We start from the raw sequence: 48,933 nt of genomic DNA on the forward strand, positions 1-48,933 counted from the left end.
TGGATATTTTTCGTTTCATTCAAAAGGAGCATGTCCGGACTGCGGAGGCAGTGGCTATGAAAGAATCTTTCTGACCTCAGATTTTTCTGTCGATAAGCTCTGTCCAACGTGTCATGGCAAGCGGTTTCAGGAAGAAAGTCTTTTGGTAGCATATAACGGAAAAACAATTACTGATGTGTTAGAGATGAGTATTGCCCAAGCTGTTTTCTTTTTTGCAGATCAAATCAGCATTGTAAAACCGCTGCGTATCTTAGAGCAGATGGGCATGGGGTATTTAACACTTGGTCAGCCAACTTCTTCATTAAGTGGCGGTGAGGCACAGAGAGTCAAGCTTGCCAAAGAACTGGGGAAGCAGCGAGGTGGCAATATGCTTTATGTGCTGGATGAACCAACAACCGGACTTAGCCTGTATGATACGGCATTATTATTAAAGCTATTAGATCAGCTGGTTGCTGGTGGTAATTCGGTGATTGTTATTGAACACAATGTAGAGGTTTTAAAAAGCTGTGATTATATCATTGAACTTGGCCCGGAAGGTGGGGACAAGGGCGGTGAGATTATTGCCAAAGGAACACTAGGACAGCTGAGAGATAATCCGAATTCCAAGACAGGGAGGTATCTTATATGATGTTAAAAACAAAGATGGAAAAGATAATAAATAGCAGCTATAGCAATATTGGGGCAATATTAGTACTGAAAAATGGTAAAACACTATATGAAAACTATTTTAACGAATGTACTGTTACTAGCACTTTCCATGTTTTTTCAGTTACAAAAAGTATTATTTCTATATTGCTTGGTATTGCCATTGATAAAGGATATGTCAAAAGTATCAACCAGAAAGTATTAGATTTTTTCCCTGATTATGCAGTTAAAAGAGGAGAAAAAACGATACAGAAAGTTACACTTAAGGATATGCTAACAATGACAGCTCCGTATAAATATAAGTCAGAACCCTACACAGAATATTTTGCAAGCGATAACTGGGTAAATAGTGCGCTTGATTTACTAGGAGGCAATGGAAAAATAGGAGAATTTAGATACACTCCTGTTATAGGACCAGATATTTTGTCTGGTATTCTTGTAAAAACAACTGGACAATCCGTGCTTGATTTTGCAACAGAATATTTATTCTCACTATTGGGCATTAATGTTGAAGGTAATGTGGTTTTTCATAATAAGGAAGAACAGCTTACCTGGTATAAAGAGAAAAATGTCAGAGGCTGGGTTGCTGACAGGGCTGGAGTAAATACAGCAGGCTGGGGGCTTAATCTGACTCCTGCGGCTATGGCAAAGATAGGTCAATTATACTTAGATGAAGGAGTATGGAAGGGTGAACAAATTATTTCGTCTGATTGGATAAATGAGAGTACAAAGGAACACAGCAGATGTAACCAGTGGAAGCTGTCGTATGGCTATCTGTGGTGGATTATTGATGAGAAAGAACATGCTTATGCAGCTATGGGAGATGGCGGGAATGTGATCTATGTCAATACAAAGAAAAAAATAGTAGTTGCTATTGCTTCTTTTTTTATGCCGCATGCTAAGGATAGATTAAAGCTTATTAAAGAGTATATTGAACCAATGTTTGAGAATTGTGTATAGTGAATCCGAATTTTATCCGAGAGATTATGAGAATACTAATTAATCCTAATAAAATTTACCGGTATGAGCATCCCTGAATTTTGTTGCGGAAGTATTATAGTATTTTCTGAATAGACGACTGAAATAATTTACACTATCAAAGCCGCATTTAATTGCGATTTCGGTAATGTTTAAGTTTGTTTGCTCTAGAAAATAAGCAGCTTTTTCAAGTCTTACCCCATTTATGTAATCTGTTGTGGTTTTTCCGGTTAGTTGTTTAAATGTTCTGCAAAAATGGTAAGTACTTATATTAACACTGTCAGCCAGTTGCCTTAAGCTGATTTTTTCGGCGTAATTCTTTTCAATTATCTGAAAAACTTCTTCAAATCGTTTTAAATTTCGGGTTCTCTCAGCAAGCTCATTTTCAGTCAAAATTTTACTAACATACCCGCGCAGTAACAACACAATTAATTGATAGCTTGCTGCTTTTATGGCAAGCTCGTAGCCAGTCTCTTTTGTAGAATATTCCTGAAGAATCCTTGTGATACAATCCAATATTTGTACATCGCTTTCAATCATATTTCGAAAGGCAATTCGGTTCAGAGCTAATGGTGCAAGATATTTTGTCTGCAGCAAATCAACCTGATTACTGAAAAGAAAGGAGGGGGCAATACGTATCATATAAAATGCAAGGTCGTCGGAAAGACTTTCCACATAGTGTAATTCGTTGCTATTTGCTAAAGCAATGTTGCCTGGAGACACTTGAAAACGGTTTTTGCCGCATTCAAGAATTGCCCTGCCTTCAATAAAATAATAGATCTGAAGGTGCTCGTGCCAGTGCATTTTAAAGTTTTGGCCATGTTTAATATCATTTTTTAAAAAAATATCGATGCTTAAATCTTCGTCCGGCATCTTCCTGCTAAAATAAGTACTTTTATCTTCCATTCATTCACCTCATATCAATATTGTGCAAAAAATGAGCAACTCAGTTCTTGCTGTTGTATGTTTATAAGGCTATTATAGGATAAGCGATTATAATTGTAAATAGCAAAATAATACTAACTAAAATGGAAAGAGAGGTACTTAATATGCAGGAACAAGTTTTAGGTAATAACAATAAAAAAGGGATTACGTTGTTTGTTGTTGTGGCGATGTCTTTTATGGCTACACTTGACTCTAGTATTGTAAATGTTGCATTGCCTGTGATGTCTAGTAAAATGAATGTTCCGCTATCATCAATTGAATGGGTAGTTGCAGGCTATTCTATTATTATATGTTCCACTCTTCTTTTCTTTGGAAGGCTTGGAGATATCATGGGAAAATCAAGAGTATTCCAAATTGGAACTGTTTTATTTACTATAGCATCCTTGTTGTGTGGGCTGTGTCATTCCTTCATACCGCTTATTGTTTGCCGTTTTGTGCAAGGAATTGGAGCTTCCGCCTATATGGCAAACAATCAAGGTATTATCACAGAATTATATTCAAAAGAAGGACGTGGAAAAGCACTTGGTATTTTAGTTGCGGCAGTTGCCCTTGGAACCATGATTGGACCTCCAACCGGTGGATTTATTGTATCAGCTCTTAACTGGAATTTCATTTTTTGGATCAATATGCCAATTGGTATTTTTGTCTTTTTATTAGGACTAAAATATTTACCAAGGAGTACAAAAAATAACGAACAAATGGACAAAGCGGGTGCTGTCCTCCTGTTTGGTGGAACATTGCTATTGTTTACGGCTCTGATTGAAGCACAAAGAACAGGATTTACAAATTTGTACATCTTGGCGGCAATCTTTTTGTCTATAATTCTAATTGTATTATTTATCAGGTTGGAGAAGAAACATAAACAGCCGCTTCTTGCATTAAAAATATTTAGAAACGTTCAATTTTCACTAAATCTTATCTGTGCATTTACTTTATTTGTTTGTATTGCTGCATCTATTATTCTAATACCATTTTATCTTCAGGATACACTGAAACTGACACCAGCGCAGGCTGGACTGTTTATGATGCTGTCTCCGCTGATTTTGGCAGTGCTTTCCCCAGTATGTGGAGCTATCTCAGATAAGATTGGAGCAGAAGTGATGACTATGACAGGACTTTTGCTTATGGGAACAGGTTTTTTCCTTATGTCACGGCTTAGCGAGTATTCCTCAATTGTACTTTGCGCTGTTTTTGTTTCTGTTATAGCCGTCGGACAAGCACTATTTCAGCCAGCCAATAACTCGTTGATTATGTCCACTTGCCCTAGAGATAAATTTGGAATAGTTGGCAGTGTAAATTCACTTGTTAGAAATCTAGGGCAGATTGTAGGAATAACAACATCAACAACATTATTGTATTATTTTATGAGCAAAAAGTTAAATTACCGCGTTTTTGACTATGTAAAAGGAAGAAATGACGTATTCGTCTACGGAATGAAAAATGTTTACCTCATACTGGTGGCTATTTGCTGTCTTGGGGCTGTATTTACGGCATTTAGGCTTTTTAAGGTAAGAAGGCAAAACAGAATAATCGGTGAAACAAATGATTAAAGCTTTCTATTACAGCTTAAGCCTTTATTGGTGATACTTATATCTTACTTTCATCCTTTAGCCTTATATAATTTGAGGGAGTAAGTCCAGTAATCTTTTTGAAAAGCTTGCTAAAGTAATAGGGATCATCAATTCCTACTAAGTATCCAACTTCAGAAATTTTTAAAGGAGTAGCGTCTAAAAGGTCCTTTGCACGATTTATTCTTATAGTATTTAAATAATTTAATATGGTATAACCGGTCATTTGTTGAAAAACTCTATTTAAGTAGTCATAGTTTGACTCAAAGTTTTGTTCAATATCTGCGCTGGTTATTTTATTCTGATAATTGGAGTTTAGATAATGCTGAATATTACGACATTTTACAAAAGCTTTTGAAAATTGTGGTTGAGAGTTTTCTATATTAGCGGAGATATAATCTCTACTTATTTTTATAAACATTTCTAAAAGCTTTAAAGAAGCCATTCTTTTATAACCTTCATACTTATGATAATAATCACTATCTGCACTTACCAGTAAAGACATTAATTCATTTTCATCTCTATAGTGATACTGTTTTGGTAAATAAAATTCAGGCCCTGTGTCAGACACCTCACTAAGGTACTCACTATGAAGGGAAGCTTTCCTTTTATCAATAAGCTTTTTGGATATTTCTTCATAAGAATTGTTGTTTAAACACTTAATTTTTGGGTGTTTAAAGTGTATATAATAATAAAAACAGGGAGCCTCTTTGTATCCGTAATGTTCAATATTTGGCTCCAAAAGCAAAATATCGCCTTTAGTTAAGTGATATTCTATAGTTCCTTCTTTAATATATAGCTCTCCGCTTTTAACAATATATAAAATATATTCATTGATAGTTCTGTTAAAATGTTTCCAAGGTTTTATGTAATCTATATGTCCTATTAGCCTTACTGATGGAACAATACTTGTATCTATTGATAGTAAGTTCATGTAAAACCTCCAATGTTATTAAAGCTGTGTCACTTCAATATTAATCATATATTTTTAAAACCTAGGCTCTGAGCTTAGAAAAAGTTTATAAATGATTTTATACTTGAGTGGTACATCTTTAAAAGTCGCTATTGTACAAAAAAAGTATAAATTATACATTTAATAATATTATAGTACAGATTAAAATAATGTTAAAGATAGACAATAAATTAAAATAAAACTGTTTAGATAAATTTAATAGAGAGGTTAGTTTGAAAGATATGCAGTACTATAGGAATAGATAATAATCCTATGCTAACTATGCAAACGGTTTCGCAATGCGTTAACGTTTACATAAACATGGAAGAAAGAAAATAAATTCTTGTGTGGCCAATTAAAGAGGGATTGAGAAATAAAGCTATATCTATATAAGTTGTGAAAGTTCTAATACATTCTGACTTCTAAAAGATCTTAGGGTCGAACCGATTCAGCAGTGATATTTTAGAAGCCATAATGTAAGAACTTTATTGCAACTTATATAGCATTAATTTAGTGAAATCCTTTTTTGATATAGCTTTCAAATCTTGAAGCTTAAAAGCTTCAAGGTTTGAAAGCGATTAATAATAACAAACTATAGGGGGATAGGAAATGAAAAGTAAAAAAGTAATTGCATTAATTTTAACAGAGCTTATGACTTTTTCCTTGTTAGCAGGCTGTGGAGGCAAAGCTGCAGATACTAGTAGACAAGGCTCTGCAGGAGCTACTAAAGATTTAACCAAGCTAAAAGGTGAAATTGAAATGTGGAGCACCTTTACAGATGCAGAAAATAAGGTGTTGAAAGAAAAAATACTTCCCGCATTTAACAAAGTCTATCCAGATATCAAAGTAAAGATTACACCGATGCCTAGCGGGGATGACTATAAGAAACAGATTCTTCAAGGAGCTATGAGCGGGACTACTCCTGATCTTGCTAGAACTGATATTGTGGATGTTGCTCAATATGCATCACAAGATTATTTAGAGCCAGTAGATAATATGCCTGACTTTGATGATTTAAAGAAAGAAGTCTATGAAGGACCAATGAGTACTAATTATTACAATGGTCATTATTATGGTATACCGATTGATACAAATACGAAGATAGCTATATACAATAAAGCCATACTGAATAAAGGAGGTTTTAAAGAAGCCCCTAAGACTATGGATGAATTTGAACAATATGCAGCTAAGGCTAAAGAGGACAATGTAGCTGGTATAGGTATAGCTGGTACAGAGTCTTGGGCTATATCACCTTATTTTTTATCTTTGGGTGGCAAGTTTACAGATGATAAGAACACAAAGGCTTCTGGATACTTAAACAGTGATTCTAGTATTAAAGCTCTTGAAAAGATAGTTGAATGGAAAAATAATGGCTATACGGCTAAGAGCATACTTGGAGGAGAAGGTACTTGGGAAGGCTTTAATGCAGGGCACTATGGAATGATTGATGAGGGCCCATGGTGGTATCCGGCAAACAAAAATCAAAAAAAAGTTAAGGATAATGTAATTTTTGCTCAAATTCCGAAGGGTGATGGAGGAAGTGTTTCAGTAGTAGGAGGAGAAGATACTGTAATATTTAAGAATTCCAAGAGCAAAGAACAGGCATATGCTTTTGCAAAATTTTTAGCTTCTGATGATGCTCAAACTATTTTTACAACAGACCTTGGTATGATGCCCGTTAATACAAAAACTGCAAAGAAATCAGTGGTTACTAATAATGCAATATTGAAAATATATATGGATCAGCTTAATTCAACATGGGCTAGAACTCCAAATCCAAAGTGGGCAGACATATCAAATGTAATTAAAGAGGACTTTGAACTAGCAATAAGAAACAAGAAGAGTGCTAAGGATGCCTTGGATGATGCTGCGAAGAAAGTAGATTCCTTACTATCAAGTAAGTAAACTATAAAATTTTAGATTGAGGATTAAAGAGTAAATTTAATCCTCAATCATAAAAAGGGGGAGTGAAGTACTTGAAAAATATCGCAGTAACTGTTTCACCTCATAGAGGTAAAAAATATAAACTTAATAAAAAAAGAAGAGAAGCATTAGAAGGATGGGCATTTGTAGGAGTTGGTTTTTTACTCTTCTTGATTTTTATAGCATATCCATTGATAAAGAATATTATGATGGCTTTTATGAATTATAGTGTTAATCCTGACAAGCCAAGCACTTTTATAGGATTGGCAAACTTTAAGAAAGCATTCTTCCCTGGAGGAGCAATAAACGAAAGCCAGAAATTTTATTTATCACTTAGGAATACATTGCTGGCAGTAATTGTAACTGTCCCTTTTCAGTGGTTTTTAGGAATGATTATAGCAATTATCATCGAATCACTTTCAAAAGGTAAGGTGCTGTATAGATTTTTATTATATATTCCGGTTATTTCAGATTGGATAGTAGTTGCAATATTATTTAAGTATATTTTTCAAGATACTCGAGGGGCTTTAGTAAACTCTATACTTTTAAGCTTACACTTCATAAGTCAGCCGGTGTCTTGGCTTCAAAATGAGTGGACAGGAAATATAGTAATCTGGGCACTTTGTATATGGAAGGGCATTGGCTGGGTAATGATTATGTACACCGCAGCTATTCAAGACCTTCCTAAAGATATATATGAAGCTGCGGATGTAGATGGAGCTAGTAAAAGACAGCAAATGTGGAAGATTACTTTGCCGCTTCTTGCATCTAGAACTTATTTTATAATAATTAACCTTATAATAGGGGCATTTAATATAATGCTTCAGGTAATGCTCGTTACAGGAGGCGGACCAATGGGAAAAACCGATGTACTTCTAGATTATATGTACAATAAGGCTTTCTCAAGCTTTGATTTTGGATATGCAGCAGCACTAAGTTTAATAATGTCAGTAATTTTAATAATTATTTCTACTGTACAAAGAAAAATAACTAAAGACGTAGAAATTCAGTTTTAAAGGAGGCGGAGAACATGGTTAGAAGTAGAGTCAAACAAGTGTTTTTGCATTTGATACTTATAGTAATGGTTATATTTGCAATATTGCCATTTCTAAATATGATAAGCACCTCATTAACACCAAGTACTTATGTTATGCCTTCAAAGCCGCAAATAATTCCTAAGCAGTTTTACTTAGGTAACTATATTAATGTCTGGAAAGGTGAAAGTTTTTCAAGATACTTTTTAAACAGTGTATTTGTAACCGTAGCAAATACTGTATTAACTATATTTATATCATCATTGTCTGGTTATGGTTTTGCAAGGCTTAATTTTCCAGGCAAGAAGATAATTTTTAATATTTATATATTCTCGCTTATGATGCCGGCTATTCTTGCTTTAGTATCACAATTTACTATCTTGCAAGGACTGCACTTAGTTGATACTTATATTGGTTTGCTGCTTCTATATGTTAGCGGCGGAATAGCAGGAAATACCTTCTTTCTAAAAGGCTTCTTTGAGACAATCCCTAGAGAGCTAGAAGAGTCTGTGATAATGGATGGCGGTAACAAGTGGACTATATATAGAAATATAATATTGCCGCTTTCAAAGCCGGCTATAGCCACTATGGCTATAGGATCATTTTCGGGAACCTGGATGGAAGTGTTTACAGCACTTACAGTTATTAAAACTCAGTCAAAGAGAACCCTTCCTATTGCGATAAAGCTTCTTCAAAACGGAAAAGCAACTCAGTGGGGAATTATATTTGCTGCTGCCATATTGGTTTTAATACCTGTAATAGTTATTTTTATCATATTTAATAAGCAGTTTATAAAGTCAGGTGGAAGTGAAGGAGCTGTAAAAGGTTAATTCGATAGTGTTGCAAATAATGAAATTATAGGGGGTATTAGCATTGATTATTAAAGATATATATCCAGCAAAAGCTCAATTTAAAAACGGAGAAAAAATAGAGATAATTGTAGAATTAGAAGGTGAAGTTGAACCTGATATGCTTAGATGTAATGTATATAAGCTTCATGAGCAAATTCGTACGATAGATATATTCTTATCGAATAAAGATAAAAAAGTTATATTTGAATTTGACGTAAATAATCCTGAAAACTCGCTTTCAGGCTATGGTGTTGAAGTTGAACTTCATCATGTGGATAAAGTGCTACAGACGATGAGTACGGCTTTTGATATTTTACCTTCTTGGAAGTATGCACCTAGGTATGGGTTTTTGGCTGATTTCTATGAAGATGATCTGTATGATAAGGATGACTTGAAAGAAATGAATAAATTTCATTTAAATGTAGTCCAATATTATGATTGGATGTATAGACATCATGATTTAATACCCAAATCAGACATATTCATAGACCCTCTGCAAAGAGAGTTAAGCTTTTCAACAGTAAAAGATAAGATTAATTTAGCTCATAAATATGGTATGGAGGCTATTGCTTATGGCGCAGTTTATGCTTCAGCATCTGAGTACTATAATAAGAACAAAGATTTAGGCATTTACAAGAATAACGGAGATATATTTGGCTTTGGTGATTTTCTTTACATTATGGATATATCTAGAGAAAATAAGTGGCATGACCATATAATTAGTGAGTTTTACAAGGTTATAAAGCTTGGGTTTGATGGAATTCATATGGACCAGTATGGATATCCCAAAGAAGCTATTAGCAGTATAGAGGGGAAAAGAGCCATAAGAAATCTTAGAGAGGATTTCCCCAATTTAATTAATGATACCAAAAGCTATATAGAAGAAAAAGGAGAAAAAGTTAGCTTAATCTTCAATGCGGTAAATAACTGGCCAGTTGAAACTGTGGCGAGATCTGAGGAAGATGCAGTTTATATAGAGGTATGGCCGCCCAATGATACTTACCAGGATTTGTATAATCTCATTACAAATGCAAAAAAGTATGCTTCAGAGAAGCAGGTTATCCTAGCCGCATATATGAGACCCTTCCTGGAAGAATTAAATATACCTTTAGAGCAGGCTGAAAATGCTACTTTGTTAACTTTAGCAACTATCTTTGCCAGTGGCGGATTTCAGCTGCTTTTAGGTGAAAATAGAGGAGTGCTCGATGATTCTTATTATCCAAAGTATAGAACTATAGAAAATGAAGAATTTATTAAAAAACTTAGGAACTACTATGATTTTATTGTCAAATATGAAGAACTTCTTTTTGATTTTGACATACTAGATACTAGTATGGTTAATACAGGTGGAATAAATGGAGAATACATGATCAAAGCGGTACAAGCTTCACCTAAAATAGAGGCAGATAAAATTTGGTCTTTAATAAAGGAAAAGCCAGGATTTAAGATTATTAACCTGGTAAACTTTAAAGGTATTAAAAACATGAACTGGAATGAACCAAAGGAAGAGCTTCCATCAAAGATAGAGGGCATAGAGATTTCAGTGATCACCTGTAATGATGTAAAGGGTGTGTATCTAGCTTCTCCAGATTTAGAGGAAAGAAAAACTGTAGAATTAAATTTTAGTTATGTTGAAGGTGATCAAGGAAACGAGCTCAGATTTACAGTACCCGAACTTAATGTATGGGATCTAGTATATATAGCTTACTAGCTGTATTGATAATAATCAGTTTTAAGTCTGAAAATCAAAAAAGACCTGAAGTTATTAATAGATAACATTTTGCTAAAACCACATGAATTCAGAGTATATCTATTATGTTAAAGGGTATATGGAGATATATAACATTGAATAAATTGGTTTTAGCAGGTTATATAGATGTTCACTTCTAATTTGGATTGTAAAAAACTTTGAAGTAACTAATTTTTATTTTGGATTAAAATACAGAGGTGATCGGTCTATTGAAAATTAGAAAATTAGGAAGGAGGGGATGGCAAAAATAGCGCTGATTATTGTAATGTAAACTTTCTTGAGAAGAGAGGCACAGTAGTATTACTAGCCTTACATAAGTGCTAGAACTCAAATATTTATGAGGAGGAGCGAAAAATGTTAAAAATTAGAAAATCTAAATTTTTAACTATACTTTTTTCCTTAATATTAGTCCTGAGTATTTATCACGGGAATAATATAGAAAAAGTATATGCAGCAAGTTCTTATGTAAACAAGGTTTATATGGATAAGTCTAGATATAATCCTGGTGATAAGGTTACAATCTATGCAGACTTAAGTAATACGAGTGGAACAAACTTTACAGGTACTTTGTATATGGAAATTGCTCATAATGAAATTTCTGTATATACTACTAGTCAAAGCATTACTCTGAATAATGGGCAAAGCGTCACTAAAAGCTTTCAATGGACTGCACCTAGTACAGACTATCAAGGCTATATTGTAAAGGTTTACACTGAAAGCGGAGATTATAAGACAGGTGCTGTAGATGTATCAAGTAACTGGACTAAATTTCCGAGATATGGCTATATACCTGATTTTGATAGTAATATAACTCAAAGTAACACAACAAAACAGATAAATACTTTATCTCAAGACTATAATATTAATGCTTTTCAATTTTATGACTGGATGTGGAGGCATGAAGTACCTATCAAGAAGAGTGATGGAGTAAATCCTGATTCCAGCTGGACAGATTTATTTAGCAGGAATATATCTTATAGCACAATTCAAAACTATATAAAGGCAGTTCACAATAACAATGGAAAAGCAATGGCTTACATGATGTCTTATGCTGCAAGAGAGGGTTATACAGACTATGGGGTAAATCCTTCCTGGGGGCTGTTTCAGGATACCAGCCACCAAAGCCAGCTTAATGTAAACTTTAATAATGGTAAATATTTGTGGCTTTTTGCGCCTTCAAATACAAGCTGGCAAAACTATATAGGGAATATCTATAAGGATGTTGTTAATACTGCAGGTTTTGATGGTATACAAATGGATCAGATGGGACAAAGAGATGGAATATATGATTATAACGGAAAGAGCTATGATTTAGGTACATCTTTTTCAAGTTTAATTAATTCTGTAAAACGTCAGCTAAACAGTAACAACTCATTAAAGAGCTATTTAGATTTTAATATAGTTGATGGTACAACTAATGGATGGGCTTTAGATGATGTAAGTAAAAATGCTGATACAGACTTTAACTTTAGTGAAATATGGTGGAAATCAAATAACTATAATGACATAAGAAATTATGTTGAACAGCTGAGAAGCAATAGTAATAAAAAAGCTGCGGTTTTAGCAGCATATATGAATTACAATGAAAATTTAGGCCCTAAGTATGAAGCTGAAAACGCTTCCTTTAATGGAGTAGATATTGCTGTTAACCATTCTGGTTATAGTGGAAGCGGCTTCCTGCAAAATTTTGCACAGCAGGGTGATTATGTTCAATTCACTGTAAATGTAAACGAAACCATGAATTATCCCTTAGTATTCCAATATGGAGACAATTTAGACAATGCTACAAGAACCATATATATTGACGGCAATAAGGTAGGACAAGTTCAGTTTCACCCACAGGGCACCTGGGATAAGTTTGTATATGATGCAAATCTAAATGTAAATTTAACAAAAGGAAATCATACTATAAAAATTTCCTATGATAGTGGAGATACAGGTGCAATTAATTTGGATTCTCTTACCTTAGGAGAATTTGATGAACATTCTGTAAGACTGGCTGATGCTGCATTTGAAGCAAGCGGGGCAACCCACATAGAATTAGGTGCCGGCAAGGATGATACTGTCATGCTGCCTCATGAGTATTATCCAAATACAAGTAAGGCTATGACAGGAACTCTAAAAGCTGCTATGAAGCAGAATTATAAGTTCATAACTGCTTATGAGAATCTGCTGTTTGACCAAAACATAAACTATGGGGATCAAGGCAATCAATATATTAACATCAACGGTGAAAAAATATCCGGTGACGGTACTGAAGGTTCCATATGGCATATGACTAGAATGACAAAAGATTATGACATATTGCATCTTATTAATCTATCAAATGAAACAGACAGTAAATGGAGGAATAGTACTAGCTCACCAATAGTTAAAAACAATCTGAGTGTTAAATACTATTTTCCAACAGATACGGCTATCTCTAATGTATATTTAGCTTCACCTGACTTTAACGAAGGTACAAGCACTGCACTAAAATATACCACAGGTACGGATAATATAGGAAAATATGTTTCCTTCACAGTTCCAACATTAGATTACTGGGATATGATCTATATAAAGAGAGCAGTAAATACACCAAATAACGATCAATATGAAGCTGAAAACGCTATAAAGACTAGCGTAACTACAAATACAGATCATACAGGATATACTGGAACTGGTTTTATTGATGGCTTTGCAGAGAAGGGAGATGAAATAACCACGGAAATAAATGCCGATGCAGCAGGTGACCATTCTTTAATTTTTAGATATGGAAACAGTACTGGAACAGAAGCAACAAGGCATGTATATGTGGATGGAAGCTATGTGGGAATACTTCATATGCCTAATTTATCGAATTGGGATACCTGGAGCAAGGCTAGTTTAAATGTAAATTTAGCAGCAGGGGTTCATACTATATGTATATATTATGCTTCAACAGATAATGGCGGAGTGAATCTGGACAATTTAACTGTAAAGTAATACTAGAATAATTAAATAGTGAGCTAGTTTATATTTACTAAAATAAATAAATTTTGATTGGAGGATTATATTATGAGAAAATTTATAAGTAAGAAGGCCGTTAGTGCATTTGCTTTTATTTTTACATTCAGTTTGTTTTTTAATTCTGACTTAAAGATTTCGGCTCAGACCTATCCTCAGACTACCTATGAAGCAGAAAGTGCTTCGCTTCATAATGTAAGTACGAATACAAATCATCCAGGATACTCAGGCAGTGGTTTTATTGATGGTTTTACGGATGTTGGAGATTATGCTGACTTCTCTATTTCGGTTGATAAAACTCAAGATTATACTTTGAGACTTAAATACAGTAATCACACAGATAGTACAAATGTAAGAGAAATCTATGTAGATGGAAAATTTATAAGTAATGCATATTGCAGCGATACAGGAAGCTGGGATAGTTGGAAGACAACTGATGTAGGAACTAATCTAGCTTCAGGAACTCATACTGTAAGAGTTGCTTTAAATAATAGCAAGGATGGGGCTATTAATCTGGATAATCTTGTTGTTACCCCAAAAAACGTATCTGTCAGAAGTCTTTACATGTCAAATTGGAAGGATATGATGGCTATATGGAAGGCTAGCAATCTTAGTGATAACGATGCCACAAGCACAAAAGGTCCAAGACTTTCTGAGCTTAGATATTCGGGAAATTGGAATGTAAATCAGATACAAGATTATACAGGATTTTTCAGAGATGAAACTAACAATAAAAAATATGATCAAACTCATAATTTTGATTCTGAAGCTTATTACGATGAAAATGGTGTTTTGCATAATAATTTCTTAAAATATAACGGATCTGACCTACATAACATGGAAATTTCAAAAGATTACGCTGCAGTACCAAATCAAAATTTTGTAGTAGCAAGATATACCTTAAAGAATACTGGTACTTCAAGTATTACCTATAGTATATTGGATATGCTTCATCCAAACAATACCTCTTCAAATAATGTGTCTGCAAACTATGATTCTTCAAGAAACGCATTGATAGTAAACATGAGTTCATCTGGACAACCTTATTTGGCATTAGGTGCATTTACTGCTCCAACTTACTATCAAGCTGCGAATGATGAAGATTCAAGTACTTCAAGTCAAACTTGTTCTCCTTGGTATACCTTTGATGGAAGCGGATCTCTAAAGAATAATTCAAGTGCTTCAGCAAAGGATATTTCTGTAGCTTTTGATCAGAAGGTTACAGTAGAAGCTGGAAGCAGCAAAAATGTGTACTTTTATGTAGCTTTAGGTACAAGCTTGAGCAATATACAAAGTATTTGTGATACAGCAAAAGCACAATCGGGAGATAGTTGGTTTGATAATACCTCTTCAAGCTATTCAAGCTGGTTTGACGGCAAGAATATACCAAACTTTAATGATGCAGATTTAACTTCGGTTTACAAGAGAAATCTTGTTATGATTAAGAATACAATAAGACCAGGAAGCACTACAGACGATGGAGCAATGCCAGCAACTACTAACTCACTTAACTATAGTTATAAGATATGGTCAAGAGACTCAGCAGTAACAGCACTTTCTCTAGATGCAGCTGGATTTACTGCAGAAGGTGAACGTTATTGGAAGTGGCTGGCTGCAAGACAAAATGTAGATGGAAGTTTCCATACCTGTTTCTGGTTATGGGACAATACTAATGCTAAATTTGTTGAGCCAGAAAACGATGCAATAGGGTTCTTCCTAATAGGGGCATACAAACACTATAAGGCAACTGGAAACAAAACTTTCTTAGATGGTATATACAAGGAAATTAAGAATTCGGCAAATTATATCATGAATAATATTGATCAAACTACAGGCTTCGGACCTGCAGATAAGAGTATTTGGGAAGAGGGAGATAATGATGAATATTATGCATATACTCAAGCTTCATATGCAATGGGACTTAAATCAGCTGCACTAATTGCCTCAATAGAAGGTAACAGTACTTTAGCTGACAGCTACAATGGTGCCGGAAGTACTATTATGACTGCAATTAATAGAGACGATACAGCTTCACCAAAGGGACTTTGGAATGCAGCTAATGGATATTATGATAGATGTGTGAATAAAGACGGCACAGTTAATACTTTAGAAGATACCTCAACAAATATATTATTTGCTTTAGGAGATATAGATGTCAACTCTTCAAGAGCAGCTTCTCATATAAATAAGATAGAAAAAGATCTTAATGTAGATACCTATGGTTTGCCAAGATACCCTAATGATACCTTCTATTATACTTCTCAATGGAGTCCTTCAGGAAATGAAGCTTTGGAAGCATCACCTTCTTGGCCGCAAATGGTAATGTGGGATTCTATATACCAAACTTATAAAGGAAATGGTTCAAAGGCTTACGATATGCTTGAATGGTTCAAGCACAGAACAGCCACCGGCTTCATGGTAACAGGTGAAGCTGTAAGTAATGTAACAGAAGCACCACTAGTAAGTACAGCAGCAGAACCGGTTACGGCAGCATCTTTTATCCTTGCAAGTCTTGCATATTCGAACAATTATGATATGAGAGTGTATTCCTCAGAGTATAATGCAGGCTGTTCCAAAGGAGTAAAAGTTACTAATGGAGCTAATGCTGACTGGAACCAGTACAAGTATATTCCATATTATGTGGATCCATCAAATGATGGAGTAGCAGATGATGCACAAACTGATATAAGAAAAGTATATGTATCAAATGATGATACTAATATTTATATAAGAATAAACAATGCTGCTGGAACTTTACCAACAACATCTAGTGATTCATTCCAAGTTTCTGCTTATGTAGAGGATTTTGCAAAAACTGCAGCAACAACAACAGCTACTCAATATGGAACTGATCTTGGAAGAAACATGGCATATATGTTTACAAGAAAAAATGCCGATACTGGTTATAGCAAGTATTCAGTAGATAACGGAAGCTGGAAGTTAAACAAGAATATAACTTCGGTCATAGCACCGCAATGGGATACAGCTTCCGGCGGAATAGAAATTGTTATTCCAAGATCAGAGATAGGTTCTCCTAAAGATGATTCCTGGGGACATATAACCATAGATTTAAGTAAATATATAAACGGCAGCTGGAAGGATCAAGATATGGTTAGATTAAATTACAGGATAACAGGAAACAGCGAATCCTGGCTCTATGGAGATTTTGAATAAAAGCTGTAAGGGTAAGTATAAATATCTGTATTAGGAAAACATTTGAGGCTATGTTAGTCGTTTTGGCAAACATAGTCTTTTTTAGTCTCTAGGAAATGTTCATGAAAGCGTGCTTTCACCAAGTACAATTAAAAAGTAATCTTCTTTTTCGTAGGAAATTATGATTTTTTCCAATCGTGGATAAATTTGAACTGAGATTTTGCAATAATTGTTTATGCATAAAGTAAAAACTTCGTGTACTTTAAGACACCAAATAGGTAATTTATCGTATTATATGTAGATTCAGGTAAAACAAACCATATTATACTAATACTTAAGATATGTGAACATAGATGACTGTAAAACTACTGATTCACATACAATAGAAGGGTGGAAATGAGATGAATATACTTGAGAAAATTAAAAACAATGCACTTACTCATCCTCGCTTTGAGGCAATGCGGTCCGATAAGGAGAGTATAAATTACCATGATTTAGATAAGTATTCTGATTATCTTGCAGCATATATTGAGGATACTTGCGGTAATAACAAATCGCCTATAGTAGTTTACGGACATAAATCAGTTTATATGCTTATTTGCATGCTGGCGTGTGTAAAGTCTGGACGTGCTTATTGCCCTGTAGACACTTCTGTACCGGATTCTCGAACACAATCAATATTGAATCAAATGGAGTCGCCTTTGGCATTAGCTACAGAAAAGTTAAATTGTCATTTTCAGAGGATAGTTGAACTTAATGAAATTAAAGAGGTTATTGAATCTCAAACAAAAGCAATTTCCTCTGATAAATGGGTGAATGGGGAGGATGTTTTTTACATTATTTTTACTTCTGGAAGTACTGGAATGCCAAAAGGTGTGCAGATTACTGCAAACTGTTTAAATAATTATTTAGATTGGTCTATAAATCTTGGAACAAAAAAAGAGGATAAAATTGGAAAGCGTTTTTTGAATCAGGCACCATTTTCTTTTGATTTATCTGTTATGGATCTATATACATGTTTAGCTTGCCGTGGAACACTTTGGTCTTTATCTAAAGGCGTACAAAGCGATTATAAATTACTAATGCAGTCACTACAAGAATCAAATGCGGCTGTATGGGTTTCTACGCCTTCATTTGCTGAAATTTGCCTTTTGGAGAAGAGCTTTGGTGAACAATTGATGCCTCATTTAGAAACTTTTCTTTTTTGTGGAGAAACCTTAACAAATAGTACCGTTTCTAAGCTTCAAAAGAGATTTCCAAATGCAAAGATTATTAACACTTATGGTCCAACAGAAACTACGGTTGCAGTTACTGAGGTTCACGTCACTACTCAATTAAATGATACTAAGAGTCCTCTTCCTGTTGGACATGCTAAGCCTGGAACATTTATAGAAATCAGAAGGGAAAATGGAGAGCCTGCAGAGGAGGGTGAAAGAGGAGAAATTATTATTCTGGGTAATACAGTCAGTATTGGATATTATAACAATCCTGAAAATACTAAGAATAAATTTTTTATAAAAGAAATAGCTAATAAAAAAGTTAGAGGATATCGTACAGGTGATGAAGGATACCTAGAAGGGGATATGCTTTACTATTGTGGAAGAATAGATTTACAGATAAAATTGCATGGTTATCGTATTGAGGTAGAGGATATTGAAAATAACATTTTGAAATTAAATTCAATTACAAGAGCAGCAGTTGTACCTAATACACGAAATGGTAAAATAAGTAGTTTGACTGCCTATGTTGTTTACAAAGAAAAGGTCGAGGATGCTTTTGCAACTTCTTTGAGTTTGAAGGAACAGCTTAAGGAAATCATTCCTGAATATATGATTCCTAAGAAATTTGTATTTCTAGATCAATTGCCTATGAATGGAAATGGAAAGATTGATCGAAAGCTTCTCGGAGGAATAGCACAATGACATTTTTTGGAGGCCATTTATTTTATCTATGTTTAGTGCTGCTACTGATTCCGGCAGTTATATTAGGGATACTACAAAAATCATTAAGACTTTATACCTTGGCCATATCCATATTATTTATCTATTTGATTTTTGGGAAAGACCATAGGCAGCTAGCTTATTTATTTACTTTTTATGTATTGCAGTTAATTCTTGTAAAGCTGTATTTGATTTTACGTAAAAGATATGGGCGTAAGGAAAATATATACTACTGTACAGTTTTTTTAAGTGTTGTGCCGCTTATTTTTGATAAAATTAATCCGTTGATTCATACGAACATTTTTCAATTTTTAGGTGTCTCATACCTGACCTTTAAAAGCGTACAAATGATTATAGAGATTTATGACGGAATCATTACCGAGGTTCCGATTGTAGAATTTTCAGCCTTTTTATTACACTTTCCCAGCTTGAGTTCTGGCCCAATTGATCGAAGCAGAAGGTTTCACGAGGATTGGGTAAAGATATATAGCCGTGAAGAATATTTAAATTTATTTGCAAATGGCGTTTTCAAGATATTATTAGGGCTAATATACAAATTTATTATAGCAGCTGGTTTCTACAAGCTTATGGGAATATGTGCTGACTTCAAGGCATGGTACTATGTCGTTGGATATACTTATGCCTATGGATTAGATTTATTTTTTGACTTTGCAGGGTACAGTCTAATGGCTGTAGGCACGAGCTATATTTTAGGGGTTAGAACTCCAGATAACTTTAACAAACCATTTTTGTCCCTAGATATGAGAGAATTTTGGGATCGTTGGCACATTAGTTTGTCTTACTGGTTCCGTGATTTCATTTTTTCACGTTTCATCATAAAGTGTGTAAAGAAAAAATGGTTTAAAAATCGTCTGCATAGAGCTTCTATCGGCTTTATAATAAATATGCTGGTTATGGGTATGTGGCATGGATTAAATGCCTCATATATACTCTATGGATTATATCATGGATGTTTACTGGCATTAACAGAGAGCTATCAGAAAAAATCAAAATTTTACAAAGAAAATAAAGACAAAAAATCCTATAAATTTTTATCTTGGTTTATAACAATGCAGCTTGTCATGTTTGGATTCTTAATTTTTTCTGGAAAGTTTATAAAATTATTACATTTGGCAAAAATAGTACATTAGGGAGGAAATTAAAATGAAAGAAAGATTATTAGATATGTTAGCAGAAATATGTGAGGATGATATCGTAAAGGAAAATATGAATATTGATTTACTTGAAACAGATTTGCTTGATTCTCTTGGATTTGCTGAATTGCTAGCTCTTATTGAAGATGAATTTGGTATTGTGTTATCACCATCAGAATTTCAGAGAGAAGATTTGAACACACCTGCTAAAATTTTAGAAATCTTAGAGACAAGAGGATGATATTGTGAGAAAGGTAACTGCGTTAATAATTGCGTTGGTATTGTTTTTGGGCACGGCTTTTGGACTTCATGTATATGATAAAAAAGCTTTAGCGTTTAATAACAATGCTTTCAGTACTTGGAGCAGCCAAACAAAATTTGCTTCTCCAGATGGGATAAGCGAAAATATTAATCCTGGCACTTTAGTTGTTTTTGGTTCTTCTGAATTTCAGCACGGGATTAAGACTATCTATCATCCTAGGTCAATGTTTAAGGGTTTTTACTTTAATCCGATGTTAATAGGTGCTGCACATTATCAAAGTTTAAGTCATGCCATTACACTTGCAGCTATAAGTAACAGCATTAAAAATAAAAAGGTTGTACTGTTTGTTTCACCAACATGGTTTAGAAAACATGGTGTAAAGAATAAGGCTTTTGCTCTAAGGTTTTCAGATAGCAGCTATATACAAATGTTAAAAAACAGAAACATTTCAAAGAAAACAAAAGAGTATATCAGAAATAGAGTAGATACTTTGCTTAAGGTAGATAAGTCAACTTTAAATCGTGTTAAGGTATATAACCGTGTACTTTTAGATGGAACAGGTTCAACTCTAGATGACATTAAATATGAGCTTTATAAAAAGTATCTGGCAGAAAGAACTCATCAACGTGTTGTTCTGCGAGCAGCGGTGGCTGAACTGAAACATAACCAGAACAAGAATCTCAAAGATAGAAAAATTAATTGGAGAAAGTATATAAAGAGGGTAAATGTTAGCAGTAAAAAGTATAGTAAGACTCCGTTTTATATGACGCCTAAAGGCTATGCCAAGTTGCAGGCTAAGCTAAAACGCATAAAAAGGCCGCTTCCGAAAGCTGGATTTGGAAATCGCAAATCGCTTGAATACAAGGATTTACGCTGCTTTTTGAACATGTGTCATCAGCTAAAACTGAAGGTAATGATAGTTTCTCTGCCGGTTAATGGATATTGGTATGATTACAGAGGATTTCCTGCTTACAAAAGAGGAAAATATTACCGGAGATTAAGAGCAGTTGCCTCTCAATATGGCGCTGAGATGACAGATTTTTCAAGCAAGGAATATAACAAGTATTTTTTTGAGGATGCACTGCATTTAAGTGGAAAGGGATGGGTGATGGCAGATGAAGCTCTTTACAAGTTTTATAAGGAAAGCTAAATCTAATTCAACATGCAGATTTATTGGCTGGGTGATTGTTTTCTATTTATTGATGATAATTTTATACCTTTATTTTATGGATGCTAATTTGTCTACAGCACCAAAATATATATATTCAGAGTTTTGATTTCAAATAAAAAATAAGTATACTATTCTGTGACTCAAAGAAGCCTTACACCCATCTAAATGAGGGCGTAAGGCTTTTTCAGTTTCTAGGAATTTATGCTTTTTTCCAATTGGGGATAACTCTTCATTAAAATCATGTTATACCCCTAAAGATTAAGAATCAAGGCCTAAAAAAGATTACATCCGAAGTCGGCATTTGGAGTGAATTTAGCAATTACACATGTCTTTTAGGCAAATTTGCGTTAAGATGGCGAATTGTTTGAGGCGCAGCGGAGTTATGAGCCATTAGGAAATTTGTCTAAAAGATGTGGTGTAATTGCTTGATGAACGTAACTAGCCTACGTAGGATGTAATCTTTTTTATAATAGTTATTACCAAACTTTAATGTAGTTTTTGCCTTTTTTCAAAAGGCCAATTGGTCCTAAAGGACTCCTTCCAGTTCTATGTTCATCAAGAAAATCAGTATTTAGGAATACCTCACTACCATCTGGGTTTTCAAACTCAGCATCAACTATGCGTACTCTAGGTAAAGTAGCTGTAGATTGAATTTCTCCTAGGATATTTTCGAAGCTTTCTGGCAGTTCACAGGAAAGATAAACTTCTTCTCCTCCATCAATAATGCGGAAATTTGGATTAAAACTTTCATCAACTAAATTATTATTTTCTCTTTCAAATGGTTCTGCTCCATTGAAGTACGCGTTGTTATTAATGTAAACAGGTTGTTCTACTAATACAAATTCTTCAAGATCGCCATGTTTTTTATTTGCTTTTTCGATGTATTCTTCTAATGACGTAGTATAGTTTTTATAATGAGAAGTTCCAACACCTTTTACCCCATCTCTTCCAATGAAGATATTATTATAGAAACGATCATCTCCACCATAAACAAATGAAAAACCTGCGATTTTAGTACTGTGTGGAAGGTGATATTGTGTAGAACGGTCTAATCCTTTCCACTGATCCATCTTACCGCAGATTAGGTTATTGATATATGCTCCGCCTTGTGACGCATTATCTAGACTGTGTTCAGAAGCCAAGATATTATGGTCAATAATATATGGTCCGTGGCTTATTTCTACAAATAAATCACGATTATTGTTATAGAATAGGTTCTTACTGATTCTTGTTCCTTGTGTCTGCCAATCAGACCATAATCCTAAAGAGCAATCATGAATACGGTTATGATGTATCTGCACATCAATGGCTGCGTGGAGCTTGATTCCTGCTATTTCATAACCATAAAATTCACGCTTTAGAGCAATGTTATAAATATGATTGTGATGAATTTCACTAAAAATACATCCTAAATGACCAACAATTCCATTCTGGCCACAATCATAGATGGTATTATTTCGGATAATATGGGAGCCGATCTTTTCCTTGCTCCAGCCATTGCGCTCAGCAGAAAAGACAGATTCTAGCTGGTATTGGTATCCAGGTTTATCTTTACGGATAGAGCGATAGTTGTTTCCTGTGGAACCTTCTTTACCAATACTAATTGCACTGCATTTTGAATCATGAATAACATTATTTTCAATAATCCAGCCTTTACTCCAATTTGCACCCATAAGTCCTGGCTGGTCTGCTGTCGGAGGTGCCCATGGTGTTGCAGCATGGGCCATTTCAAAGCCCCTTACAGTAATATAATCAATACCTGTCTCTTTAGGATAGAAACAGGATCTACGTACATTGATTTCAACATATTCTTTGTTTGGGTCAGAGCCTTGGAAATTTGCATAAATAGTTGTATTATCAGCATCTACTTTTGCAAACCAAACATATTTAGTCTGTTCTTGATTGTGGATAGGAACAATTTTTTGTGTCCAATTATCCAATACTTCCGTTCTGGTGTTTGGATTAATTAGTTGTTCAAAACTGCTGACCTCATAAAACGACATGCCATTTAGATAAACATCTCCTAAATGCTTGGTAGCATCATTTATGACAAGCCAATCTCCAAACACTTCTTTTTCATATGGATTATAATCGCCGAAAAATGTATTCGGCAATATGACTTTCCAGACATTTCCCTCTACATGCTGCCAGTCTTGAATGTGCTCCGATCCTTTAATAACTACTTTTTCTCCTTCTGCAGCTTGGTAAATAATCCTTCTCTTATCACTTAATCCTTTAAACCTTGGATTTACCCATTCACGGTATACTCCTTCATGGACTATAATCGTATCTCCAGCTACAGCAATAGAAGCAGCTTTATTGATTGTTAAAAATGGATATTGCTGAGTTCCTTGACCTTGATCGGAACCGATTTTTGCTACATGATATTCCATCGTTTTAATCCTCCCTTGAATTCGTTTTCTTTTATTATAAGAAATAATGACTGTTAGTTCTATTCAAAATGTAGTATACTTTAAGACAATATTTGTGTTTTTATATTAGGAGAAGATATTATGGTGTTTTTTGAAAAACATGGAGTTGATGAAAAAGAATTTTTTAGGTTTTTTCCATTGAAGAACTATCATTTTCCACTTCATTTTCATCGAGCATATGAACTTATATTTGTCAATGATGGACAGATATCTGTATCAATTGATCAAAAAGAATATTTGATGCAGAAAAATGAATTTGCATTTATCTTTAATAATCAACTGCATGAATTTAGAACCATTGATTATTCTGAGATTACAATCATCCTTTTTTCACCAGAATTGATTGGCGATTTTTTCATGAAGTTTAAAGGCTTTATTCCAAGTGACAATGTACTGCATTTTGAAGAGAAACTTGATCTCAAAAAACTTAAATCTATCTACAGTCAGAAAAGCTTTATATATGGTATTTGTGATAATCTTATAAATCATACATCCTTTGCTCCGATAAAGCAATCATCCCAAACAAAGGCACTCTATAAAATCCTGCTTTATGTAGAGAAACATTACTCTGTAGATTGCACATTAAAAACCGTTGCAAAACATTTACAGTACGATTATCCTTATCTATCAAGGCTGTTTGTTCAACTGATGAACATGAGCTTTACTGATTATTTAAACAATTATAGGATTTCACAGGCATGTTATTTACTGAAAAATACAAATCAGTCTATTGATGAAATTGCAGACAATTGCGGGTATAACAACTTAAGAACCTTCCATCGTAATTTCAGGAAAATAACAGGACACTCGCCTAAAGAATATCGAATATTAGATTGAGTGTATGAATTTTTTTGCTTATAATGGAGTTATAAAAGTAAATAGGCAAATGCAATGTCACAATGAAAAGGTTTTCTTGATTGGTGTGTAAAATAAACCGAAGCTGTCAATCAGCGTTTGAGGAGAAGAGAGGATAAGTATATTGAAATTAAATTATGACAAAGAAGAAATTCTAAGAGTAATTGACAATATTGTTAAAAAAACAATGACAATGGATTTAACATGGGATTGGCCTTGTGGTGTGGCTTATTATGGTGTAACTAGAGCCTATAAAGCAACAGGAAATAAACAGTATTTAGATATGCTTAAAAAGTGGACAGAAGAGTATATTGAGCTGGGTCTGCCGGACTGGACTATTAATACTTGTGCCATGGGACATATGCTTATAACTCTATACGAAGAAACAAGTGAACAAAATTATTGGGATATTATTATGAGTAAGGTGGATTATATCAGAAACAGAGCTGCTAGATTTGGTGATAAGGTTTTGGAGCATTTAGATTTTCCAGAGCAGGCATGGGCAGATACATTGTTTATGGCGGCCTTTTTCTTGCTTCGTGTAGGAGTTAAATTAAAGGATGAAGAGATGATTAATGATGCGCTAAATCAATATTACTGCCACATTAAGTATTTACAGAACTCTAGTACCAGCTTGTGGTATCACGGCTATGATAATGTTAAAGGCAGCATTAAAGTTAGTTCAAACAGATAATGGTTTATGGAGAACAGTACTAGATTATGAGTATTCCTATGAAGAAGTATCTGCATCTTGTGGAATTGCAGCTGCTATGATTAATAACGATAATCCCCTTCATACCAGATATGTGCAAAAGGCATTAGAAGGTATATTGAAAAACATAAGCAAAGATGGACGTGTTCTGAATGTATCAGGAGGTACAGCTGTAATGAAAGACAGAGATGGATACTGTACTATTACAAAAGAGTGGATACAAGGCTGGGGGCAAGGCTTGACATTAGCTTTTCTATCCGATGTGATTGAATTAGAATAGATTGCAAGCGTATTTATTTTGTGTTAGGATATGATAATTGAATTAACAAGTGAAATAGTATGCACAAATTTATCAATAATACTTTGATTACACAATGGAAGATTGAGAAGAATTTTTAAACTTAGAAAAATAAAAAAGATATGATGTTTTTACAAGAAGGAGAAAGTTCTACTCTTATTTTACAAAAAAATGATTGATAAAGTTGTGGTTGCAAAATAAGAACATGCAAGTAGCTTTAAATTATTAAATAGCTATTGAACGCTATGAATATTTCCTTGCTCCATTTTCCTTTAAATTGGTTACACATCGTAGTTAGCAGGTTTTAAGTGCAGCTATAATAGCAAGGAGTGGTTAGTATTGAGTTATGATAATATTATTGATATTTAGTATCTTGACTAATAAGTAAAAGTGGAATAAAATTACACTTAGGAAACTAAAAAAACAAAAATAGTTTCCTAAGTATTTTGCGCAGGGGGTATAGTTATGGAAAAAAATTGTATAAGAAAGAGTGCAATTCCAGCAGTAGTAATACTTAGTCTCGCTCTTGCTTTTCGTCAAATGTCTATGACAATCGTTATGCCATTTATTTCTACATATTGCAGATCATTAATAGGATATACTTCTTTATATGCAGGTTTAGCTGTGGGAATTTTTGGACTTATGCAGGCAGTTTTTCAAATTCCTTTTGGAATGTTCAGCGATAGATATGGCAATAAGCTCATAATGCTAATTGGACTCACTCAAGTGGTAGTAGGACTTATTTTGGCATATTTTGCAAAGAATATTAGTTTGTTGATTTTCGCGCGAGCATTGCAGGGAAGCGGTGCTATTATAGGTGTAGGATATTCCTGGGCAGCTAGTATAGCTGGAGAAAAGGAAAGAATTCGTGCCATGAGTATTTTGGGTGCTTTTGTTTCGGCTGCTGCTGCTTTAGCGTTTGCATTAGGACCATTATTAAGAGAAATCATACCTGTTAATTGGATGTTTTTATTTTGTGCAGCATTACTTTTTTTAAATGAAATATACATTTTGTTTTTTATAAAAGATAACAAAAACAAAAATGAGATTAGGCAGAATGTACCTGAAAGTAAGCATATTCGAACTATATTTCACAACAAAAGCTTTATTGTGATGAATTTGTCTGCTTTTATAAATAATTACATGATGGTATCTGTATTTTACGCAGTACCAATTTACTTGACCAAGGTTACAGGTGAAACAGGAATGTGGAAGGTTTTTATTCCGGCAATTGTGGTTGCTATATTTATAATGAAACTGGCTGTTCGATTGAGACAAAAGGGCTTTAATAAACAGATACTAATGGCAGCTTTTCTAATCTCTGCCTTAAGCCTTATTTTATATTTCAATAAGACATCGTATTCCTTTCTATTAATAGGTACTACTTTGTTTATGTGTGGCTATATTATCATAGCAACTTTTGTGGCGACAAATGTAAATGAGGCTGTAGAAGACAGCTATCGTGGTACTGCTAATGGTATTTTTAATTCTTTTCAATACATAGGAAATTTTGCGGGAGCTGTTTTGACGGGTGCGCTATGGGGAATTTCAGAGAAGTTGACCTGGTTTGTTACAATAGGAATAGGAATTGCAGGCTTTTTGATTATTGTATCAGATACTAAGTATCAAGAGCCTGTTAAAGAGGAGGAGAATGTGCAATGAAACAGAAAATATTGGATGTAGCTGCTAAGTTAATTCTTCAGTATGGCTTAAAAAAATTCACTGTAGATGAAATAGCTTCAGAATTAAGGATAAGTAAAAAAACAATATATCAATATTTTAATAGTAAAGACGATATCATTCGTGAATATTTCGAGGTATCTATTGCAACCGATAAAGACAGTATGACATCTGTTGTTGCTGGAAATAAGGATTTTTCGTATAAAATTCATGCGATTGTATATTCTAGTCATCGATATCGACTGCCAGTCTCTTTATTAATGGAAGCAAAGCAATTCTATCCTGAAGTATGGTCAAAGATAGAAGAACTTAAGCAATTTAAGCTGAATGCTACAAAAAAATTATTAGAGCAGGGAGTTAAAGAAGGCATCATTAAGTCCGAAATGCATTTTGGAGTACTTTCTAAAATGATTGAAAAAATAAGTGATATGTTTACCGATTATGATTTCTTGCTTGAAAATAAATTAAACACACGAGAGGCAATAGATGAAGCGCTAAAAATCATATTCAATGGGATATTAAAAATTTAACTATATATTTTATTTTAATAGCATTATTTTGGCCTTATTAAAAGTATATTCGAAGTTATTTAAAATAAGGCTATGATTTACTCCCTCAGACTATGGTCTGGGGAATTTTTATATTTATAAAACAATTTATATCCTAGCATTTCTTAAATTCAGGATACGCTGTTTAAGACTAAAAAATGAGTGGTAAAGGCATTTCCCATTGGTTTAAGCTGATGTAAGCACTATGTATAAAAATGTAAAAAATACTTATATTTATTTTTATAAGATATTAAAATGATTTATTGACAATGTAAAAATAAGGTAGTAATATAAAGATATGGTATTTGAAATGGGTTTCAGAAACCCGTTTCAAATACCATATACAAGGGAAAGTTTAAATATATTCTGTTTTAAAATGTCCTTGGCTCGAACCTATTTATTAGCATCAGTATAGAATTTTAGCTCATTTAATGTACATATTAGAGCAACGAATTATTATTTAATTTGGAGGTATAACAATGGAAAAAAGCAACGTCACAGTATACGATATTGCTAAGGAAGCTAATGTTTCTCCGGCTACGGTATCCAGAATTCTTACAGGAAATGCTGCTGTAAGCGATGAAAAAAGATTAAGAGTAAAGGCTTTAATAGACAAGTATGATTTCAAACCTAATGCTTTAGCTAGAAGTCTTTCAAAAAAGGAATCCAAAACGCTGGGATTTATATTACCAGATATTACAAATCCTTTTTTCTCTACTGTATTCTTAGAAGCAGAAAAGTGTGCATTAGAAGCTGGTTATACTATGATGCTATGCGATTCAATGAATAACAATGATAATGAGTCAATTCATCTTAAGACATTATCGGAAAAGCAAGTTGATGTAATAATTATTATGGGAGGGAGAGTCAATGACGTAAGGACTAGAACTGAATATGCTGAAGAGATGAACAAAATCTTAAAAAGTACACCTATACTAATTGTTAATGGAAAGATGACAGGAGTTAAATGTCACAAAATTGCTACTGATGAGGAACATGGGATGATACAGCTAGTAGAATACCTTGTTTCAATTGGACATAGCAAAATAGGTCTGATTGGAGGCAGAGAAAATGTAACCTCCTCATATATAAAATATAGAGCTCTAGAAGAAGCTTTTAGAAAGAATAACTTACAGTTAAATAAAGAATGGATGATATATGGAGATTATTCTATTGAAAGTGGAATTGAATCTATGAAAAAGCTTTTAAAGAAAAGGGAGAAACCAACAGCTTTAATTGCTATAAATGATTTTGTTGCAATCGGAGCTATAAGGGCTGCGAATGAGGCTGGACTTGATATTCCTAAAGATATGTCTATAACTGGTTTTGATGATAGTTACATTTCTGAGATTGCTCATCCAAAGCTCACTACGGTAAATCAAAATTATAAGGAATTAGGTAAAGAAATAATAAATACCGTCTTAGACATAACTAGTAAGAAAGGTGGCGATACAACAAAAGTTATCGATACAAAACTTGTAGTTAGAGATTCATGTTTATCTATATAGGCAGTGGATTTATTTAAATATATTTTTAGAATATAGAAAACGAGTACAATCAGGAGGTATAAAATGAAAAAATTAGAAAGCGATATAGCTTTTAATGACTTACAAATTAAACCGGCTAAAGTTTCAACATTTAAACAGATTAAAAAGAGTAAGACACTTATTCTAATGTGTGTTCCAGCAATAATATTTTTCTTTATATTTTCCTATATTCCAATGCCAGGGTTATACTTAGCTTTTATTAAATACAATTATGCACAGGGTATTTTTAAGAGTGCCTTTTGTGGTCTAGATAATTTCAGATTCCTGTTTATGTCAGGGGAGATATGGAAATTAACCAGAAATACAGTGTTGTACAACCTAGCATTTATAATATTAGGGAACCTTATTCAAATTTTTGTTGCAATCCTTTTAAATGAAATTAGGTCTAAATGGTTTAAGAAGATCAGTCAGACAATAATGTTCCTTCCCTATTTTATATCAGCAGTAATTGTAGGACTCTTTGCCTATAACTTTTTAAATTACGATAGTGGTGTTTTAAACCACATTCTGAAAACGTTTCATCAGGTACCTATAAAAGCATATCAGACTCCGTGGATCTGGCCAATTATAATCATTGCAGTTTTCTTATGGCAGGGTACAGGCTATGGCTCCATAGTTTACTTTGCGGCCATTATGGGAATAGATTCAGAGATAATGGAGGCTGCAGAAATAGATGGTGCTAACGCTTTTCAGCGTATAAGACATATTTTATTACCTTGCCTAAAACCTACATTTGTAATCTTGATGTTGTTCTCACTAGGAGGAATATTGAAAGGAAATTTCGGCTTATTCTACAATTTAGTAGGTTCAAGCAATACTGTGTTATTCGATAGGACAGATATTATAGAAACTTTTGTATTCAGATCGTTAATGAATAACTTTAATTTTTCATTAGGAAGTGCAGTAAGCCTGTATCAATCAGTTTTTGGTTTCATTATTGTAATGACAGCAAACTGGATTGTGAAAAAGATAGAGCCTGACTACTCAATATTTTAGGAGGTAATAAAATGGAATTTAAAAAGACTAATTCGAGAATTGTAGATAAATCATCAAGAATTATACAGATTTTCAGTTATATATTTATCACTATATTTTCTTTATTATGTCTAGTACCCTTTATACTTATGGTGTCCTCTTCCTTCAGCAGTGAAAAAGCTATCACAGAATATGGCTATACCTTATGGCCAAAACAATTCAGTATCTTTGCATATAAATTAATTTTTGAAAATCCTAAGCTGATTATTGGCGATTATGTTGTTACAATTTGCATCACTGTTATTGGTACGGCTATTGGATTAACCATTATAGCTATGACAGGATATGCATTACAGCGTCCGGATTTCCCTTATAGAAATAAGATATCCTTTTATATATTCTTTACTACGTTGTTTTCTGGAGGTTTGGTTCCTTTTTATTTATTGATCTCAAAATATATGCACTTACAAAACAATTACTTAGCTATATTGCTGCCAGGATTAATGTCCCCATGGCTTATTATACTTATGAAAAATTTCTTAAAATCTATACCGCATTCTATTACTGAATCGGCAAAGATTGATGGAGCGGGAGATTTTACTATATTTTTAAGAATAATTCTTCCTATGGCTACGCCAGCTCTTGCTACTATAGGACTATTTTTAGCACTCGGGTATTGGAACGAATGGTATAATTCAATGCTGTTTCTTTCTGCAAATGTAACCTATAGACCTCTTCAATTATTTTTGTATAATGTTGTAACTCAAGCTGATTTTATAAGAAACTCAGCTGCTAGCTCTAATGTGCCGGCACAAGATATACCTAATGAAACAATGAAAATGGCTACTGCAGTTGTTGCTGTAGGTCCTGTGATACTATTCTATCCTTTTGTTCAAAAGTATTTTATAGCAGGAATAACTATAGGAGCTGTAAAGGGCTGATTTTAGATATTAGAGGTAAAAACTTGTATATCATTGAAACGTTTTATTGATATCTATGGCAATCAGTAAAGTCATAAAACGCTTCATTATATAAATCTACTACAAAAATCAGGGGGGATTCAAATGTTGAGAAGAAAAAAAATTCTAACTGTAGTTTTGACTGTGATTATGACAGCAAGTCTTTCTGCTTGTAAAGCTGCAACTAATGGAGGAAGTGATTCTAAGGGTAAAATTGACACGTCAAAATTCGTTACCGTTAACTATGTTATGCTTGGAAACAAGCCAACAAATGGACAAAATGAAAAGGTAGAGAAGAAATGGAATGCATATTTAAAGAAAAAATTAAACGCTAATTTAAAAATCGATTGGGTTGAGTGGGCTGATTGGTCTACAAAATACAATTTACTTTTGGCATCAGGTCAATCTCTAGATTTGATTATAACCGCTTCAGACTGGTTAGATATGTGGCCAAATGCTCAAAAAGGTGCATTTATGAACTTAGATGATCTTTTGCCTAAATATGCACCTAAGACTTATGCTTCAATTCCTAAGGAGGATTGGGAGCAGTGCAAATATAATGGTAAAATAATAGCTATTCCAGAGGATCAGTACACTCAATGGACAAATCACGGATTTATGTACCGCGGAGATTGGGCTAAGGAATTTGGAATTACAACGCCGATAAAAGATTGGACTACCTTTGGAAAATACCTTCAAGGAATAAAAGATCACAAAAAAGGAGTAATTCCATGGGATATAGCAGGCGGCGGATATTCTCAGTTTGGAGGATGGGTAAATTCTAAGACTATGGAAATTCCTATAGATGGTATTCCAGCTACATGTAATTTGCAAGCATTGTTAAATGCAAAGTCAGCAGATGACCCTTATACTGTTGTAAATCCTTTCAATGAAGAAACCCTAATCGATTATGCTAAGACTATGAAGCAATGGGGAGATGCAGGATACTGGCGTCAAGATGTATTGAATTATAAAGGAGACAGCCTTACACAAGCTAAAGCAGGAAAGAACGGTACCATTCAGCATCATACACAGACTTATTTAGGTGATTGGTACCAAATGAAGCAAAATCAGCCTAGTTCGGATTTAAAGTTTTTCCCATTCTCTGCTGAAAGTAACAATCTGGTCAGCATAAGTATTACTCATGGTGCTACTAGCGTGGGGGCTAGTTCAAAGAATCCTGAAAGAGCCTTAATGATTTATGATCTTATTAGAAACGATAAAAAAATGTATGATTATGTGAACTATGGTTTAGAGGGAGTTCAATACGTTCTTAAAGATGGTAAGAGAGCTTTACCTGATGGTTATAACGATGCTAAAGACAGCTATAGTTCTGGCTTCTGGGGAGGACGTAATGATAAATTAGAAATTCAAAGTGCAACCACATATCCAGATTACAAAAAGTTATATGCTGAATATGACAAAATAAAGAAACCTTACCCATATGGAAGATTCGTATTCGATAAAACTAATGTAGATTCAGAACTTTCAGCATGCTCTGATGTTATTAGTAAATATCTGCCAGCAATAAGCTTTGGTAAAGCTGGAGATCCTGTTAAAGCAGTTTCTGATTTCCGTGCTAAATTAAAAGGAGCAGGTATTGATAAGATTGTGGCAGAAGCACAGAAACAGTTAAATGCTTACAAAAAGCTTGTTGAAGGTAAATAAGCTAAAAAGTTACAGTTTAATAGAAGGTGTAGAGTGCTACTCGGCACCTTTTATTAAACTTTCAGATTATGAAGAATGATTTTTAGAAGAAAATATTTTAATAGGAGTACATTATGGAAAAGAATTTAGTTAGTATGAATAAAAATGGTATATATATTCGTGGAAAATCAGAGATAATAATGTGCAGCTCTTTATTTTATTTCAGAATTCCAAAAGGAATGTGGAGAGATAGATTAAGAAAAGTTAAAACAGCTGGCTATAATTGCATAGATGTATATTTCCCATGGAATTACCATGAAACCTCAGAAGGAAAGTGGGAATTTTCTGAAGAAAAAGATGTAGCAGAATATCTTAAAATGGCGGCTGAAGAAAAACTTTTGATAATAGCAAGGCCTGGACCTTATATATGTTCCGAATGGGACTGCGGGGGACTGCCAGGTTACTTATTGTCTAAAAAAAGTATTAAGCTTAGAGATAATAATGAGGTTTACTTAAAATATGTAGATGAGTGGTTTCGCAGAATAATTCCAATTCTTTCAGAATATCAGCTAGGAAAAAAAGGAACTATTATAGCTGTTCAGGTGGAAAATGAATTAGATTTTTATAATTGTGAAGATGTACAGGGATATATTGAAAAATTGAGGGATATGGCTAAAAATTATGGAATAACAGTTCCTATAACCGTATGTGCCGGACAGGGAGAGGTAGCTAACGCAGGCGGTACGGTAGAAGGTGTAATACCAACATTGAATTTTTATCCAGATATTCATGATGGAAGCTTCGAAGGTAAGGTAAAAAATTATTATGAAAGTCTCAAGGAGCTTCAATTTCCACTGCTAGTTACAGAAACTCATAGATGTCATTCTTTGTTAAAGAGAGAGCTATGCAGTGGTGCAAAATTTTTAGGACCATATAATCAAGTAGGTGGGTTTGATTTTGGGTACACTACGTCTGTAAACAATTGGGGACAGCCTTTAGGCTATATGACTCATCACTATGGTTTTGGTTCCATGATAGGCCCATATGGAGAACTTACTGAAGAGTTTTTTGAAGCTAGGCTAATGAACGACTTCATTAGTTCTTTCGGAGAGGTTTTAGCAGAAGCAGAAGCGGTTTCAAATCATAACTTTAAGATATCTTCTGACGTTGCCTTAGGTAACTTTGGTGCTTCTGTATTAAGACTTAAAAATGATGGATTTGTAGTTGGGATTGCTAATGTAGATACGAAAGATGGAAGTGCAGTAATAACTTATGATGATAAGCAAGTAATACCGCAAAAAACCATTTTTAATATTAATGAAGGCGAGTGCAGATTAATTTCTGTAAATGTTCCGCTTAGTATATGGGGGCTTCAAGGGACAATCGTTTACAGCACTGCTGAATTTTCCAGGGTAATGAAATTTGGTACCACTACTGTTATGATATTAAACGCTGAAGAGGAAGGCGAAATTGCCTTTAAACTTAGCAGTTCTTATATAAAGTGTGAAGGGGCAGTACTGGAGAAAAATGGAGAAGAAAAAGTAATAATCTTTAATGCAAAAGAAAGAGGAAAATGTAATGTTGACTTTCCGAATGGAAGTAAATTAATAATACGTTTTTTACCTAGGACGGAAGCGGCTTGTATTATAGAAGTAAAAGAGAACGGAGACGTAATTGTCGGTAAAAAAGATTTTTTGAAGGAATGTGAAAGTTTTAAGATTTCACCAGTAAATTTAAAGAAAAAAAATATAGAGAATTTTAATAGGAAATTTGATGCAGATAAGATTTTACTAGATGGTAAAGCGGATTTTATGGAGAGTAATGGATTATACAGAGGGTATGGCTTTTATAATTCAAAAGCCCTTCTTTATGGAACGCAGAAGGTTTTAGGATATGTTCTTCACAATGCAGCAGACATTCTATCTTTATATGTAAATGATAAATTTCTTGGCACAAAACTATCTGGCGGGACCTGTGTTTTTATAAAGGAAGATGAAGAGGTGCAGGATAAAGAACTTAATATAATAGTGCGCAGTGAAATATGGGGACATTCAAACTTTTCTGATTCGAGACTTCCAGCTATGAGTATTCATAGTTTAAAGGGATTATCAGGAATTACTGTTGTAACTAATATAAAAAACATAAGTACTGGCTGGCGATACTATAAAGGAATTCACTGCAGTTATTGTATAAATGAGGATAAGGCTGAAGATAAGTTAAGACCGATACTGGCATTTGCAGGTTTTAATAATCCAGAACAACCTCAAGCAGGTTATTATAAAAAGACTATAAAAGCTAGTCCGGAAACTAACTCTTGTGTTCTATTTATGGATAATTTAAATTCTATTGCCAAGGTTTATGTTGATGGAAAATTTGTAAAGGAATTAAACAAATATGATTTTTCCGTAGTTCTGGATGATTATTTGGATTGTACAGCTTATCATGATGTTGTGATATATTATGAAGCAAGGTTTATTGAGGAATCTAAAGATATCAATATTAGAATTTTTGAAGGAGTAAAACCATTAAGCTGGATTCTTTCAGGTGCGGAGGAAAGAAAGCTTTGGGAAAATGCAGTATCTGTGATTAAAGGTGCCAATACTATTCAGCTTCCACTAATTTTAAAGCCAGGAGAGGCAGCATGGCTTGGGGCAGAGAAGAATATATTACAGAAAAATTATAGCTATGAATTTAGATGTAAAGGTCAAAATGGAAAGGCAACTGTGTTTTTAAATGGAAAAATGATAGGAAGACTATGGCTGAACAATGATAAAGAAGTCATGCCGATATTAAAAGGAGGAAACCCAGATTCTCTATATTTACCACAATGCTGGTTAAAAGAGAGTAATGATATTTATGTTATGGTAGAGGCACTAGCGGCAGGCAGAGAAGCAGTAATAAGTGAAATTGAATTTAAGTCGATGAAAACAGAGTGGATTTTGGAGTAGGACTACAAACGAGTTAATTCTATTTCAATGTCTAGTGTAGATGGTAAGATTCGAGAAAAGAAAGATAGTGGCAGTAGGCGACATGAAGTAATTTCTTAACGAACGGGATTAGTCGCTGGATGCCACTATCTTTTTTTAGTATCTAATGTTTCTATCATAAGCTTTGTAACATAATTATCCTGTTCTTTTTCAGCGATATCTGAAATTAGGTATTCTTCAAAAGAATAGTCTCCTAATACTATGTTATTTTCATTAGCATAATTTAACATTTTAGTATACATGTGAGATATGTCATCGTAGTTTCCTTTAAAGTATGCACATAGATAGATGCCAGGCTTACGGATTACAGTTTTGCCTTCAAGAAAGGAATCTGATTTTATATATAAGTATGAAAAGCCTGTGAAATTTTTTTTTCGCAGGCTATTTACAGAAATAATGCTGCCTACTGATTCTTGAATGGTAATTCCTAGATTATTACAGAACCTAGTGTATTCCTGCATAAAATTAGCAAAATTTTTATTGGATGAATCTTCTATATTATCTGATCGCAGAATAATCTCTGCTGGAAGTGATTTTAAGTATATATTATTGCTGCTATTCATTGCTTCCGTGGTTAGGAGTTTCATCGTATCAATAGTTTTTTGTATATCTTGAAACCGCTTTATTTCTTCGGCTACCTGTGTACTTTTCTCTTCCAATAGCTTTAAGAATATGGAAGAATTTCGATGCTCAAGGTATATTTTTATATCCTTTAAAGACATTCCAAGGCTTTTTAGATTTAATATTACACAAAATGTAAAATATTGATCATATGAATAATAACGGTAACCATTTTTATTTATTATTGCAGGCTTGAAAAGCCCAATGTTATCATAGTGAAACAAAACATGTTTTTCAACATTGCACATTTTAGCGAATTCTCCGGTAGTAAAGAACTTCTCATGCATTTTATTATCTCCTCTTGACTATAAGGTAACATTATAGTTTATGATAGTACGTATTGACAATAAAATCAAGTGTTAGTTATAAAAGAAAATACTTACAAGAGAGAGGTTGAATATGAGGTTAATTTTGCAGCATTTACAAAAGTATAAGCTATATGTGTTTTTAAATATCTTAGGTGTGTTTGGATTTGCAACGGCGGAACTTGGAATTCCTACAATTGTCGCTAAGATGATTGATAGAGGCATTGTGTTGAATGATAGAAACTATATTTATAAGTTAGGCATTCTTATTTTGACAGTGGCCATTATCGGCGGTATTGGAAATATCTTATTAGCATACTGTAGTGCAAAGGTTAGTACATCAATTACAAGAGATATAAGAAACGACATTTTCAAAAAAGCTCAGGAATTTACTCATACTGAGTATAATAAATTTGGTGTATCCAGCATGATAACAAGAACTACTAATGATGCTTTTATTTTAATGCAATTTATAAATGTAATATTTAGAACAGCACTATTAACACCTGTAATGATTTTAATCAGCATGTTTATGGTAATAAGAACAAGTCTGACTTTATCGATGGTAATCGGAGGATGCATTCCGATTATTTGCTTTGGAGTATATGTGATTGCTAGAACCAGTGATCCAATCAGTACTAAGCAGCAGAAGGGGATGGACAGGCTAAATCAAATTTTAAGAGAAAATTTAACTGGGGTTAGAGTAATCCGTGCATTTCGAAAAGATCGATATGAGATGAGCAGATTTTCTAAAGCAAATGAAGGATATGCACATAATGCAAAAAAGTTATTTAAGCTTATGTCTGTCACACAGCCAGCATTTTTTATGCTATTAAATATTGCAGTTATATTCGTATTTATCTTGTCTAGCAAAATGATAGATGGAGGAACGTTGCAGGTTGGAAAATTAGTTGCATTCCAAGAATATATGTTTCATGCAATGTTTTCTATCATGTTGTTTTCCATAGTATTTGTCATGTATCCACGTGCAGAAATCAGTGCAAGACGTATTGAGGAACTTTTAGATGAAGAACCAAGTATTAAAAATTCAGAAAATGCAGTGACTCATGGCGATGAAAGCGGAACCCTGGAATTTAATCATGTAACATTCAAGTATCCTGAAGGCCAAGTTCCTGTTCTATATGACATAAGTTTTAGGACTCAAAAAGGTGAAGTGGTTGCTTTTATTGGAAGTACGGGCAGTGGTAAAAGTACATTGATTAACTTAATTCCTAGATTGTATGATGTCACTAAAGGCAGCGTAAAAATAGATGGAATAGATGTTAGAAAGTATGAATTAGCAGCCTTGCGTAGAAAAATTGGATTCATTCCACAGAAAGCTACGCTGTTTTCAGGAAGCATAAATGAAAATGTACGATATGGAAAACATGATGCTATACAATCTGAAATAGAAGATAGTACTAAAATTGCTCAGGCTTATGATTTCATAACGGGTAAGAGCAATCAATTTGAGGAAAGGCTAGAAGAGGGAGGAAGAAACTTGTCTGGGGGTCAGAAGCAGAGGCTAAGTATTGCAAGGGCCCTCATAAGAAAACCTGATATATATATTTTTGATGATTCATTTTCTGCATTAGATTTTAAAACAGATGCCAAATTAAGAAAGAGTCTAAAAAGTGAGATTGGCGATGCGATTACGTTGATTGTAGCCCAGAGAGTATCCTCAATTATGGACGCTACTAAAATTATTGTATTGAATGAAGGGAAAATAGTTGGCATTGGAACTCATGATGAGCTCTTAAAAAACTGTGAAATTTACTATGAGATAGCAGCTAGTCAGATGTCAAAGGAGGAACTAGAACGATGAAAAGGAAAGATAATGGTATTAAGCGTTTAATTCCATATTTAAATAAATATAAAATCAGAATTATCTTTGCAGTACTTTTAATTATTGTATCTGCCTGCTTGGTAGCATTAAGCCCAACTTTGGAAGGTATGGTTACTACACAATTATTCTCTGATATCTCAGCAAGACGTCGAGTTAATTTTACAAAAATCTATCAAATCATACTGACTTTAGTTTGTGTATATTCAATAGGAGCCTTAAGTAATTGTGCTTATCAATTCTTACTGACCGATGCTATACAAGGTGCTATGGTAGATTTAAGAAATGAAGTTGAGAGAAAAATTACAAGACTTCCGATTGCATATTTTGATAAAAATTCTCTTGGAGATACTTTAAGTCGTGCGTCAAATGACGTGGATACTATTTCAAATGCGCTGCAGCAAAGCTTTGCTCAGATTTTAAATGCTGTTTTAGGATTGAGCCTTGCAGTGTTTATGATGTTTAAGATTCAGAGCTTGATGGCTATATCTTCTTTGGTAATCATAGGAGCTTCAATCATCATAGCTAAAGTTATTACAAGGAAATCACAGCCTCTGTTTCAAAAGCAGCAGGATGCATTAGGAAACTTAAACGGTATTGTGCAAGAGAAATTTACTGGATTTAATGAAATTAAATTGTTTGGAAAACAGGAAGATGCAATAAATGAATTTAATAAAGCCAATAAAGAATTATGCGAAAGTGGTTTTAGAGCTCAATTTATAAGCGGTTTAATGAATCCTCTAGTTGCTTTTGTGACGTATATTGGAATTGGAAGTGTGGCCATTATGGGTGCATTTTACGCAATAGCAGGTACAATTACTGTAGGACAGTTACAAGCTTTTATACGTTATATCTGGCAGGTAAATCAGCCTATGTCCCAAATTACACAGCTGGCTGGGGCAATCCAATCGTCAGTAGCGGCAATACATAGAGTATTTGAATTTTTAAATGAAGAAGAAGAGTCAGAAGAACCTGAATTGATGGAAAAACATAAGATGATTAACGGAAATGTATCTTTTGAAAATGTGAAATTCTCTTACACAAAGGACAAAAGCTTAATCCATGATTTAAATTTTCAAGTAAAAAGTGGACAAATGGTTGCAATAGTAGGACCAACTGGTGTAGGAAAAACTACATTAATTAATTTATTGATGAGATTTTATGATGTTACTGATGGTTGTATAAAAATAGATGGTGTAGATATTCGCCATATGAAACGCGATGATCTCAGAGCAAAATTTGGGATGGTTCTTCAGGATACTTGGCTTTTTAATGGAACTATTAAGGAAAACATTGCCTATGGAAAAGAAGATGCTAGTGAAGAAGAAATAATTCGTGCAGCTAAGGTGGCAAATGTTCATCACTTTATTACTACACTTCCTAATGGTTATAACATGATACTTAATGAAGAGGCAAGCAATATTTCTCAGGGAGAAAAACAGCTTTTAACGATAGCAAGATCTGTTCTCTGCGATCCGCCTATTCTTATTTTAGATGAAGCTACCAGTTCGGTTGATACCAGGTTGGAACAGAAACTCCAAGATGCTATGAAAAACATTATGAAAGGCAGAACGTCTTTTGTAATTGCACATAGATTGTCAACAATTAAAAACGCAGATTTAATTCTGGTAATGGAAAGTGGAAATATTGTGGAGAAAGGAACTCACGAAGAATTATTAGCGAAAAAAGGATATTATGAACAGCTATATAATGCACAATTCGCTGATTTAGATACGGGATTATAAATATTTTGGTTAAACTGCTATTAATTTAATACTGCAGCCAAGGCATAAATAAGATTGTGGAGCATGTAAAGTTTGCTAAATAAAACTTTGCATGCTGCCATAATATTAATGCTTACTATAGAGTTTGATTAATATTAATTTCCTAAAAATTTATAACTTCCAAATCATCTGGAACAAAAACATTCCCATCAAATACCTTTTCAGCTTCTGCAGTATATGATATTTTTCTTGAATTTAAATTTTTGTCTTCAGTGTGATACAACACTAGATTTTTGATTTTCAAAGATGCGGCTAGTTTACCAGCATCTAATACGGTGCTGTGGTGCTTTTCATAAGGTTTAAAGATGTCCCTTTGACTGTAGAGGCAAAATGCTTCGCACAGCATCCAATCACTGTTTACAATGTATTTTTTACATCTTTCATTATAAGGCTCATCTCCAAGACAAGCTAATTTTTGTCCATTAGGTAAAATTGCAGCAAAGCCAAACTGCTTTGCTTTGGTAGAATAGATATCAAAAAAATCCACGTTCATATTATTTATCTCTATATTAGTTCCATCTAATACCTCATGTATTATTATACGATCTCCTATAAAGCGTAAAAGCTTACCAGCTAAAGTCATTTCACAAAATGTAGAAAGCATCTTTGAGAGTTCGTTATGACAGTAAATATTGAAGTTGCCGTCGTAGGATTCTTGTGACATTAGTGATGCTATTTTTCTTATTACCCAAATAGCACCTAGTATGTGGTCAGTATGCCCATGTGTAATAAACATATTATGAATGTTTGTAAATGCAATCCCAGCTTTATCGAGCTGAAGCATAATTCCATTTCCGCCGCCGGCATCAATTAAGAAGTAGTCGTCATTGTTTTTTATTGTAAAACAAGTATTATAACATTTCGTAGCCATGGCATAGCCTGTACCAAGCATGATCAATTGTGTGTCCATTATCATTACCTCGTTAGTATATCAATTTTTGTTTATTATATCATATATTACTGATTATTACGATGGCATACTCATCAGTTTCTATTTGTTGACACAATATACAATGTTATGTATAATATACAAAATTGTATATAACAATATAAAAGAGAATAGTATTTAGGTAATTAGTTATTTGGCATCAGATCAAAATAGTTCTTATAAGAGGAGGGTATGGAAATGGACCAATTTAATTCAAAGGGTAGTTATTTAAGCAAAATAGAAAGGAAAGAAGTACCGATTTTAGAGTTTGACAATACTGTACCTGCAGTAATCGAACCAAGTAAGGAAACAGCAAGAATAGAGATACCAGAGCATGCTGTCGTGTGCTTCTTTAGTGAAGTTATTGATAAGCTGAAAAATGATGGAAAGGTAAAACTGATAATAAACCTTAAAACAGAAATGGGTGCTCATCCTCTGTATGAGGTTGAGTATTTAGATAAAAAGATGGTTGTTTTCCATCCAGGAGTAGGGGCGCCGCTGGCTGCTGCATTGTTAGAAGAAGTTATTGCATTAGGCTGCAATAAGTTTATTGCATGCGGGTCAGCTGGTGTACTAAATAAGGAAATGGCTGTAGGACATATTATTGTACCTGATTCTGCAATAAGAGATGAGGGAACCTCATATCATTATATTAAACCGGGAAGAGAAGTAGAAGCTAGCACAGAAGGTGTCCAAGCCATTAAAAGGGTATTAGAAAAACATAAATGTAATTATATTATTGGAAAGACATGGACTACAGATGCAATATATAGGGAAACACCTGAAAAAGTTAAGCTGAGAAAGGAAGAAGGCTGCTTATCGGTTGAAATGGAGGCTTCAGCATTTTTTGCTGTTTCTGAATTCAGAAAAGTTATTTTTGCACAGCTGCTATATGGTGGTGATGATGTAAGCTGCGAAGAGTGGAATTCGAGAAGAGATGTCAGCCGAAAGGAGATAAGGGAAAAGCTGTTTTGGTATGCTGCTGAAGCATGTTTAGGATTATAGTTAAGTAATATTTTTTACTCTTTACGGATTTATACTTTTTGCCAATTGAGGATAACTTTTAATTAATATCAAGATACACCACTAAATAGGAGAAAAGGTGGTTAATAAATGAAAAAACGGTACAGCATGTTTACGAAGAAGTTAAAAAGAGATGGTAATATATTTTGAAGTTAGTGAATTAAGATAAGAAGGTAATGGAATTAATAAAATAAAAGTATTATGTAAAAATTAAGAGTTAGGGCATTAAAAATGGTTACATCCGACGAAGGCATTTGGAGCGAGTTTAGCAATTATCCGTGTCTTTTAGGCAAATTTCCGTTAAGATGGCGAATTGTTTGAGGCGCAGCCGAGTTATGAGTCATTAGGGAATTTGACTAAAAGATGCGGTGAAATTGCTTAATGAGCGGAACTAGCCGACATAGGGTGTAACCATTTTTTACTTATCAAATGTGATTATAAATTCTTTTCTAAACTGTTTTGGAGATATGTTCTTATAACTTTTAAAAAGTTTAATAAAATAACTGGTGGTGTTGAAGCCAACGGCATTTGCGATTTCTGTGATATTCATAGTAGTGGAAATCAGAAGCTTTTCAGCTTCAGTAATGCGGATATAATTAACATATTCATTAAAATTCATATGCATTTGTTCATTAAAGGTTCTGGAAAAATAGCTTGAGCTCATATTACATAGGGCAGCCATGTCGGTTGCTTTTAAGTCCTCATTGAAATGTTCTAGTACATAGTCGAATGAAGGCTGCAGGCATTTGAAAGATGACATATTTGTAAGCAGTGAATGCATAAAATCTACATTAGCTTGATGAAAGTAGCGCAAGATCCAAAGAAAAATTCTGCCAATATGATTTTGGATAGCTAGTTCGTAGCCATAGGCTTCCATTTGAAATTCTTTAAGAATTTCATAGAGAAGATTTGGTATAAAGGTTGATTCAATTGTCGCTTTTTTGATTACTTTTTGATGCTCAGAATTCTCCAATATAAATGGAAATACATATTTTAATTGTAAGTGGTTATAAAACATACTGTTGTAAATAACTTCAGGCTCGAATCGAAGTACGATGTATTGACCACCTTTTTGACAGCAGCTGTTAATCTGATGAACTTCTTTTGAATTTATTAAAACTAAGTCACCATCTGTGAATTTATAACATTTGCCGTTTAAGATTACCTCATAAGTTCCTGAAATACCATAAAGTATTTCAATATAGTTATGGTAGTGGGCAGGAAAAACATTACCTTCCTTAACCACATTTTCAATATGACATAAGTAGTTATATGTGATTCCGTTTATAATTTCTCGTTTTTGCTCAGGATAATTCATATTCAGCACCCTTTATGACAAAATATTTATATTTTTTAATAGAAAAATTATATAATACTATCCTTCTAAACTTTATAATAATGTTATCACAATAGTTGGAGGGAAGTAAAGTGAGCGAACATAAGATTGGTATCCCGTTAAAGGGGTTTTCAGAAATTTCTAGGAAAGTAGCAGCTGAGGGAGCTGTGTTATTAAAAAATGAAGGACAAAATCTTCCTATTAAGGAAGGAGAAAGCGTTGCAGTCTTTGGAAGAACGCAAATTGATTATTATAGAAGCGGAACCGGTTCAGGCGGCAGCGTAAATGTTGAATATACAACTAATCTTTTGAATGGTCTTCGGAATAAGAAAAAGATAACTATCAACGAGGAGCTGGCAGCTGAGTATGAAGAATGGATAAAGCATAATCCATTTGATAATGGCGGCGGCGGTTGGGCAGCTGAACCGTGGCATCAGAAGGAAATGCCTTTAGCAGATGAAGTAGTATTGGCGGCAAGAAGTAAATCGAGTAAGGCAATAATTGTAATTGGACGTACAGCTGGAGAGGATAAAGATAATGCTGATGCACCAGGAAGCTATCAATTGACTGAAGATGAAAAAGAAATGCTTAGAATAGTAAGCAAATATTTTGAAAATATAATTGTTGTACTCAATGTATCTAATATAATCGATATGAAATGGGTCAATGATAAAAGATATTTAAATCATATAAAAAGTGTTATTTATGCATGGCAGGGAGGTATGGAAGGCGGTAATGCCATTGCTGATGTATTAGTAGGTGATGTTACACCTAGCGGTAAATTAACTGATTCTATTGCCTATTCCATAAGTGATTATCCGTCGACGAAAAATTATGGTGATGAGCTTAAAAATTATTATCAGGAAGATATTTATGTGGGTTATCGTTACTTTGAGACGTTCTGTTCAGAAAGAGTTCAATATGAATTTGGATATGGAATATCCTATACGCAGTTTCAAATAAAACCTAAAGAAGCAAAAGTTGTTATGAGAGAAGGAGAAGAGCAATTTGAAATAGAAGTGTCGGTTAAGAATGTTGGAGATAGTTTTTCAGGAAAAGAGGTCGTTCAGGTTTATTATGAACCGCCTCAAGGAAAACTAGGTCAGCCAGCAAAAATATTAGCTGCATTTGATAAGACAAGGTTATTAGAGCCTGGAGAAACTCAATTACTTAAAATTAGTTTCCCTGTTGACAATATGGCGTCTTATGATGATGCTGGTGTAACGGGCAAGATTTCCTGCTACGTATTAGAAAGCGGGGAGTATAAGCTTTATGTAGGAAATAGTGTTAAGAATCTTGTTAATATAGATGTTGAAGGTAGGAAGTGCTATTTTATAGAAACACTTCGAGTAGTAGAACAGCTTGAGGAAGCATTGACACCAACTGAAAGTTTCACGAGAATAAAACCAGGTACTAGAAAAGTGAATGGAGCATATGAAATAACTTATGTAGAGGTCCCTAAGCAGAAGATTTCGCTGGCACAGCGAATTGAACAGAAGCTTCCAGTAACAATTTTGCAAACTGGCAATAAAGGATATAAGTTAAGAGATGTGTATGACGGTAAAGTGACCATGGAAGAGTTTATTGCTCAGCTTTCAGATGAAGATTTGGCAGCTATTGTAAGAGGAGAAGGAATGAGCAGTCCATTGGTGACACCTGGAACAGCTTCAGCTTTTGGAGGGGTTACCGATAGTTTATTTGAGTTTGGAATTCCTATAGCATGTACATCAGATGGTCCTTCAGGAATTCGTATGGACAGTGGACTTAAGGCAACCCAGCTTCCAATAGGAACCTTACTGGCGGCTACTTGGGATGCAAAGTTAGTAGAAGAACTTTACGAAATGGAAGGCAGAGAATTACTTAGTAATAATATAGATGCTTTGCTCGGACCGGGTTTAAATATAAGACGAAGCCCATTGAATGGTCGTAACTTTGAGTATTTTTCTGAAGACCCTCTTATAACAGGCGCCTTTGCAGCGGCAGTAACTCGTGGAATCAAAAAAGGCGGCTCTAATGCTACTTTGAAGCACTTTGCCTGCAATAATCAGGAAAAATCACGTTCTTTTGTGGATGCAGTTGTTTCTGAGCGTGCTCTTAGAGAAATTTATTTAAAAGGGTTTGAAATATCAGTTAAGCAGGGTAAGGCTAAGTCAATTATGACATCTTACAATCCTGTAAATGGCCATTGGGCAGCTTCTAATTATGATTTAACTACTACTATTCTTCGTAAAGAATGGGGTTTTAACGGAATAGTTATGACAGATTGGTGGGCGAAGATGAATGATGTAGTAACAGGAGGAGAAGCGAGTACTAAGAATACTGATTCAATGGTTCGTGCACAAAATGATTTATACATGGTAGTAAACAACTATGGAGCTGAAATAAATTCGGGTGATGATAATACGATAGCTTCGCTGAAAAAAGGGCATTTGAAACGTGGTGAATTGCAGCGATGCGCTATAAATATATGTAATTTTATCATGCAGGCACCTGTATTTTTCAGAAAACAGGAACATTCCGAGGTTATAAATAAGTTTGAAGCTAATAAATCTCTTTTGGCTGAAAATGCACTTAGTTTGTCCGAAAATCCAAGAGTAGTTCCTGTTCCTTCAGCTGTTACTTATATAAAAGCAGCAACAGCTGGGATATATCGTATTATAGTTAACATTATGTCGCCAGAGAGTAATTTAGCTCAGACAGCTTGTAATGTTACATTAAATGATAAATTGATGACGACGATACAAACCAGTGGTACTGATGGAAGATGGATAAAACAGCAGCTTATGAAAGTTGAACTTGAAGAGGGTATTTATAAATTAAAGCTTGACTTTATAAAACCAGGGATGCAGATTGGATGGATAGAATTTAACCAGCTTAAATAGGTTAGCAGCGAAAACAACACATGATCATGATCAATATAGAAGAACTATTAATTAATTCTTGGAACTTCTGATTCTAGTAATGTAAAACTAGAGTCAGAAGTTTTTTTGTTATAGATTAATCCAAATTGTTGAATAATAGATATAATAAATCTCTACTGCGTAACAAAAGTTACATAATTGCAGAATAGAAAATGCTAATATAGTTATATGAAAAAGATTATCATTTAATAAAATTATAGACGCATATTGCATTTAGAAAAAATAGTTTTCAGAAGGGAAAGAAAGATATGAAAAAAGATATTAACTACATTACTATAGATGGGCGAGGAGAACACGAATCTTTTCGAGATTGTGTTACTAAGACGATAAGAGAATTAAAGCCACACGAAGGCATTCATATAATAAAAGATTTTGAACCTTTCCCATTATATAGGATGATGGAAGAAAAAGGCTTTGACAAATATGTAGAAAAAGTAAGTGATGAAGAATTTCATGTTTATTTTTCTCCTAAAGCTAAACTTGAGAAGATTCAGATGGGAGAATATATGGACTTTGATAAAGAGAAGATACAAAAGATTATGGATATCAAGCTTGATTTTCTTAGAGGCAATATCTCTTTAGAAGAGGCGAAAAAGAGGATGCACAGCTCAGTTCAAACTGTGACAGCTCAAGAATTTGCAATATGTGAGCAATACCTTCAGAAGTATGGAATTTCAGATGATGAACTGGCAAGAAAAATGAATGATATTCTAGAAATTTTCGATGGAATACTAGTAAGCAATAAGTTAAACCTGCCTGAAGGTCATCCGATTAAAACTTATTTAGATGAAGTTGCTGCTATAAGAAGAGTTTTGAGTGACATGAAAAAACAATTAAATATGAAATTTATTGAGAATCAGTGGGCTGAACTTTATGATAGGTTAAGCGAGATTGATATACATTTTTCTAGAAAACAAAATCAGCTGTTTCCAGATTTGGAAAAGAAAGGGTTCGATAAGCCATCAAAAGTAATGTGGACACTAGATAATAATATAAAAGATATAATCAGAAAAGCAAAAGAATATTTAAAAGAAGGTAAAGATGAAGAATTCTTGAAGCTTCAACAGGAAGTTATTGAGATGGTAGAAGATATGATGGTAAAAGAAGAGGAAGTTCTTTTTCCAACATCGATGGATCTTCTTTCTGATGAAGATTTTGTACAGATGAGAAGAGGTGACGACGAAATAGGATACTGTTTAATCCAGACACCTTCGCTCTATGGTATCAACGCTGGAACGCAAAATTCTATTAGTTCTTCAAATGATGAATTGTTAAAAGATTTATCAAAGGTGCTTCAAAAACATGGAGTATTAGGAGCAACCGACAGTAATAATAAGGAGCTGGAAGTAAGTCAAGGCAGACTTACACTTGAACAGATAAATCTTATTTTTAAACACCTCCAAGTAGACTTATCCTATGTTGATGAAAATGAGATAGTAAAATTTTATAGTGATACTAAACATAGAGTGTTTCCAAGAAGCCCTGGCGTTATCGGAAGAAAAGTCCAGAATTGTCATCCTAGGGAAAGTGTAGATACCGTTGAAAAAATCATTAAGGCTTTTAGAGATGGAGAACAAGATGAAGCTGAATTCTGGTTAGAAATAGAAGGCAAATTTATTTATATCATTTATAATGCTGTCAGAGATGATGATGGAAATTTTAGAGGAGTATTGGAAATGATGCAAGACGTAACTAGAATAAGAAGTTTAACTGGCAGCCGGCGACTTTTAACTTGGAATAATACAAAGAAACAGGATAAAAGTGAAAAGCAGAATGAATTATTAACTGAAAATGAATACGGCATAACAAAGGCGACTGTTATTGGAGATTTGATTAGCCAATATCCTTTCATAAAAGAATTTTTATTTAATTTGTCACCTAAATTCAGCAAATTAAAAAATCCAATTCTTTTTAAAACTATGTCTAAAGTAGCTACGCTTGAAATGATAAGTGAAAGAGGAGGATTCAAAGTTAAGGAGCTGATTGATAAAATTGTGGAAGAGATTAGAATAAAACAGCATCAAGACAAGAGTATTTAGCATAATGAACACATAACTTCGGCATGTCATTAGCTGAATAAAATTGCTATTTGCTATTTTTAAGTTTTAAGAATATAATAATATAGTAGAATGAATTTTTTATTTTAAAGTTTGGGAAAATCATGAAAATATACTAATATCATATAGTTATGAATATAGCTTTTAGATATACTATTTAGTAT

Annotated in this window: 34 protein-coding genes (1 of these 34 only partly in view); 28 read left to right on the forward strand and 6 right to left on the reverse strand. The window is 33.8% G+C overall.

Going from position 1 to position 48,933, the window contains the following annotated elements:
• Together CLORY_RS01230 and CLORY_RS01235 are read left to right on the forward strand one after the other, a co-directional pair.
• Positions 1-628: the 3' end of an excinuclease ABC subunit UvrA gene (locus tag CLORY_RS01230; RefSeq protein ID WP_079421742.1), read on the forward strand. It extends 1,661 nt beyond the left edge of the window; only the last 628 of its 2,289 coding nucleotides appear in the window; the start codon falls outside the window, past its left edge; it ends in the stop codon at positions 626-628.
• Entirely contained in the window at positions 625-1,605 is a 981-nt protein-coding gene (locus CLORY_RS01235; RefSeq protein ID WP_423236509.1) for a serine hydrolase domain-containing protein, read from the forward strand. The genes CLORY_RS01230 and CLORY_RS01235 overlap by 4 nt, the downstream gene beginning before the upstream one ends.
• A gap of 45 nt (positions 1,606-1,650) precedes the next feature.
• Here CLORY_RS01235 and CLORY_RS01240 read toward each other — a convergent pair whose 3' ends face one another.
• On the reverse strand, positions 1,651-2,529 hold the full coding sequence (locus CLORY_RS01240; protein ID WP_079421743.1) for a helix-turn-helix transcriptional regulator: 879 nt from the start codon (positions 2,527-2,529) through the stop codon (positions 1,651-1,653).
• A gap of 143 nt (positions 2,530-2,672) precedes the next feature.
• Here CLORY_RS01240 and CLORY_RS01245 point away from each other — a divergent pair, with 143 nt between their 5' ends.
• Positions 2,673-4,118, forward strand: coding sequence for an MFS transporter (locus CLORY_RS01245; protein ID WP_079421744.1), 1,446 nt, complete (start codon positions 2,673-2,675; stop codon positions 4,116-4,118).
• Between the two features lie 37 nt (positions 4,119-4,155).
• On the opposite strand, the gene CLORY_RS01250 is transcribed toward CLORY_RS01245, so the two are convergent.
• Positions 4,156-5,070, reverse strand: coding sequence for an AraC family transcriptional regulator (locus CLORY_RS01250; protein ID WP_079421745.1), 915 nt, complete (start codon positions 5,068-5,070; stop codon positions 4,156-4,158).
• A gap of 627 nt (positions 5,071-5,697) precedes the next feature.
• Here CLORY_RS01250 and CLORY_RS01255 point away from each other — a divergent pair.
• From CLORY_RS01255 to dltD, 10 genes are all read left to right on the forward strand, one after another.
• Positions 5,698-6,993: an extracellular solute-binding protein gene (locus tag CLORY_RS01255; RefSeq protein WP_079421746.1), complete on the forward strand. Its 1,296-nt coding sequence runs from the start codon at positions 5,698-5,700 to the stop codon at positions 6,991-6,993.
• Between the two features lie 71 nt (positions 6,994-7,064).
• A complete protein-coding gene (locus tag CLORY_RS01260; RefSeq protein WP_079421747.1) occupies positions 7,065-8,027 on the forward strand; it encodes a carbohydrate ABC transporter permease in 963 nt (320 codons plus the stop codon).
• Positions 8,028-8,041: 14 nt separating this feature from the next.
• Positions 8,042-8,875: a carbohydrate ABC transporter permease gene (locus tag CLORY_RS01265; protein WP_079421748.1), complete on the forward strand. Its 834-nt coding sequence runs from the start codon at positions 8,042-8,044 to the stop codon at positions 8,873-8,875.
• Between the two features lie 43 nt (positions 8,876-8,918).
• A complete protein-coding gene (locus CLORY_RS01270; protein ID WP_207652148.1) occupies positions 8,919-10,607 on the forward strand; it encodes a glycoside hydrolase family 66 protein in 1,689 nt (562 codons plus the stop codon).
• 393 nt (positions 10,608-11,000) lie between these two features.
• A complete protein-coding gene (locus tag CLORY_RS01275) occupies positions 11,001-13,610 on the forward strand; it encodes a glycoside hydrolase family 66 protein (RefSeq protein ID WP_079421749.1) in 2,610 nt (869 codons plus the stop codon).
• 72 nt (positions 13,611-13,682) lie between these two features.
• Positions 13,683-16,805, forward strand: a complete 3,123-nt coding sequence (locus CLORY_RS01280) for a CBM35 domain-containing protein (protein ID WP_079421750.1) — start codon at positions 13,683-13,685, stop codon at positions 16,803-16,805.
• Between the two features lie 380 nt (positions 16,806-17,185).
• Positions 17,186-18,706 (forward strand): D-alanine--poly(phosphoribitol) ligase subunit DltA, encoded by a 1,521-nt coding sequence (gene dltA / locus CLORY_RS01285; protein ID WP_079421751.1) that lies wholly within the window; start codon positions 17,186-17,188, stop codon positions 18,704-18,706.
• Positions 18,703-19,875, forward strand: coding sequence for a D-alanyl-lipoteichoic acid biosynthesis protein DltB (gene dltB / locus CLORY_RS01290; protein WP_079421752.1), 1,173 nt, complete (start codon positions 18,703-18,705; stop codon positions 19,873-19,875). The genes dltA and dltB overlap by 4 nt, the downstream gene beginning before the upstream one ends.
• A 13-nt stretch (positions 19,876-19,888) precedes the next feature.
• Positions 19,889-20,119: a D-alanine--poly(phosphoribitol) ligase subunit 2 gene (gene dltC, locus CLORY_RS01295; protein ID WP_079421753.1), complete on the forward strand. Its 231-nt coding sequence runs from the start codon at positions 19,889-19,891 to the stop codon at positions 20,117-20,119.
• Between the two features lie 4 nt (positions 20,120-20,123).
• Positions 20,124-21,290 (forward strand): D-alanyl-lipoteichoic acid biosynthesis protein DltD, encoded by a 1,167-nt coding sequence (gene dltD / locus CLORY_RS01300; RefSeq protein ID WP_169911489.1) that lies wholly within the window; start codon positions 20,124-20,126, stop codon positions 21,288-21,290.
• Positions 21,291-21,787: 497 nt separating this feature from the next.
• On the opposite strand, the gene CLORY_RS01305 is transcribed toward dltD, so the two are convergent.
• Positions 21,788-23,704, reverse strand: coding sequence for a right-handed parallel beta-helix repeat-containing protein (locus CLORY_RS01305; RefSeq protein ID WP_079421755.1), 1,917 nt, complete (start codon positions 23,702-23,704; stop codon positions 21,788-21,790).
• Positions 23,705-23,824: 120 nt separating this feature from the next.
• On the opposite strand from CLORY_RS01305, the gene CLORY_RS01310 reads away from it, so the two are divergent.
• The 10 genes from CLORY_RS01310 (at position 23,825) to CLORY_RS01350 (ending at position 35,912) form a co-directional block, all read left to right on the forward strand.
• Positions 23,825-24,580: a helix-turn-helix transcriptional regulator gene (locus CLORY_RS01310; protein WP_079421756.1), complete on the forward strand. Its 756-nt coding sequence runs from the start codon at positions 23,825-23,827 to the stop codon at positions 24,578-24,580.
• Positions 24,581-24,722: 142 nt separating this feature from the next.
• Complete coding sequence (locus CLORY_RS01315) at positions 24,723-25,292, forward strand: glycoside hydrolase family 88 protein (RefSeq protein ID WP_242954292.1); 570 nt, start codon at positions 24,723-24,725, stop codon at positions 25,290-25,292.
• A complete protein-coding gene (locus CLORY_RS23635) occupies positions 25,249-25,590 on the forward strand; it encodes a glycoside hydrolase family 88 protein (protein ID WP_242954293.1) in 342 nt (113 codons plus the stop codon). Before CLORY_RS01315 ends, CLORY_RS23635 begins: the two co-directional genes overlap by 44 nt.
• 483 nt (positions 25,591-26,073) lie before the next feature.
• The gene (locus CLORY_RS01320; RefSeq protein WP_079421757.1) at positions 26,074-27,270 is read left to right on the forward strand and encodes an MFS transporter; all 1,197 of its coding nucleotides are present in this window, start codon (positions 26,074-26,076) and stop codon (positions 27,268-27,270) included.
• On the forward strand, positions 27,267-27,818 hold the full coding sequence (locus CLORY_RS01325) for a TetR/AcrR family transcriptional regulator (RefSeq protein WP_079421758.1): 552 nt from the start codon (positions 27,267-27,269) through the stop codon (positions 27,816-27,818). Before CLORY_RS01320 ends, CLORY_RS01325 begins: the two co-directional genes overlap by 4 nt.
• 497 nt (positions 27,819-28,315) lie before the next feature.
• Positions 28,316-29,344, forward strand: a complete 1,029-nt coding sequence (locus CLORY_RS01330) for a LacI family DNA-binding transcriptional regulator (protein ID WP_079421759.1) — start codon at positions 28,316-28,318, stop codon at positions 29,342-29,344.
• 63 nt (positions 29,345-29,407) lie between these two features.
• Positions 29,408-30,379 carry an ABC transporter permease gene (locus CLORY_RS01335; RefSeq protein WP_079421760.1) on the forward strand — a complete coding sequence of 324 codons (972 nt, stop codon included), beginning with the start codon at positions 29,408-29,410 and terminating at the stop codon, positions 30,377-30,379.
• An 11-nt stretch (positions 30,380-30,390) separates the two neighbouring features.
• Entirely contained in the window at positions 30,391-31,299 is a 909-nt protein-coding gene (locus tag CLORY_RS01340; protein ID WP_079421761.1) for a carbohydrate ABC transporter permease, read from the forward strand.
• 123 nt (positions 31,300-31,422) lie between these two features.
• Positions 31,423-32,985 carry an ABC transporter substrate-binding protein gene (locus tag CLORY_RS01345; protein WP_079421762.1) on the forward strand — a complete coding sequence of 521 codons (1,563 nt, stop codon included), beginning with the start codon at positions 31,423-31,425 and terminating at the stop codon, positions 32,983-32,985.
• Positions 32,986-33,098: 113 nt separating this feature from the next.
• Positions 33,099-35,912: a beta-galactosidase gene (locus tag CLORY_RS01350; RefSeq protein WP_079421763.1), complete on the forward strand. Its 2,814-nt coding sequence runs from the start codon at positions 33,099-33,101 to the stop codon at positions 35,910-35,912.
• A 125-nt stretch (positions 35,913-36,037) separates the two neighbouring features.
• Here CLORY_RS01350 and CLORY_RS01355 read toward each other — a convergent pair whose 3' ends face one another.
• A complete protein-coding gene (locus CLORY_RS01355; RefSeq protein WP_079421764.1) occupies positions 36,038-36,859 on the reverse strand; it encodes a MerR family transcriptional regulator in 822 nt (273 codons plus the stop codon).
• Between the two features lie 112 nt (positions 36,860-36,971).
• Here CLORY_RS01355 and CLORY_RS01360 point away from each other — a divergent pair, with 112 nt between their 5' ends.
• Positions 36,972-38,702 (forward strand): ABC transporter ATP-binding protein, encoded by a 1,731-nt coding sequence (locus tag CLORY_RS01360; protein ID WP_079421765.1) that lies wholly within the window; start codon positions 36,972-36,974, stop codon positions 38,700-38,702.
• Entirely contained in the window at positions 38,699-40,465 is a 1,767-nt protein-coding gene (locus CLORY_RS01365) for an ABC transporter ATP-binding protein (RefSeq protein WP_079421766.1), read from the forward strand. The genes CLORY_RS01360 and CLORY_RS01365 overlap by 4 nt, the downstream gene beginning before the upstream one ends.
• 142 nt (positions 40,466-40,607) lie before the next feature.
• On the opposite strand, the gene CLORY_RS01370 is transcribed toward CLORY_RS01365, so the two are convergent.
• Complete coding sequence (locus CLORY_RS01370; RefSeq protein ID WP_079421767.1) at positions 40,608-41,414, reverse strand: MBL fold metallo-hydrolase; 807 nt, start codon at positions 41,412-41,414, stop codon at positions 40,608-40,610.
• A gap of 216 nt (positions 41,415-41,630) precedes the next feature.
• Between CLORY_RS01370 and CLORY_RS01375 the strand changes: the two genes are divergently transcribed.
• Positions 41,631-42,437: a nucleoside phosphorylase gene (locus CLORY_RS01375; RefSeq protein WP_079421768.1), complete on the forward strand. Its 807-nt coding sequence runs from the start codon at positions 41,631-41,633 to the stop codon at positions 42,435-42,437.
• A gap of 436 nt (positions 42,438-42,873) precedes the next feature.
• On the opposite strand, the gene CLORY_RS01380 is transcribed toward CLORY_RS01375, so the two are convergent.
• Positions 42,874-43,773 carry a helix-turn-helix domain-containing protein gene (locus CLORY_RS01380; protein ID WP_079421769.1) on the reverse strand — a complete coding sequence of 300 codons (900 nt, stop codon included), beginning with the start codon at positions 43,771-43,773 and terminating at the stop codon, positions 42,874-42,876.
• A 110-nt stretch (positions 43,774-43,883) separates the two neighbouring features.
• Between CLORY_RS01380 and CLORY_RS01385 the strand changes: the two genes are divergently transcribed.
• Together CLORY_RS01385 and CLORY_RS01390 are read left to right on the forward strand one after the other, a co-directional pair.
• Positions 43,884-46,673 carry a glycoside hydrolase family 3 C-terminal domain-containing protein gene (locus CLORY_RS01385; protein WP_079421770.1) on the forward strand — a complete coding sequence of 930 codons (2,790 nt, stop codon included), beginning with the start codon at positions 43,884-43,886 and terminating at the stop codon, positions 46,671-46,673.
• Between the two features lie 287 nt (positions 46,674-46,960).
• The gene (locus CLORY_RS01390; RefSeq protein WP_079421771.1) at positions 46,961-48,751 is read left to right on the forward strand and encodes a PAS domain-containing protein; all 1,791 of its coding nucleotides are present in this window, start codon (positions 46,961-46,963) and stop codon (positions 48,749-48,751) included.
• The last annotated feature ends 182 nt before the right edge of the window (positions 48,752-48,933 follow it).

It is taken from the genome of Clostridium oryzae (assembly GCF_002029235.1).
In the GTDB taxonomy this organism is placed as follows: Bacteria; Bacillota; Clostridia; order Clostridiales; family Clostridiaceae; genus Clostridium_AE; species Clostridium_AE oryzae.

Bases quoted from the DNA above. Each gene is read 5' to 3' on its own strand.
- CLORY_RS01235 (WP_423236509.1), top strand. From the start codon at position 625: ATGATGTTAAAAACAAAGATGGAAAAGATAATAAATAGCAGCTATAGC.
- CLORY_RS01240 (WP_079421743.1), bottom strand. From the start codon at position 2,529: ATGGAAGATAAAAGTACTTATTTTAGCAGGAAGATGCCGGACGAAGAT.
- CLORY_RS01245 (WP_079421744.1), top strand. From the start codon at position 2,673: ATGCAGGAACAAGTTTTAGGTAATAACAATAAAAAAGGGATTACGTTG.
- CLORY_RS01250 (WP_079421745.1), bottom strand. From the start codon at position 5,070: ATGAACTTACTATCAATAGATACAAGTATTGTTCCATCAGTAAGGCTA.
- CLORY_RS01255 (WP_079421746.1), top strand. From the start codon at position 5,698: ATGAAAAGTAAAAAAGTAATTGCATTAATTTTAACAGAGCTTATGACT.
- CLORY_RS01265 (WP_079421748.1), top strand. From the start codon at position 8,042: ATGGTTAGAAGTAGAGTCAAACAAGTGTTTTTGCATTTGATACTTATA.
- CLORY_RS01275 (WP_079421749.1), top strand. From the start codon at position 11,001: ATGTTAAAAATTAGAAAATCTAAATTTTTAACTATACTTTTTTCCTTA.
- CLORY_RS01280 (WP_079421750.1), top strand. From the start codon at position 13,683: ATGAGAAAATTTATAAGTAAGAAGGCCGTTAGTGCATTTGCTTTTATT.
- dltA (WP_079421751.1), top strand. From the start codon at position 17,186: ATGAATATACTTGAGAAAATTAAAAACAATGCACTTACTCATCCTCGC.
- dltB (WP_079421752.1), top strand. From the start codon at position 18,703: ATGACATTTTTTGGAGGCCATTTATTTTATCTATGTTTAGTGCTGCTA.
- dltC (WP_079421753.1), top strand. From the start codon at position 19,889: ATGAAAGAAAGATTATTAGATATGTTAGCAGAAATATGTGAGGATGAT.
- CLORY_RS01305 (WP_079421755.1), bottom strand. From the start codon at position 23,704: ATGGAATATCATGTAGCAAAAATCGGTTCCGATCAAGGTCAAGGAACT.
- CLORY_RS01310 (WP_079421756.1), top strand. From the start codon at position 23,825: ATGGTGTTTTTTGAAAAACATGGAGTTGATGAAAAAGAATTTTTTAGG.
- CLORY_RS23635 (WP_242954293.1), top strand. From the start codon at position 25,249: ATGATAATGTTAAAGGCAGCATTAAAGTTAGTTCAAACAGATAATGGT.
- CLORY_RS01320 (WP_079421757.1), top strand. From the start codon at position 26,074: ATGGAAAAAAATTGTATAAGAAAGAGTGCAATTCCAGCAGTAGTAATA.
- CLORY_RS01325 (WP_079421758.1), top strand. From the start codon at position 27,267: ATGAAACAGAAAATATTGGATGTAGCTGCTAAGTTAATTCTTCAGTAT.
- CLORY_RS01330 (WP_079421759.1), top strand. From the start codon at position 28,316: ATGGAAAAAAGCAACGTCACAGTATACGATATTGCTAAGGAAGCTAAT.
- CLORY_RS01335 (WP_079421760.1), top strand. From the start codon at position 29,408: ATGAAAAAATTAGAAAGCGATATAGCTTTTAATGACTTACAAATTAAA.
- CLORY_RS01340 (WP_079421761.1), top strand. From the start codon at position 30,391: ATGGAATTTAAAAAGACTAATTCGAGAATTGTAGATAAATCATCAAGA.
- CLORY_RS01345 (WP_079421762.1), top strand. From the start codon at position 31,423: ATGTTGAGAAGAAAAAAAATTCTAACTGTAGTTTTGACTGTGATTATG.
- CLORY_RS01350 (WP_079421763.1), top strand. From the start codon at position 33,099: ATGGAAAAGAATTTAGTTAGTATGAATAAAAATGGTATATATATTCGT.
- CLORY_RS01355 (WP_079421764.1), bottom strand. From the start codon at position 36,859: ATGCATGAGAAGTTCTTTACTACCGGAGAATTCGCTAAAATGTGCAAT.
- CLORY_RS01360 (WP_079421765.1), top strand. From the start codon at position 36,972: ATGAGGTTAATTTTGCAGCATTTACAAAAGTATAAGCTATATGTGTTT.
- CLORY_RS01365 (WP_079421766.1), top strand. From the start codon at position 38,699: ATGAAAAGGAAAGATAATGGTATTAAGCGTTTAATTCCATATTTAAAT.
- CLORY_RS01370 (WP_079421767.1), bottom strand. From the start codon at position 41,414: ATGGACACACAATTGATCATGCTTGGTACAGGCTATGCCATGGCTACG.
- CLORY_RS01375 (WP_079421768.1), top strand. From the start codon at position 41,631: ATGGACCAATTTAATTCAAAGGGTAGTTATTTAAGCAAAATAGAAAGG.
- CLORY_RS01380 (WP_079421769.1), bottom strand. From the start codon at position 43,773: ATGAATTATCCTGAGCAAAAACGAGAAATTATAAACGGAATCACATAT.
- CLORY_RS01390 (WP_079421771.1), top strand. From the start codon at position 46,961: ATGAAAAAAGATATTAACTACATTACTATAGATGGGCGAGGAGAACAC.